At 62.6% G+C, this 45,684-nt stretch carries 26 protein-coding genes and 1 pseudogene; 10 read left to right on the forward strand and 17 right to left on the reverse strand.

Annotated elements, in window-relative coordinates:
• From BN1233_RS26335 to BN1233_RS26345, 3 genes are all read right to left on the reverse strand, one after another.
• Positions 1 to 1,306 (reverse strand): PAN domain-containing protein (locus BN1233_RS26335; protein ID WP_187144375.1); only part of this gene is annotated, 1,306 nt, incomplete at its 3' end.
• A gap of 398 nt (positions 1,307 to 1,704) precedes the next feature.
• Complete coding sequence (locus BN1233_RS26340) at positions 1,705 to 2,190, reverse strand: GNAT family N-acetyltransferase (RefSeq protein WP_046866636.1); 486 nt, start codon at positions 2,188 to 2,190, stop codon at positions 1,705 to 1,707.
• Positions 2,191 to 2,276: 86 nt separating this feature from the next.
• On the reverse strand, positions 2,277 to 8,111 hold the full coding sequence (locus BN1233_RS26345) for a DUF3320 domain-containing protein (RefSeq protein ID WP_244471056.1): 5,835 nt from the start codon (positions 8,109 to 8,111) through the stop codon (positions 2,277 to 2,279).
• A 516-nt stretch (positions 8,112 to 8,627) separates the two neighbouring features.
• Between BN1233_RS26345 and BN1233_RS26350 the strand changes: the two genes are divergently transcribed.
• Both BN1233_RS26350 and BN1233_RS26355 read left to right on the forward strand, forming a co-directional pair.
• The gene (locus BN1233_RS26350) at positions 8,628 to 9,032 is read left to right on the forward strand and encodes a VOC family protein (protein WP_074078361.1); all 405 of its coding nucleotides are present in this window, start codon (positions 8,628 to 8,630) and stop codon (positions 9,030 to 9,032) included.
• A 31-nt stretch (positions 9,033 to 9,063) separates the two neighbouring features.
• The gene (locus BN1233_RS26355; RefSeq protein WP_147707559.1) at positions 9,064 to 10,176 is read left to right on the forward strand and encodes an alpha/beta fold hydrolase; all 1,113 of its coding nucleotides are present in this window, start codon (positions 9,064 to 9,066) and stop codon (positions 10,174 to 10,176) included.
• 228 nt (positions 10,177 to 10,404) lie between these two features.
• On the opposite strand, the gene BN1233_RS26360 is transcribed toward BN1233_RS26355, so the two are convergent.
• The 13 genes and pseudogenes from BN1233_RS26360 to BN1233_RS49890 all read right to left on the reverse strand — a co-directional run bounded on the left by BN1233_RS26360 (position 10,405) and on the right by BN1233_RS49890 (position 37,927).
• Positions 10,405 to 10,728, reverse strand: coding sequence for a hypothetical protein (locus tag BN1233_RS26360; protein ID WP_052763944.1), 324 nt, complete (start codon positions 10,726 to 10,728; stop codon positions 10,405 to 10,407).
• A 273-nt stretch (positions 10,729 to 11,001) separates the two neighbouring features.
• A pseudogene (locus tag BN1233_RS46115) lies at positions 11,002 to 11,843 on the reverse strand (IS5 family transposase).
• A gap of 108 nt (positions 11,844 to 11,951) precedes the next feature.
• A complete protein-coding gene (locus tag BN1233_RS26375) occupies positions 11,952 to 26,507 on the reverse strand; it encodes a putative Ig domain-containing protein (protein WP_046866638.1) in 14,556 nt (4,851 codons plus the stop codon).
• Between the two features lie 940 nt (positions 26,508 to 27,447).
• Positions 27,448 to 27,723, reverse strand: coding sequence for a hypothetical protein (locus tag BN1233_RS43345; RefSeq protein ID WP_048710369.1), 276 nt, complete (start codon positions 27,721 to 27,723; stop codon positions 27,448 to 27,450).
• A gap of 819 nt (positions 27,724 to 28,542) precedes the next feature.
• Positions 28,543 to 29,379 (reverse strand): APH(6)-I family aminoglycoside O-phosphotransferase, encoded by an 837-nt coding sequence (locus tag BN1233_RS26385; protein WP_046866639.1) that lies wholly within the window; start codon positions 29,377 to 29,379, stop codon positions 28,543 to 28,545.
• Positions 29,380 to 29,411: 32 nt separating this feature from the next.
• Positions 29,412 to 30,113, reverse strand: coding sequence for a transglycosylase SLT domain-containing protein (locus tag BN1233_RS26390; protein ID WP_187144388.1), 702 nt, complete (start codon positions 30,111 to 30,113; stop codon positions 29,412 to 29,414).
• Complete coding sequence (fliK, locus tag BN1233_RS26395; protein WP_187144376.1) at positions 30,058 to 31,182, reverse strand: flagellar hook-length control protein FliK; 1,125 nt, start codon at positions 31,180 to 31,182, stop codon at positions 30,058 to 30,060. Before fliK ends, BN1233_RS26390 begins: the two co-directional genes overlap by 56 nt.
• A 318-nt stretch (positions 31,183 to 31,500) precedes the next feature.
• On the reverse strand, positions 31,501 to 32,766 hold the full coding sequence (locus tag BN1233_RS26400; protein WP_147707561.1) for a chemotaxis protein MotC: 1,266 nt from the start codon (positions 32,764 to 32,766) through the stop codon (positions 31,501 to 31,503).
• A 5-nt stretch (positions 32,767 to 32,771) separates the two neighbouring features.
• Positions 32,772 to 34,034 carry a MotB family protein gene (locus BN1233_RS26405; protein ID WP_048710366.1) on the reverse strand — a complete coding sequence of 421 codons (1,263 nt, stop codon included), beginning with the start codon at positions 34,032 to 34,034 and terminating at the stop codon, positions 32,772 to 32,774.
• A 2-nt stretch (positions 34,035 to 34,036) separates the two neighbouring features.
• Positions 34,037 to 34,708, reverse strand: coding sequence for a hypothetical protein (locus tag BN1233_RS26410; RefSeq protein WP_048710363.1), 672 nt, complete (start codon positions 34,706 to 34,708; stop codon positions 34,037 to 34,039).
• Complete coding sequence (gene fliF, locus BN1233_RS26415; RefSeq protein WP_046866643.1) at positions 34,708 to 36,366, reverse strand: flagellar basal-body MS-ring/collar protein FliF; 1,659 nt, start codon at positions 36,364 to 36,366, stop codon at positions 34,708 to 34,710. The genes BN1233_RS26410 and fliF overlap by 1 nt, the downstream gene beginning before the upstream one ends.
• Positions 36,367 to 36,579: 213 nt before the next feature.
• Entirely contained in the window at positions 36,580 to 37,302 is a 723-nt protein-coding gene (fliP, locus tag BN1233_RS26420) for a flagellar type III secretion system pore protein FliP (protein ID WP_244471054.1), read from the reverse strand.
• Positions 37,303 to 37,729: 427 nt separating this feature from the next.
• The gene (locus BN1233_RS49890) at positions 37,730 to 37,927 is read right to left on the reverse strand and encodes a hypothetical protein (protein ID WP_046866645.1); all 198 of its coding nucleotides are present in this window, start codon (positions 37,925 to 37,927) and stop codon (positions 37,730 to 37,732) included.
• A gap of 290 nt (positions 37,928 to 38,217) precedes the next feature.
• On the opposite strand from BN1233_RS49890, the gene BN1233_RS26430 reads away from it, so the two are divergent.
• Genes BN1233_RS26430 through soxA form a run of 8 tightly spaced genes read left to right on the forward strand, consistent with a single transcriptional unit; the run spans position 38,218 to position 44,490 of the window.
• Positions 38,218 to 38,676, forward strand: a complete 459-nt coding sequence (locus BN1233_RS26430) for a (2Fe-2S)-binding protein (RefSeq protein ID WP_046866646.1) — start codon at positions 38,218 to 38,220, stop codon at positions 38,674 to 38,676.
• A 17-nt stretch (positions 38,677 to 38,693) separates the two neighbouring features.
• Positions 38,694 to 40,865, forward strand: coding sequence for a xanthine dehydrogenase family protein molybdopterin-binding subunit (locus BN1233_RS26435; protein WP_046866647.1), 2,172 nt, complete (start codon positions 38,694 to 38,696; stop codon positions 40,863 to 40,865).
• A complete protein-coding gene (locus BN1233_RS26440) occupies positions 40,865 to 41,182 on the forward strand; it encodes a c-type cytochrome (protein WP_147707563.1) in 318 nt (105 codons plus the stop codon). The genes BN1233_RS26435 and BN1233_RS26440 overlap by 1 nt, the downstream gene beginning before the upstream one ends.
• A gap of 39 nt (positions 41,183 to 41,221) precedes the next feature.
• A complete protein-coding gene (locus tag BN1233_RS26445; protein ID WP_046866648.1) occupies positions 41,222 to 42,478 on the forward strand; it encodes an NAD(P)/FAD-dependent oxidoreductase in 1,257 nt (418 codons plus the stop codon).
• Entirely contained in the window at positions 42,479 to 42,925 is a 447-nt protein-coding gene (gene soxX, locus BN1233_RS26450) for a sulfur oxidation c-type cytochrome SoxX (protein WP_046866649.1), read from the forward strand.
• Between the two features lie 14 nt (positions 42,926 to 42,939).
• Positions 42,940 to 43,386, forward strand: a complete 447-nt coding sequence (locus BN1233_RS26455) for a SoxY-related AACIE arm protein (RefSeq protein ID WP_046866904.1) — start codon at positions 42,940 to 42,942, stop codon at positions 43,384 to 43,386.
• A 10-nt stretch (positions 43,387 to 43,396) separates the two neighbouring features.
• Positions 43,397 to 43,717, forward strand: a complete 321-nt coding sequence (gene soxZ, locus BN1233_RS26460) for a thiosulfate oxidation carrier complex protein SoxZ (RefSeq protein ID WP_046866650.1) — start codon at positions 43,397 to 43,399, stop codon at positions 43,715 to 43,717.
• Between the two features lie 17 nt (positions 43,718 to 43,734).
• Positions 43,735 to 44,490 carry a sulfur oxidation c-type cytochrome SoxA gene (soxA, locus tag BN1233_RS26465; protein WP_046866651.1) on the forward strand — a complete coding sequence of 252 codons (756 nt, stop codon included), beginning with the start codon at positions 43,735 to 43,737 and terminating at the stop codon, positions 44,488 to 44,490.
• Positions 44,491 to 44,630: 140 nt separating this feature from the next.
• On the opposite strand, the gene BN1233_RS26470 is transcribed toward soxA, so the two are convergent.
• The gene (locus tag BN1233_RS26470) at positions 44,631 to 45,128 is read right to left on the reverse strand and encodes a TY-Chap domain-containing protein (RefSeq protein WP_046866652.1); all 498 of its coding nucleotides are present in this window, start codon (positions 45,126 to 45,128) and stop codon (positions 44,631 to 44,633) included.
• Between the last annotated feature and the right edge of the window lie 556 nt (positions 45,129 to 45,684).

The raw sequence follows: 45,684 nt of genomic DNA on the forward strand, positions 1-45,684 counted from the left end.
CGAGCGCGATCACCCGATCGGCCTTGAAGATGCGGTGCTTTTTGAGGCCGCTGACCACACCCGGCATGGGACGCATCATGCCGGCATAGCCCTTGAGCCAGCACTGGCGCAGGCGAGTGACGAACGTAAAGGCTTCACATCGGGAATTTGAGACACATGCCAACCGGCACGCTTGGGCCGTACGAGCAGCGGACGGCCGCGGGCTCAGATCATATCCGGGAAGATCGATGTCTCCGATCAGATCATCCCGGGCATCAATCACACCGACCGAGTGAACGGGCGGCTTGCCGTCGGCCCGGCGGAGCAGCATGCCCGTGACGGCAACAGAATTGCCATCCGCAATCCCATTTCCGTCCTTGAGGTAGCAGTTCGCCCGGCCGGGAAGCGGGTTGGCGTTGTAGGTGAAAGCCTTGCAGACCGAGGCTTGCGACAGGCACTCGGAAGCGCATTTGGCAATCGAGGGCGCATACCCGCTCCAGACATCACCGCCGAACAGATCAAGCCCGAGATAGACGGCGAAGCGGTTCGGGCTCTGGATGTATCGATCGAGTGATGAGAGTTCTCCGCCTCGCGATGGAGGAGGGGTAGCGGGTTTCTCGACGTCCTTCTCGACCTGCCGCAAGGGCGAGGGCACGGACGGCTTTGTCTCACCGGGCTCGGCCGGATCGCCGCCAGGATCTCGTGGCGACGCAATGGCAGGTGAAGACGATGGCGGGTCTCCGACGCGGCGATTCAGTCCCAGGCGGGCGATCTCCTCCGGAGGGAAAATGTACATCTCGTCTGAGGGGGTCTTGAACATCCGCGTGAGGATCTCGACCGGAGTGTTGAAGCGGGCGAGCACGTCGATGATGTCCGAGATGGCAAGTTGGGCGCTCTTGATGTTGCCAATCGGACCAGCTCCGGCCGAGATCTGGTGGACACCGAGCTTGCCTTCGACCTGACGGTCGGAGCCCGCAAGAAAGATGTAGGCACACGCGGAATAGCATTCCGCTTCGGCAGGGACGAGGGTCGCGATCTTGCGGACGAACACGTCGTCCGCGATCAAGAGCGCCTGCTGGATGTTGCCGCCGCTGCTGTCGAGGATCAGGAGATTCGGGTTCGGCGCTGCATGCAGGGCACGCCGGAAATCGAGGGCGGCTCCGTCGGAAATGGCTCCCGAGAGGTGGATGGTATCGGGACGCTCGAGGTCGACCGAGAACGGACCGAAAGTGCGCGTCTCTGCCCGGGTGACGTTGGGAAAACACAAAATAGAAAGCGTTGCCGAAATCGCGGCGAAGAGCCCCAAACGCATGCGTTCGACTTTCACGTGGAACAAAACTCGTTGGGCGTCTTCTAACGGTTATGCAAGTCTTAAAACAAGAACGATGTACGATGCCCTGCTTGGGTGTGACAATTTCGACTTCCACGTGCGGCCAGTGCATTGTTGGCGTGACGATCGACGCTCAACCACCGAAGAGCTGAGAGTCCATCGTGGTGCATCCGTGATCAAATGACATGCCGAAAGTAGACATGGATGCATCTCATCCATGGCGCTCTAGACGCGCGTGCATCCGCCATGATCTCGGCGTTGCTCATATTTCCCGCATTTCCAACAGCAGCGTGTGACGGGACAAAGCCAAGCCGACGCGGCGGAATAATTGGTCCCGAAACTCGCTGCCCCGAATGGATAATAATGGATATAGAAACGGGGATGACCCTCGAGATCTAAATTTCTCGAAAATAGCGCGCTACAGGCCAGCGTTCGAAGCCGGAGCGTTCATAGGTCGCTCGTGATGCAGAATGTCCCGGGTCATCCCCGGTCTCGACCATGGCGATCGCCATCCCGGCCGCCCGCATTCTTTCCAGAGCAAAATCGATAAGAGCTTTCCCGATGCCTCGGCGCTGATGCTGCGGATCGACGGCGAGAATATAGATCTCGCCCATCCGGTCTTCCCGATGGAACCGGATGCCGACCCACCCCAGCACCACACCTCCCTTGATCGCGGCCCAGACGCAATCTCCCTCCGATTCGAGGAAAGCCTCGATGTCCGAAGTCTGTCTCTCCCGCCAGCCTCGAGGATAGAACGCTTCATAGACATATTTCTGCACGGCAGGCTTGAGCTGATCGAAGACCGGAGCCCACGCGCGCAACGAGAGCTCCAGCACCTGCGACTTATGTGACAGGTCAAAGGGCTCGATCTCAAAGTCCATTAGATCTTCTGGCTTCCCCGGAAATCCTATCGTGCGAGAATCCGTCCACGCAGACGCATTGATGGAGATCGGCAGATTGCTGACTCTCACCCTCTTGCCAGGGTGAGAGCTGCCTCGAACCGCGACCGTGTGCTTTGATTGAGGCGAGACAATCCGAACCTCTCGCTGATCAAGCGAATGACAGTCTCCTCATCATACCCGTCCTTTGCGAAGCGCTCCGCGAGGCTGGCCAACTCGTGAAGCGGAATGTCTGCATGGCCGCGAACATCCGGCCCTGACTGTCGGAAGGGAAACGGTCGCCCCGTATCGGAACCTTCGGGCCAGAACACTGTACGGCCATTCTCCTCAGTGCGGACGATAGCGGGTGAAACAACACCCAGCACAATCTCGCGAATCCTTCCTGCCGCGCGCTTGAACCCGTGTGCCCGGGCAATTCGCTGGACCAACACATCGTCGAAGATCGGGCCTTCGACGCGGATCACGTGGTGCACCATCGCACGAAGCTTCGGCCGGTGGGACGGATCGTAGAACAAGTCCGGATCCGGGACATGACCGGAATCCGCCGGGTTCGCAGGGGCGTAGTTGGTCAGCGGATAAACCGCATCCGCGGCGACGCTCGGATCCGCTTCTCGGCGAGCATACATCCGTGGCTCTTCCGGCACGGTGTTGTCCTGGTCCGGAGCGGGAGCCACTCCATCGGTTTCCGGGAGTTCGGGTCCGTCGGATTGCTCCTCGCCGGGCGCCACCGCCGAAACACCGATGCCAGGCGTCGAGGCAACGATAATTTCCGCCGCAACCTCCTCCACTGCGGGTGCGGAGCGATCCTCCTCCAGGTCCGCCTCAAGCCGGGTGTGCAGGGCCTCGAGCGACCGATCGGCATCCATCCACCACTCGGTGCTCCAGACCCGCCGGATGCGCCATCCGAGCTTGGTGAGGATGTGCTCTCGGAGCCTGTCGCGATCACGTGCAGTGGCCGAGCGATGATAGGTCGCTCCGTCGCACTCGACCCCCGCGAGATAACGGCCCGGTGCATCCGGGTGCACCACGGCGAGATCGACGCGGAACTTGGACACGCCGATCTGCGTGTGGACTTCCCAGCCCCGGCCCTCGAGAGCCTTCTTCACGGCATCCTCGAAAGGAGACTCGGTTCCGCGTCCCGTCGGTGCGAAGGCTTCCGCCAGGGCACGCGGGCCGCGCTCCGCGAATTCAAGGAAGTGCTTGAAGTCCCGGATGGCCCGCGCGTTCGTCCGGCTCAAGTCGACCTGGTCCGGCCTGAGCGTGGCGAACACCACCATCTCCCGCCGGGCGCGGGTGATCGCGACGTTGAGGCGCCGATAGCCTCCCTCCTTGTTGAGCGAGCTGATCGTCGCCACGCCCCGGCCGGGTTGGTCCGGCGCCACCGCGACCGAGAACAGGATGATGTCCCGCTCATCGCCCTGCACATTCTCGAGGTTCTTGACGAAGACCGGTTCGTGCCAGCGGTCGTGGTCGAAGAAGGGCTCCAGCTCGGGATAGGCCCGACGCTCCTGGTCGAGGAGGTTCTCCACGAGGCGCTGTTGCTCGGCGTTGAAGGTGACGATGCCCAGCGACAATCCCCGCTCGGCGAAGGAGGAATCCCGCAGGCGCGCCACGACGTCGGCGACCACAGCCTTCGCCTCCTGTTGGTTCACCCGAGCCTTGCCGCGTTCGTAAACGCCCCCAGGCACGTGAACGTAGCGGACGGCCTGGTCCGCCGTCAGCGGGGATGGGAAGGTCACGAGCTCCCCGCGGTAATAGTGCTTGTTCGAAAACGCGATCAGGCTTTCGTGCTCGCTGCGGTAATGCCAGTCGAGACGGATCTGGGGGATGTTCGCCGCCAGGCATTCGTCCAGGATGCTCTCCTGATCCTCGACATCCGTGCCGTCCTCGATCTCGTCGACGCCGCGTTCGCCGACGCTGGTGGGCGGCAATTGCTCCGGGTCACCGACGATGATCACCTGCTTGCCGCGCGCGATGGCTCCGATGGCATCCCAGACGGGGATCTGCGAGGCCTCATCGAAGATGACGAGGTCGAAGAGCGCGCTGTCGGGTGGAAGATACTGCGCAATCGAGAGCGGACTCATCATGACGCAGGGCGTCAGCTTCGTGAGGACGCTCGGGATCTCGGAGAACAGGCGCCGAACGGGCATGTGCCTGGCGCGCTTCGAGATCTCGCGGGCCAGGGTTCCCCACTCGGGATCTGCCCCGAAGGCGTTCGGCGGAGGAATATCGCCCGAAAGGCGGGCCTTCACGATCCGCCGCGACAGCTCGACGACCCGCTCATCGGCAGCCCGGAACCGTGCGATGATGTCCTCGTGGCGGGCGGGAACGAACGAGCGCAGGACAGAGTCCGCATCCACGATGCGGTCGGCCCACCACCTGCTGTAGGCCGCCTCGAAGGCGACCGACACTTCCTCAGGACTGACGCTGCCCCGACCGATGGCTGCAACCAAGGGCGCAAGGCCGAGAGTGCCAGCCTGGCTGCCGACCTTGTTCCAGTAGCACCAGTCCTGGGCACGACCCAGGTTCGCTTTCCAACGCGAGACGGTCACGATCGTCTCGTCGATCCAGTCCGGCCCGTCCGTCCAGGGGGTGGATCCATCGCCCAGTCCCGCGAGTTGGGCCACGGTCGACCATGCGGACGCGACCGCATCCCAAGCAGTCAGAAACTGGCTCGCGGACTCAGCCCCCGGACTGCCTTGTTCCCATAGGGCATGATCGGCGAGCAGCGCACGCACGCGCTCGAGCATGGCGGACCGATCGATGCTCAGAGCATCAGCGGCCAATGCGGACACCTTCCTGGCGTGCGCGGCCCATTCGAGCCACGACTTCGCTACCGCCGTGTCGGTGTCGATCCCTTCCCACAGAATGCCGAGTTCGGCGAAGGTGTCGCGGAACTGCTCCGCCGACTCGCGCAGGTCCCTCAGTTCCAGCAGTTTGACGAGTTCCGCACCGAGATCCGCAGGAACCTCGGTGGTGGCGAAAGGCTGCAGGGCTTGTCGCACCTTGTTCTGGCGGCTGCCGCGGAACAGGAAGTTCGACTCGGACGCGGTGCGCCAGTCCCCAAGGATGGAGCGGAGATCCTCCTTGTACACGGAGGCGCTGTAGGTGCCGGAAAGCCCGGCCTGGAGTTCGGCCGCCCTCGACCGCAGGGTCTCCAACGCCTCAATGGCGGGGTTGATGCTACCCGGGTCGATCGGGATGCAGCGGACGGCCTGTCTTGCCTCCGGACGGGTCAGCAGACCAACCAGCAAGGCGATAGCCCGCATGGCCCTGTAGGTCCCTGTCGTCGGCAAGCCGATGGCATCCCCGATCCTGCGGGTCGCTTCGTCCAGGGGAGCTACGGCCCTCGCGAGGCCGTCAATCGCACCGATCAGGTCCGTGCGCCAGCCCGGGCTCCACTCCAGTGTCCGGATACCGCGCAGGGGATGGCTGGAAGGATCGTCAGTGGCCCGAAGCGCAGTGGACAGATCGCGGCAGGTCTTGCGCAGGCTGGCGAGGAACGCCTCGTCGTGAGCCGCATCCGGCCAACTGAACACCACGTCCTCGAAGCGGCCGCGGTGGGCCACGACGGTCCCGAACGCCTGGTATGCCGTCAGACCGTTGGCGCGGCGGGTATGGAGCGCTGTCACGAGGGCGTTCAGCTCGCTTCTCAGCTCGGCGAGTTCCGCGGTTGCCTCCGTCCACTCGCGGGCGTCCGGAGTCGCGCGTTCATGCCACGAGGTTTTGAGCTGACCGAGGATCGCGGACTTCTGTGCCTTTGAGGAGTGGACCTCGAGGCAATAGTCCCCCAAGCCGACGTCGATCAGGCGGCGGCGTACGACCTCGAGCGCAGCGGTCTTTTGCGACACGAACAGGACCTTCTGCCCCATCGCGAGGCACTGGGAGATCATGTTCGTGATCGTCTGGCTTTTGCCCGTCCCCGGCGGGCCATGCAGGACGAAATCCTTGCCCCCGGCCGCTGCGAGCACGGCCGCGAGTTGGGACGAGTCCGCCGACAGCGGCGCGAACACCTCCGAGGGATGCCGCTCGTCGTCCAGCCTGTGCGGGGACGGGAAAGGCCTGTCGTCGTTGTAGGAGTGCTTCGGAGTGTCGACGAGATGGCGCACGACCGGGTTCTGCTTGAGCAGGTGCATCCGCTCGACGAGATCGCGCCACATCAGGAACTTGGTGAACGAGAACGTCGACAGGACGACCTCGGTGGTCACCTCCCATCCCCGCACGTCGCGCACATGGGCGCGCACGATGCTCCAGATGCGGGCGACATCGATGCCCGAACCGTCGGTCGGGAGGTCGCCTTCGAGTTCGGTCATGCGCAGGTTGAAATCCTGGCGCAGCATCTCGAGCAAGGTCGGGTTGAACCTGATCTCGTCCTCGTGGAGGGCGAGCCTGAACCCGGCCCTCACGCTCGATCGCTCGAGTGAGACGGGCACCAGGAGAAGGGGCGCTTTGTACTCCTGCCCCTTGCCCTTCTCATCCTGTCGCCAGCGCAGGAAACCGAGTGCCAGGAAGAGGATGTTCGAGCCGCCCTCCTCGAACGCGGTGCGGGTCACGCGATAGAGATCGGTCAGCCGCGCGTTCAGATCCTTCTCGTCGAGCGTCGAATGAAGCTCGTTGCGGGCAATCGCCTCCATGGCCACCTGACGGCGGACATCGGCGTTCGAGCGCTCCTCGTGCAGCCTGGCGTCGCGGACATCGCCCTCACCGAAGACGTCCGACTTCGGCAGGATCTTGAACGTGCGACCGGAGGAGAGGGCGTCCTCCAGCGTGTGGGGTTCGGGGCATTCGACCCTGACCGACTTCGATCCGTCCTTGAAGTTGAGGAGCTTATTGCGGAGTGTCAGGTCGAGGAGCTTACGCTTCCAACGTTCCAGCCGATCGAGGTTCGGATCCTCGCGCTCCCGGACGACAACGTCCTCGGAGAAGCTCGGAGCCTCGTCGATGCCCAGGTCGAGCTCGGGACCATCCTGCTTCGGAACGGCTGCCGCAGCCGTTCCGTCGCCAAGATCCAGCGGCCGGATCTGTGCGGTCCTCGCGCGGGCGATGTCGACGGCGATCTCGAGCGGGGCTTCGGCGCCGTCCTCGATTTGCGCCGCTCCCTTGCGCACGGCGTCGCCGAAGCGGCCCGGGGGCGTGTTCGTCAGGGAAGTCGTCTCGATGAAGATGGCTTCCTCGGCATCCCGGCGCTTGCGGAGCGCCTGGACATCGTCGACCACCGCCATCGGCAGTTCCTCCTGCCGGAGGAACACCCCGACCAAGGCGTGTCCCTCGGTGAGGACGACCATCGGGTTGAGACCCGCCTGCTCCAGGGCGGCTGCGTAGAGGAGGGTGAGGTCGAGGCAGGTGCCGACCCGCTTATCGAGGATCTCGGTAGGTGAGCGGACCTTCTGCCCCTCTCGTTCGAAGCTCTTCGGCGGAAGGACGTAGGTCAGCCGCTTCCCGGCCAGTACGGACCAGATCGACGAAGCCAATTCCCAGGCCCGATCGCGTCGTCCGGACGTGTAGCCGTCGATCGCGTTCGACTTGCCGGCTGCCGCGAGCTTCAGTCCGGCCTCCCTGAGGATGACATCGACCGCCGGGTCGTTCGGGCGGACGAAGGCCGCGAGGAGCTCGGGAGCGGTACCCGAGCCACCCCAGTGCGACGGTGGCAGCAGATCGATGGTTTTTATCTGCTGCACCAACTCCGATTCGGAAGCTTTCAGTTGGAACCGCAGCTCGCCGCGAATACCTTCCGTCAGCTTGCGCAGAAAGGCGACATTCAACGGCAGGTTCGGGGTGCGGACATGCTGGGTCGATTTCGCAGGAATACGATCAATGCGAATGTCGAGCGGGCTGGCGAACTCCGGCTCGGACGTTACGTTAAGTGCCAGGTCGACCAGATCTTTGTCTGTCCCGTTCTCCACCGCGATTTCGCGAATTGTGGGAACCGAATTCTGGTGGAACGCTGCACTGATATGACCGGAAACGACAATTGAAAGAGAAACAGCCCCGTCGACCATCTTGATTCGTTGCTTGCTGATTTTGGCTGCCGAGTATAACCACTGCGAGTCTGCCGCGAAAGAAGGTTTGTTTAGTAATTTCGACGTCATCTGCGACAGGTCCGCCTGCATGCACACCGCGAGCACCACCGGTCAGTTATCGTCGGGAACTGTGAAGAGTCGCACACGAATCCCGAGCGGAGCATGGCAGGGGCTTAGCGTAGCAGGAAGAAGGTGTTCTCAAACCGTCCCAGCAATCGGGCCTCAAAAAGGAGTTGCAGGCAACGCCCACACCAGATCCGGATGTCCGACCTCTGTGATATGCATGAGCCGACCAACCGACTGGAATTCAATGGCTGGCAAGCACCCTCAATAGGAAACGAACGTCAAAATTACTGAGAGTATTCCGGTAGTTGCATCCATCACACAGGGAGGCAGGTCTTGAACGACATCCTCACATTTCTGATGTTCTCGGGCGAACAGCACGGTCAGGCCAAAGCGGCAATCGATTTCTACGTCTCGCTGTTTCCTGAATCCCACGTCGAACGCATCGATTTCTACGGTCCCAACGAGAGCCAGCCGGAAGGTACGGTCAAAGTCGCGGCGTTCACCCTCAAGGGACGTCGGTTCATGGCGATCGACAGCGCGTTTCCGCATTCATTCAATTTTACACCTTCGATATCGCTGTTCGTGGAATGTGACACCGAGGAGGAAATCACGCTCCTTTATGATGCCCTGTTGGAAGGCGGCAGTGCATTGATGCCGCTCGGCGACTACGGATTCAGCCGCCGGTTTGGCTGGCTCAATGACCGATTCGGCGTCTCCTGGCAGATCAATCTGGCATAGGAACAGCAAGAGATCGAAGTAGGAGTACCACTTGCCGCCACGTGACGCATCGGAGCGCGACAAACGTGCTGGTAAGCGGGGGCAACAGAACCGGCTTTTGCTGCTTCCACCCCGACTCGCTCGCATTACCGCAATCGCAGTGGCGCTGCTGATAGGCTATGGCGATGGCCGAGCCGCAGAACAGACCCCGCAGGCGTGCTCCCACGATACCATCGACGACGAACAGATGATCCCGGCCGGGGACGCCAGCCTCTACCTGCTGGTTCGCGGTCAACGATGCAGTGCTCCCTTGATGCTCTGGCTTCATGGCGGCCCGGGCGGCGCGGAGACACCGTTGTTTCGCCTCTATAACGAGGCCCTCGAGGACGCGTTTCTCGTGGCTTACTGGGATCAACGCGGCGCAGGCCGGTCGTATGACTCCAAGGCCGACACGGCGAAGCTAACCGTCGAACGCCATATCGCTGATCTCAAGAGCGTTATCGACCATCTGCACTCCCGATACGGCAAGCGCAAGGTCGCACTCGTCGGTCACTCCTGGGGTTCGGCCTTGGGGCTGCTCTATGCGCAGAGGCATCCCGACGATGTCTCGATTGTCATCGGAGTGAACCAGTTCGTCTCAGGTCTTGGTGCGCAGCAGGGCCAGTATGACTTCGTCCGCTCCAGAGCCGAGGCGATGCACGACGAAAAAGCTCTCGAAAGCCTGAATCGGATCGGGAAGCCGCCCCTGACGGCCCAAGAGGAGTTGCGCCTTCAATCCCTCGTCGATCGCTATGGCGGGCTTTTTCATCGGCGGCCAAGTTTCGCATGGGCGATGATCGCCGGTGTCCTGCACGGCTATGCGGCACCTTGGGACATTCCGACCTATATTCGCGCCAACGAAGTGTCGCTCGCGGCCATGCAAGACGAAATCAATACGCTCGATCTCGCCGAGAGCGTGCGGTCGGTCGAGACGCCGGTTGTCTTCATGCTCGGCCGACATGACAGGCAACTCGACGCAAGGCAGGCGGCCAGGTATTTCGATGCTCTGTCAGCGCCGGCAAAACAACTGATCTGGTTCGAGGATTCAGCCCATAACATTCCCTTCGAAGAGCCGGAGCGCTTCGTCGAAACACTCAAAGCGATCCAGCAGAAGCTGGCCAGGTAATTTCGCACCGATCGCTCTGCGTGATTGCAGCGGAAACGCCATAGGCGGGCCCAAGGCGGCAACATCAGCCGACATCGACATACAACTTGAGACCTTCCACCCCGCTGCCACTACTAAATCCACTTTGATGGTTCCGGTGCTACCCCCCATATATACCGGATTAGATCAGCTGGGCATGGGTCATAAGGCGCGACGAGTCACTGCTCGTTCTTCAAGAGCCGTCAGCTCCTAGTGCACCACGGTCCGCTCGAGATCGTCCTTGCCGTTCGGCTGGGCAAAAGCCGGATCCGGCGATGCGTCGTCTCGCGGGCTGGGTTGCGCTGCCGGCGGGCTGCGATACAGCCACGGCATGTATCCCGGCCGGTTCCGCATATCCATCAGAGGCCGCAGTTCCACGGCCGTCAGGTCGAGCACCTTGGCATCACGCCACCGCCGCTTAAGGACCGGCTCCTTCGCGAAATGGCTCCAGAAGGATCTGAACTCCTCTTCGACCTGCAAAACCATCCGTCCAAAAAGCGTCTTTCGAAAACCGTAACGCTCCGTCAGAGCCATCGAGTTCTTCCCCACCCCAACACCAGTCGCAAACATCCGAAGCCACCCAAGGGACGCCTTGGGCCGGCCTACAGTAAATCCGGAAAAAGCCTTCGGGCGAGCGCCAGAGATCGCGTCTCGTACGGCCGCCCCGGTACGCCTCTAACAGCTAGGCTTCGGTTTTGTTCCGCGCAAGCCAATCGCCATAAAAGAATAGGCCGCGAACCCAAAGGCCGCGGCCAACGATCGACAGCATTGGCAGGCAATGCTGGACTAAGAGTCGGTTCGAGTTGTTCATGAGCTTTGACAAAGCCTTGCGATCCTGCGGGTCATGAGGCGGATCATGGCGAGTTGCCCGAAAGCCAGTTGCGTGCGGGTGAGGTTCTCCACGTCCTTGGCGAGCCGACGGCAGCGGCCCAACCAGCCAAAGGTTCGCTCAACAATCCACCGCTTCGCGACAACGACGAAGCCTTTGGCGCATCTGAGCGGTTGACGATGTCCAGAACCATCTGGCCGATCCGTTTGGCGGCAGCGGCCGTCTCGGTGCCGCGGTAGGCGCCATCGGCAAACAGGCACTCGAGGAACCCGAACATGGGTCGCACACTCTTGAGAAGCGGCAGGAAGCCGTCCCGATCCTGCACATCGGCCGGCGTCACATCCAGCCCGAGCATCAGACCCAACGTGTCGACGATGACGTGGCGCTTCTTGCCTTTGACCTTCGCGGCCACGTCAGAGCCGATCGGGTCGATGTGCCTCCCCCTTTTTCGGTGCTCTTGCCGCTCTGGCTGTCCACGATCGCAGCGCTGGGACGGCGCGGCGTCCCTCCAGCTCGCGAACCTGCTGATAGAGCGCCAGATGCACCCGCTCGAGCACACGATCGCAGTGCCAGCGTACGACCCAGTCATGCACGGTCGAGCGCGGCGGAAAGTCCTTCGGCAACTGCCGCCACGTGCAGCCCGTGGTCAGCACATAGAGGATCGCGTCGAGCACGGTGCGCAGCCGCGCCGCCCAGATGGGACGCGCATAATTACCGGTGGTTATGATCGGCTTGACCAAGGCCCATTCGGCGTCGGTCTGGTCGCTCTCATAGCGAAGTCCTTGCGCTTGTAAGCCTTTCGGTTCGCGGCCGTCCACATCGAAGCCACCCTGTGATCGATCCAAATCAGGAATCACAACTCGCTCACAAGACTCAACTTTCAGCCGGACGGGCTCTAACATCGCTGAGCGCAGTTTTACGCGTCACATCAAGGTCCGGTCCTTCCTGTAGGAATATTCGCCCATGGAGGAAGTATAGCTGAGCAATTTGGGCATGCTATGAAGGGTCCGCCTTGCGTGGGCCCTGGCATGAGTCTGTACGTGATAATGGTGAGTTCATTATTCAAAGGAGTGGGTAAATTATTATATATCCAGTTCGCCGCACGTACCTCGGCGTGAGTGCCTGGCAATCCTTGGGAAATCACCTCTTTTGGATCCGAAACTCGTAGCCTTACCATTTCCTCAGTCATCGGATGGAGCGATGAACCGTTAGCTTCATACACGTCGCGAAGCCATTCAACATAGGCGTTCGCATCAAAAACGCGAACACTCGTTCTATCCATATATCTTACCCCAGGAACTCCTTCCTGTTGGCCGCTAAGGAAATTGCGATAAGACGGGCTCACAAGATTCTCTGAATGGATACCGGCGCGCGCGACAGCGCGCAGAGATACTTGGCCTGTCTCAATATAAGCTTGCGCTTCGTTTGAAACGAGACCCTCAAGATATGCATCCGGTACGCCCGTCGGCCGACCCAGCAGGAATTGCGCTCTCCCTGGTGCAAGACCTCCGGACCCAAGCTGGAGTCGTGGTCTTGGAAGCCCAATTTCGACGCCAGGAGCAACGGACGTCCACACATGGCCCTCTGGTAGCGTCCTCGCGAGTGTGAGATCGAGCCGAGCACGGCGCTGTGCCTCTAACAGCCCGCCTACGGTGTTCCCTTTTGGCGCCGTGATCGCCGCGGCCCCCATCGCCGCCAAACCACCAGCGAGCATTCCAAGAAAATCGCTGTCGGTGAGGTAGTTGACTGCTTGGCCAGTATACTTGCTAGCATAGTATGAGAGCCCGAATCCGACTGGGTTTTCCAGCGCGGGGAAGCTCATTGCATACAATGTTCCCTTCGCTATAAAACTCCCAATATTGAAGGAGTTCGTGTAAACATTCCAAGCTCCAATGGTCTCGCGATCAGCGCCTCCCCGGTACCGGAAGTACCCCTTGAGATCCGATGATGGGAAGCGCTTCATGTAGCGTTCAAAATTTAAGTAATCCGATTGGCCCGTGCGGTTTGCGATCTCGCTTGCACTTTGGATGTCGATCATCTCAACAACCATGCTGTTCGCGCTCCAATCGGCATCGATTTCCGGTTGCGAGCCAATTTCATGAAATCCGCTTACGGTAAAGGGCACGCCCTGTCTGTAGATGGTCTTACTGGCGGGTATTTTTCTACCGAGATCCGGATTGGCGAGCGCAGTCTGTACAGCAGGATTATTCATTCCCATCGACAAATTCGCGATCGTGTCTAACGACGGAGGCTCTCCGATCATTTCTCGCAACTCTTCCTGGTCCGCGTCCCGTTGCGCCGCCTGTGCCGCCGCTTTCTGCCGCCCCGCCGCCAACTCTTGCTGCAATCGCCGTTCGTTCCTGGCTAACTTGGCCTGCCTTTCTCGTGGGTAAATTTGTGCATTGGCTCGACGAGCATCGTTAGGGCTGACGTAAGTGTCATAGAAGACATCACCCTCCTTCACATAGAGCGGGTCGTAGCCGTTCGCGAGCGCCAAATATGAGCCGTCGCGCCGATCGTGCCCCATATGCTCGGCAATGTCTTCGGTCGTGCGGTCACCTTTTTGTACCACATAGATCTGTTTGGTCCGCAGTGCTTGCACGATGTCACGGTCACTGGGAACAGTCAGCGTCAGCCTGTCCTGAAGCGCTCCGGTGGTGTCCAGCTGCTCCGCAGCCCAGTCTGCGCTTGAGATCGCATCAGGCTGCTCGGCCTTGGCCACAGTTTGCGCCGCCAGGTCCGCCTTGTAGATTTGCCTGTCCATCTCGTCCCACGCTGCCAGCAACTCCGCCGGCATGGTTGGCTGAGATCTCTGCTCAGACCTGGGCGAGTCGCTCTGCGGTGAACCAAACGAATCCTGGATCACCACTTGTCCCAGGCCGATAGCCAGTTGTCGATAGAACGCGTCCCAGGCGCGAGCGTTGGGATGCCAGACCCACCCCGTCGCGGGATTAAGTGCCTCCTGGGCCAGCTGCGAGAAAAAGCCGCCCAACACCGGGGTGGCAGAGGCGCCCGCGCTCGCCGTCAACAAGCTCCATCCGCTGAACGACACTGACGCCTCGCCGTGGAAGGCTGCGTGGATACCGCTGTTGACGGCGTAGGTGGCCGCAGCGGCCCCGGCCTGGGCCAACGCTTGCGCCGCCAAGCCGCCGCCATTGGCGGCGGCCGCCGCCGAACCGAGCGCGCTCAAACCGCCGGCAACGAGCCCTGTCAGGCCCGCTTCGCCCGCCTCGTAAGGATCAAACTGACTCAGGTCCTTGTCACCGAACCCGATTTGAATCGACTGGTTGACAACATCACCGGCGACCGCTGCGATCCCCACCCCTAGCGGGCCCAGTCCCGACAGCACCACACCCAGCACCATGGACGTGGCCATCCCCACGAACGGCGCCAGCTGCTCGATGCTTTGTTCCCAGGAGGTCGGCCCGGGAGGCGGCAAGGGGGCGCCCACCCACGGCGTGTTGGGAATGATCGTGTTCGGGTTATAGGGCGAAAACGTGTCGGCGTTGTTGTGCGCATTGGCCACGACGTTGGGAATGCGCAGGCTGCGCCCGACCTGGGAATCCAGCAAATCGGTGGGGCCGGCAGTCAAGCCATTGGCGTCAGCGATCAAGAACCACAGCTGCGCGTCGCCCAGGAACGAGTTCGCAATACCCGCCAGGGTATCACCGGCGACGACCGTATAGCTGCTGGGCTGCGAACTCGGATAACCGGGGCTGACAGGCGTGAAGCCGATGCCGAAGTTGGCGTGCAGGCCTGCCCTGGTCGCCGCAAAGCTGCTGGCGGGGACGTTGCCGACCGCCTCTCCGCTCGAGTTATAGAAGAAGCTGTTGTACTTATCACCCGAAATTGCTTGCCGGTTCGGCGGCAGGTCAAGCTTGGCCCTGTCGAGCACACGGCCCGCGCCTTCGTAATCGAAGAAGACCATCTCGGTATTGCCCGGACCGTCTACTGAACGCTGCCAAACCAGGTTGCCGCGCCCATCGTACGTGTTTCTTTGGCGCGTCGTCGTCGAATTCTTCAGGTTGGATTCAACGTCAATCCCCCCTTCCCTCAGCGCCCCCGCTTTGAACGAATAGCTATAGGTATAGGTGTTCGTGAAACCGTGCTCGAAGTCGGTTCCGGCCCCGTCCCCTTTGGTATAGGTGTAGGACTGCAGCATGCCGTGGTTGTCATAGTGGTTTTTGGTGTTTGAATTAACGAGTGGGTTCGTGGGGTGGGTTGAGGTTTGCGTGTCGAGCAGACCTGCGGCGGTATATTGATTGTTTACCGTCACCGGCAGCGGCTGGGGCTGCATCGTCATTTCAGTCGCGTTGACGAAAATGAAGTGGCTGTATCGACTACTCTCAGTAAGATTGCCCAATAGGTCGTAGCTGCGCGTTTCCGACGGCATAAAGGGGCTCGGACCGGGGTCGTCCGGGATTGGGGTGTTGTTCACCAGGTTCCACTTGTTGGCGCGCACCCCGGCCTGTTCGATGCTGGTGAGGTAGCCTAAGTCGTTGTAGGTATAGCGCTCCAAGCGACTTTGATCCCACGACGTGAACCCTCTTCTTTCCGTTCCTTCGTGGGTCAGCGCCGTGGCACGGCGGCCCGCGGCATCGTAGGTAATTACTACCCCAGGGTCAGTGACAGTGCTGTCCTGTTCAATGGCCTTGCCGGCCAGCGTCATGCGCCCTTCCAGATCGTAGTTGAACCACAATTGCCGACCGTTGATGATCTCTCCGATGACGGTACTGCCGCCCGGCATGGTGCTTCGGGCGACGGAGCTGAACGTGACTCTCGTGCGGTTGCCGAGCTCGTCGTAGTCGTAGGTGACGTTCGCGCTCGAATGCTTACTGATACCCTGGGTATCGAAGCAGGAATTGATGACGCTGACGGGGCGGTCACGTTCGTCATAGGAAGTCCCAATAGTTCGCCTCTCCGCCTGCGCCGGCTTCTGTTGAATCCCGCCACCAAACGGGGCAAAGTCCTCGTAAACACCCGAGGTATCGATATCGATAGTCGACACCAGCCCCCTGTCGGTGTAGGAGCGCTTGTTGATGCTGGTGGATGACCAATAATCCAAACCGCCGACCGAACCGGGCGTGCCAACCGTCTGACGATCTGTCGTCCGGGCAAGCAGCCCGTTCTCCTTGTATTCATAGACTCGATTGTTCTGCGCCGTCGGATCGGTAACGTCCGTGCCGGTATAGGTCTCCTGCCTGACTTGGCCAAAATCGGTGTAGGTATAGGCGGTGGTGTGGCTGGCCCCCCCGCCCGCAGCGGTACTCGTTGTGCTAATCAGGCGGCTGATCGTGAAGTTCGGTTGATTGTCGCCGTCCGCCGCCGCATCGTACCTTAAGTCCTTGCTGTGGCCCGAATCGTCAGTTTCCTGGACCTTGTTACCCAGGATGTCGTAAACGCAGGACGTTTCTCGACCGCGGTCCTCGCTGTAAGGCAGGCTCCCATCCCTCTCCTGGAGCTGAAAGGTTCCCTGCACGAAGCCGCGCTCGTCGTATTCGACATAGTTGGCATTAAACAGCGAGGTCGACACGTAGTCGCGGGTTTCGATACGGCGGTTGGCCTGGTCGTAGGCGTGGCTGGTCAACAGCACGGCCACCGGAACCGTGCCCGAACCGCTCACATAAGTATCGTTCTCGCCACCGGGGGACAGGCGCAGAACTTTGTGCGAGAGTTGATTGCGGTTGGCGTCGAAGGCGTCGACGAAGACGTTGCCGAGTGCATTGACCGTGGCCACCTTGTTGCCGTTGGCGTCGTAGGCGTAGCGCAGGCCTTGCCGCCCCTTCGCGAGTTGCTCCGCGTCCCTTTGTTCCACCACCTGCCCGAAGCCATCGTAGGTAGTGCTGCGTGTCCGCAGCGCGCTTACGGAGAAGGTCAAAGTGTTTTCGGCAATATCGGTTTGCTCCACCGCGCGGCCGGCCAGATCATAGCGTGTCTGATGCGTGACGATCGCGGGGTATGACGTGCCATCCGCCCGAAGTGCCCATGCGAAACCTTGCTCCGCAGAGGTGACCTTGTTATCGGCGTTGTACTCGTAACTGCGGCTTCGAATACTAGCCGCCGTGCCATTGCCCAGGTCGCCCGCTTCAGTCCGGCTGATGACGTTGCCCCAGCGGTCGAGGGTTATGTTGGTCGTCGGTGTGACCATGCCGCTGATGCTCGAGAAAATTGGCTTGCTCTGCCAGATTGTACGACCCATCAGGTCGTAGCCGGTTTCAGCGACGCGGGCGTGAGTGCCGTCGGCGGTGCCGTTGTCGCCCCGCTGCTCGGCGCGGGTCATCTGCCCCGACAGGTTGTAGAAGAACAGGGTCCGGCCATCGGCGCCGTCCTGAGTGACCAAATTACCGGCATTGTCGTAGCCGTTGCTCCGCCGTGTGGCATGCTGCAAGTCGCTCAGGGCCTCGCTCGCGGTGCCCCACACGAGCTGTTCCTCGGTGACTTCGCCGAACGCGTTGTAGACTTTGCGCTGGCCGCTCTGGGCCAGTGTCGGCCCATTCATGAATACGTCCAGCGCATCGGTCATATGGCCCACCGCGTCGTAGGCGTAGCGTCGCTCCAACGTATGGCCGACGACCTTCCAGACCTGGAAACTCTGCGTCGTGCCGTCGAACCGGGCCGCCAGCGTCGAACTGATCGGCTGGCTTTCTCGGATGAGACGGCCGGAAAAGTCGTATTGCCAATTCTTTACGTTGCCCTTGGGGTCCGTCGTGCTGACGGCGTTGCCGCCAAAGTCGTAGCCGGTGCTGGTGATCTGTGTGGCACCCGCAACATCACTGCGGCCGAGGCTCCGGGTCGACCTCACGGTCTGGCCGAAAGCGTTGAGCGCCAAGTCGGTCACAGGTGAAGTCACGATCTGGCTGTCCGCCAGGAACGGGTCGGGGTTGCTCAGACCGCTCTTGACCGCCAAGCGTGCGGGCTCTGTCACTTGTATGACCTGCCCCAGCGCGTTGTACGCGGAGCCCGTGATATTGTTCATCGCGTCGGTGTTGGCGATCACACGGCCCAAACCGTCGTAGTCGGTGTGCCGTACTTTTACGCTGCTGTCGCGCCCAACCGCGACTTGCACATACTGGCCGTTTTCGAGTGCGGCATAGCTCAGGTTCGAGCGCAGCGTGTCGGTCTGCCGGTTGCGCGCATCGTACACGTACGAGCTGATGCGGTCGGCGCCGCTCTCACCCGGCCTGGCCGGGACCGTGAGATAGTTGCCGCTGCTGTCAGCTTCTCCCTGGGCGGCGTACTCGATGACTTGCATCAGGTTGCCGAGTGCGTCGTAGCTGCGCGCAGTGTGAAATCCACCGGGCCTAGGCGGGCTGCTCTCGTCGGCGATGTTGTCGCTGCACTTGACTACAGTTCTAGTCTCGCGCCCCATTGTGTCGTAGTAGCGCCAGGTCTCCTGCGCACGCGTGCTGTCCAGCTGAACGATCTGGTGATACGACTCGCCAAAGGTGGTGTACTCGAAAGCGGCACTGCCGGAGGCGCTCACCGGAGTGATGCTGCTGTCCAGCGGGACAAACCGGCTAGAGCTGCCACTGAAGAAGTAGCTGGCTGCGGTGGGCTGAATCGTTTGCGTTTTGCGTCCCAAGTTGTCATAGCGCATCGTCATCGTGCGCGAGAGCGGATCGCTGCCGAGGGCGCCGGCCAAGGCACTGGCGGTCCAAGGCGTGTCAACTCCCTGAGGCGGCATCCCCACGCTTTTGCTATAACGCGTCACCGAGGTTTGCTCGCCAAAGGCGTTGTAGGCAAACGCAGTGACATTGCTGAGGGCGTCCACGTCGTACACGACGCGGCCGAGGTTGTCGTAGGCCTTGTACTCGTATTGATAGCTGTTGATGCCCGTCCGCAACTTCGTGCGAACCTGGCTACCCAGCGCGTCGTACGTCGTTGCCAGAGTGCGCTGAAACCGCCCCATCGCCGAGATCGCCTCGACCCTGCCCGTAGCCGGGTCGTACCAACCCGGCTGGGTCATGACGACCTGACGCCCCAGCAGGTCATAAGCGTACTCCGTGATCCGTTGGTCGATCGTCTGCGCAGCTTCGAGCCGCTTCACCAAACTGCCGAACGCGTCATAGTAGAGCCGTGTCCGCAGCGACCGGTTGGTCGGTGTTGTTTCATTGCTCAACTGCACCGCCACCGGCGGCGAGAGCTGATCCAGCAGGCGCCCTTGCCGGTCGTAGGCGTAACGCCAATTGGCGCCGCTCTTGTCGACGAAGCCCGTCTTGTCACCCAGCCCGTTATACTCGTTGGTCTCGGTGAAAGCAGCCGCATCGGTTGTCGTCAGGAGCCGGCCGGCGCGATCATAGCCGTACTTCTCACCGCGGGTCTTGCCGTCGCCCACCGCGCGGCCGGCGCGCCGCGCCGACAACGCGTCTTCGGTTCGCGGGGTTGTGTTGCTGAGCAGCAGATCGAACTGCCGGCTCTCTTTGACGCGACCCAGCGCGTCATATACCTTCTCGCTCAGCGACCCGTCGGCACCCACCACAAAGCGTTGGCGTCCCACGGCGTCGTAGACGAAGCGGGTCGTTCGATCCTGGGCATGGGCGTTGGCTGTCGTGGCACTATCGAGCGTCGCTTTGGCGAAATCGGGCAGCGCCATCCCTTTCGCATAGGACGTGCTCCCGACCAGGCAGCCCAACGCGTCGAACTCGCTCTTTCTGACGACGTTTTGGCTGCCTGCTATCTGCACCTGCACGCTATAGACTTTCCGCCCGGCCGCGTCGTACACGAACGCGCTGCGGCGGTCTTGCGCGCTGGCGGTGATCGCGCTGCTCAGCGTCGCCGCCTCGTAGTCGGCCAAAGGGCCAAGCAACGTCGCGTAGACGATATTCTGCAGCACCCGGCCGAGCGGGTCATACGCCTGCTCGCTGACCGTGTGCTGGGTTGCCTTTCCAGTTGTGTCGCTGGCCAGCACCAGCACGCTGTAGCGCAGCCTTCCGGCGGCATCGTAAGCATAGTGGCTGACCCGGTTTCTGGCGTCGACCCGGTTGAGCGCGGCGTTCACCGCGCTTTCGGTAATTTCCGTGAGGGCCGGTCGGGTTGCATACTGCAAGCTGCTCACCAGTTGGCCGGCCGGGTCGTAGATCGACTCACTGACCGATCCAAGTGCATCGACGGCGAAGCGCAGCCGATTGTTCGCGTCGTAGGCAAAGCGCGTACACTGGGTTTTTGGAAGCGTACTGTCATTATCACTGTATCCCAGCGTGATCAACTCGGACTGGACCTCGGCGACGCTGATTCCCGGCGAAGTGCTGGTGTCGATTGCGTTGATCCGCTCTTCAGGCAGGATCTTGTCGTAGCGCCTCGTTTCGACGGTGTTGCCATGGGCGTCAAGCCGGTTTTCGGCAATCGTCCAGGCGGTCCCATTGCTTGCCTGCAACGTAAAACGTCGGCGACCGTCGCTGTCGTAGACGAAGTAGCTGCGTTGGTCACGCGCATTGACCTGTGGCGTCACCGGGGCGCCGATTGCATCGCCTAACTTGGCCAAGTCTGCGGTGCTCAGTCGCTTGAAGTAGCGCCGACTTGCCGCCACTCGGCCGTTACCGTCGTAAACACTTTCGCTAACCTCACCCATCGCGTTGATGGTTTGAGATTGCTGGCCGGCAGCATCGTAGACATACCACGCACGCGTTCCGTCGGGATGAATCGTGCAACTCAGCCGTCCAGCCGCGTCGTAGCGCTGTTCGGTGGTGAGGTCGCGCGCGTCGGGTGACCCGGGCCCGAAGACCGCGCTGGGCGCCTCGACTTTCTTGACGCGGCGGCTCAACTGGTCAAAATCGAAGAGCGTGACTTGTTGTTTCGGTTTACTGGTTGTGCCTTGTTCAACCTTTATGGTGTTGCCGACGCCATCAAACGTGTAGCGCGTGGACAGCTTTAGGCCGTTCGGGTCAACGATGACCTGAGTCAGCTGATTCTTGCGGTCGTAGGCATATGTTGTGACCCGCGCCGCGAGGCTGTTTGCCCCCTCAGTTACCTTGACTTGCTGGCCAAGCGCATTGAATTCGAACAGTGTCCGGAGGTTCAAACCGGCAGGATCGACTCGTCGGTCGACGACCCGATTACGTTGGTCATAACCGAACCGCGTCACCGTTCCGCGCGCGTCCTTGACTTCGAGCTGGCGGCCGCTTTGGTCGTAAGTGGTCCTGGTGATCACTTGGTTCAGTGCATCGGTACTAGTCGTTTGCTGACCGTCCTTGTTGTACGTATATCGCGTTACGTTGCCGCGGCCGTCAACGACGTTGAGCGTCTCGCCGTGACGGGTCTTGTTGGTGGTGATGGTCACCCCTTCGGGGGTCGTTACTTTTACGCTGCGATTGACGTCATCGTACGTGTAGATCGTGGCTTGCCCGACAGCATCGGTGGTTTTGAGCACGCGGGCAAGGGCGTCGTACTGGCTGCGGACTTTGCGGTTCAACGGGTCGGTCACTTCGACCGTTCGGCCAGCGTCCTGGTAGCTGGTTGTCGTGGTTTTGCCAGCTGGGTCTACCGATCGGGTGACGCGGCCGACGGCGTCGTATACAGTTTGAGCGTTGAAGTTCAGGCCACCGACATCTCCAGTCTGCGAGATCAGTTCCCCGCGCAAATTGTAGTTGTACTGGGTAGTTGTGGCCTTGCCGGTCGCGATCGCGCGGGTTTGAGTAGCTAACTGGCCGAAAGTATTATAGGTGTTGGTGGTGGCAAAACCTAAGCTGTCGGTCTGCTTCACCAGCAGGCCGCGTTGGTCGTAGTCGAAAGAGGTGTTTTGGTCTTTGCTGGCGTTGGTCAATGCCTGAACTTGGGCTAAGAAGGTCGGGGTCGTTTGCCCGCCGGTCAGGGTTGCCAATACCGCGGGAGCCAGGCCTGTGGCATAGCGGCGTGTGCTGATCGCTTCACCGAAGCTGTTGAACTTTGTTTCGGCGACTTCGCCTAATGCATTGACGGTGTGGGTCAGGCGCCCTTCGCCGTCGTAGTAGAACCATGTCGGGTTCTTGTTGGCGTCAATCGCTTTAATCCGTTGACCCAGGCTGTTGTATTCATAACGCGTGCCGTAGCTGGCGATCGCCGCGTCTATGGCGGCCCGAGTGGGGTTGACGCCAAGCGTAGCCTCGCCGACACCACCCAGAGTCCCGGTGATTTCACCAAAGGCGTTGTAGCGGGTGCGGCTCGCGCGTTGTTCGGCGGTTGTATCGGCGCTAACCTGGCGAACCAGACGGCCGGCGCTGTCGTATTCGTTGCGCATCACTGTGCCGTCGACGCCGATGCTGCGACTGACCCGGCCGAAGCTATCATACTCGGTCGTCGTGATCAGTTTGGCATTCCCGGCTTTGGACTTTAGGGTCGCCAGTGTGTCGATCGGCACCACCGCCACTGCGTTCAGGTAACGCACGCTTTGCTGTTTGTTGGCCTGCTCGTCGTAAACGGTTTCGGTCAGGAAGCCTTGTTCGCTGACTGAGCCAACCACTCTGCCTTGCCCGTCGTAGTACTGGTAGCTGTGTAGGCCATCGGCGCTTGCCGGCCGTACAGAAGACAGGACGTCGGCTTCAGAAGCGATCGCAGCCGGGACCGGCGTCGGATCGAGGCTACCCGTTGGGCCGCTGAGAAAGCCGCCGGCTTTCACCGTTAGGCTCAGACCAAAGCTGCCGCTCGCTGCTCCGCCATGCGGGTCGCTTGCCGTCACCGTAACTAAGAAGTTCTGGTTCGAGACGATTGACGAGGAACCGCTGAAGCGCCGGGTCGCGCTGTCAAAGTTCAACCATCCCGGCGCGCCGCTGACGGTGTAGGTCAACGGATCGGCATTGCCATCGGTGAAAGTGCTGGCCGGAAAACTGAAGTCGAGCGAAATCGGGCTGAAGCGAGGGCCTTCAAGGTGAATGTCGGTGAGGCCACCGTGGTAAGCCGGCACTGCGTTGTTCAATCGCAGCGCAATGCTGCGTTCGACCCAGGCCCCGTGCGGGTCGGTGGCGCGCAAGGTTACGGCAAACATCCCGACTGCGTTCGATGTCCCCGAGATGCGCCCATTGGTGGTATCGAACAAGAGTCCCGCCGGCAAGCCGCTGCTGCTGTAGATCAGCAATTCACCATCGGGGTCGATGGCTGCTGATGGTGTGTAGTCGATCGGCGTGCCTGCTTGCGCGACGATGTCGGGCAGCGACCCCCAGGTCGGCGCGCGGTTCCCGACATCGATGCTGAACGACAGTCGAACGGTCTCGCCAAGCGTATCTTGGGCTTCTAGGACTACCGGTTGCAGGCCCAAGGCCGGTGGTGTGCCGCTCACCGTGCGAGTGCCGGGATCGAACGACAACCATGAAGGTTTTGAGATCGCGCTGTAGGTCAGCGCCTGACCTTCAGGGTCTGCCGCCGGCGGCACGGTGAAGGTGAATGCTTGATTGATCCAGGTTTGCTGCACCGGAACGGGTGCCCAACTGGGACCGATGTTGGTCACCTGCAGCAGAAAGCTCCTGTCGGTAAACAAGCCGTGCGGATCGGTGACCCGCGCCGTGATGGTGTACATGCCCGGCGTGGTCGGCACACCACTGATGGTGCGGGTAGCAGCCTTGAACGTAAGCCCTGGGGGCAGTGCCGAGTGGATTGAGTACGTCAATAAAGCCGCTGCCGATTCGTTATCGACCGCGGGCGGCAAGGTCAGGCTGAATCCTGTAGCGTTAGTGGGTACCGTGGTGTCCGGCAACCGATCCCAACTGGGGGCAGAGTCAGCCACCGTGATGCGCAGCGTCACATCGCTGGTCTTACCGCGGCTATCGTCGGCTCTGAGGGTCACGTCGTAGCTGGTCAAGCTCTTCGGCGGGGTGCCCTTCAGCGTCACCCCACCGGCGTCGGCATCCAAGCTTAACCATGCAGGCGGCGTACCGACAAAGCCAAAGCTCAGGCTGTCGCCATCGGCGTCGGTGGCCAGCATCCGGTATTCGAACGGCTGACCGGCGATGGCCTTCTGATTGCTGACGCCGATCCAAACGGGTGCCGCCAGGTTCGCTGCCGCGGGGCTGCGCTGGCTATAGCGCACGGTCTCGATCAGCCGCCCCCCGGCATCATACTTGTACTCGGTGAGGTAGCCGAGCGGGTCCAGGCTGCCGACCTTGCGGTTGTCCTTGTCATAGAGGTACCGGGTTGCCCGGTCGGCCGTCTGCGTCATGACCACCCGCGACGCCCCGTCGTAGCTGGTGGTCGTCCCCGTATTGGCTGCATCGGTGGACGTTGTAAGCCGGCCGGCCGCGTCGTAACCGAAAGTCGTTACCCGGTCATGCGCCGCATCGATCGGTATGTCGCTACTCGCGTCGCCGACGGTGAGACTCAGCTTCGTGACCGTTTGCGTGGCGCTGTCGTACCAGCCACTGGTGTCGGCGCGATTCAGGTATCGCGTCTGCCGGACGATCTGCCCGGTCGGGTTGTACTCCGAGCGGGTCACCGCTCCGGTGGCGTCGACCGTGTAGGCCTGCCGCCCCGCGGCGTCGTAGAAGCGGTAGCGCCGGCCGCCCTGCGCGTCTTCCACCATCCGCAGCTGGTCGGCATTGTTGTAAGCGTATCGTGTCTGGCGCGTCGCGCCGTCGCCAGTCTGGCCTACGCTCACAAGCCGGCCGCGGCTATCGTATTGACGCGTCTCGGTCAGACCGCTCGCTGCCGTCATGGATATGGTGTGGCTGGCATCGTCATAGACGGCGGTCCGGGTGCCACTGGAATCCGTGCTCGTCAGCACCCGGTCCATCCCGTCATGCGTGAGGTTGGTCATCACGGTGCGCTGATCGCGGGCGCTGCCGCGCACGGCGATCCGCTGGCGCAGCCGGCTATGCGCATCGTAGAGGTATTCCGTCAGACCCGCCTGTGCATCCAAGACGCCGGCGCCGGTCGCGTTCACGGCGCCGTAGCTCGTCTGCTGGCTCATGTTGCCGCGCAAGTCATAGCTGTACTCGGTGAGCTGCACTAGCGTCTTGTCCTGCAGCCCCGCCACCCACGCGTTGAGCTGCGCTTCCGTCAGTGGCGCGTCCGCGCTCAGCCCCGTGAGGTCGTAGACCTGTCCGATGTACTGCAGCGTATGCGTCAACAAGCCGTAGCCGGCACTCGCGGTCCCATAGCGGCTCTCGGTTACGCGCCCTTCGGCGCTCACGACAAAGCGCAAGCGTGCATTCGCGTCATACACATAGCGCGTGGTGAGCGAATCGCCCGGGCTCTGCGCCCCGGCGCCGTCCGGGTCGGCGGTGAGGTAGCGCGTCTCCGTCAGCATCGTCTGGTTGAGCGTGCTGAAAGTGCGCGTTATTGTGTTGCCGGATGCATCGCGTTCGAGCACGCGGTTTCCGTTACTGTCGTACTCGTAGGTCACTGTATTGCCTCGAGCATCGGTGATGCTGAGCAGATTACCGCTTGCGTCATACCGGAACCCAGTCGACAGCACTGCGCCGTCCACAGCGGGCATTGAGATCTCGGTCAGCTGCTGAGTTGTTGAACCATATCGGTACGTCCACGCCAGTCCGTTGCCGTCGGTGATCGCTGTGCTGTTCGTCGCGGCGTCGTAGGTGAAGCTCACTTGCGGGCTCGTCGCAGCGCTTTGGTCCTTAACCGTGCTGACCCTGCCGGCTGCGTCATATGTGAAAAACACGCTCGTGCCGTCGCTCTGCGTCACGCTTGCGAGGCGAGCGGTGAACTGGTCGTAGGTATAGGTCGTGAGGAAGACGGCACCGTCGGCAATGCTGCCGTCGTCCGGGGTCAGATCCGTCGTGACGATCGCCAGCCGCCCCAGGCCGTCGTAGTTGTACTCCACTTGCCGCCGCGCGCTGCCGAGCGTTGGGGTCGCACGCCCGCTCGCATCCTCGAGGAGCGCGCGCGTGTCGAGGCGTTGCAACCGAGTCAGCCCGTTGAAAAGGCCATACGTCAGTTTCAACTCTTGCTTGCTGCCAGCGTCCTGGATCAGCGTGAGGCGATCGCCGGCGTCATACGTCAACTCGATACTGTTGTCGCTCGTGTCGGTGCGACGGATCAGCCGGCCTGTGATTGTCGAGGCGGTCGAGTTCGAGTACCGCTCTGTCACGCGGGTGGACCCATCAGTCCACACCCACTCGCTCGGCACGCTGTCGTATCTCAGCTCGTCATGCGCACCTGACCCCTCGGTGCCGATGTATGCGGTCCGTGCCGGATTCCAGGTGTACGTCGTCTCATGGCCATCGCCGGTTGTGCGGATCACCGTGGCACCGACTTGCGGCTGCGCAGGCGTCCCCGGTCCCTGGAACCGCACCATCTGCTCGTAACCCCAGCGCCAGCCGCCGCCATCACCGTCGTCCGGGGTGCCCAGCGAGTTGTAGGTACGCAGCGCGTAGAGGTCCAGTCCGCGACCGGCGAGCTGCTCGTCCTGCATCTGCAGCACCAGATTGCCACTCGCCGCATTGACAAAGGCACGGTTGCTTCCTTGTCCAAGCACACTTTGGCCAAGCACTCCCGCTTCGCCAAGAGTGTTCAGTGACGTATTAAGCAGACCCAGTCCATTACCCGCGACTATCGCTACCATGATACATCCCCTTTATCGGGCGTTCGCCGACAAGCAGATCGGGCTGTTTCAGAACTTTGCGGCGCAAAATGTCATCGTCCGCCGTGGTGCTGCCTGTTCAATCCGGCAGTCGGCATTGGTTTCCGCATGATCCGACCCAATCTAAACGGCCGGGCTGCGTTGCGCACAGTTCGACACTGACAATACCAGCAGCCACACCTGCCGAGTGTGGAATGGATCACACTTACATAACTGTAAGAAGGTTTGATCGGATCGGCGGTGCTGGCGCGTCAGCGCCTAGGTTAGCCGGCGTCTGTCTGAGAGATCTCTCAACCAGCCCGAAGAGGCAGGCGTTCTGTTGCGAGCAATTCCCTGCTCTGCATTCGGCAGCGACACGCACCGCGCTGTGATCGGCAGAGCATCTGACGCGAGATCGGGTCGAGGGCTGCCGCGCAACTCAAGCGCCACGGCCGCGTTCCATTGTGAGCCGAAATTGGATCGAGCTGATCTTACCGGGCATGCTCGCAGCGGGTTCGATCGGGGCCGTATATCGCCGAGTGACCGTATCCGGTGATCGTGCTATCCGGCGATATCCGGTATGCGACAATCTGCGCTTTAGGATCGTTGCTCACCCAACGCCTCCGCATTGTTTAGCGTGCGGTGAGCGCTGCAGCGATCTCGGCCCCAGCCATGACGAGGATATCAGGGAGGCTTACCCGACCGCCGGGATGGCTGTGCGCGATCTCCGACCCTGCCGCGTCATCGGAATATCAGTCTGAGGGAGGCCGGAGACTTATCCCCTGCGAGCACGCTTAACAGGAAGCAGCCGTCGGAATCCGTATTGAGGGTTAGAATGCTACCCCTCGATACGAACTTGGATGAATCAACCAAGTACAGGTCAGGAGGCGCGCCGCTCACGCGCGCAATGCAGCCGCCGTCCTTCAAGAGCTACCAGGGCCACCTAATGCACGACGGTTCGCTCGAGATCGTCCTTGCCGTTCGGCTGGGCAAAAGCCGGATCCAATACTGTGTCCTCCCGCGGGCTGGGTTGCGCTGCCGGCGGGCTGCGATACAGCCACGGCATGTATCCCGGCCGGTTCCGCATATCCATCAGGGGCCGCAGTTCCACGGCCGTCAGGTCGAGCACCTTGGCATCGCGCCACCGCCGCTTGAGGATCGGCTCCTTCGCGAAATGGCTCCAGAAGGATCTGAACTCCTCCTCGACCTGCAAAACCATCCGTCCAAAAGCGTCTTTCGAAAACCGTAACGCTCCGTCAGAGCCATCGAGTTCTTCCCCACCCCAACACCAGTCGCAAACATCCGAAGCCACCCAAGGGACGCCTTGGGCCGGCCTACAGTAAATCCGGATAAAGCCTTCGGGCAAGCGCCGAGATCGCGTCCCGACTCCTCACCCCAGCTCAGCGTTAACAGCGAGGCTGTGGGAAGGTTCCGAGTGCCACCTCGTGGGCCTGTCAGAATGCGAAACTCGCCTACCAGTCGTGGAATTTCCGTGATCACCGAAGGGAAGAGTCGTAGAATACGGGTGATCATCGAAGGGAGGAGCAAATGCGCAACACCTCTCAAAAGCTTAGCACCACCCTGCTGATCGGAGTTGCAGCGGTTTGCTGCACGGGTCTGAGCGCATCTGCGCAACCGCTCACCCTAAGGGTCAGTCCAAGTGCCCCGCGGGTCTTTACGGATCGCGAAGGAACTTGGGAACGCGTCCCGGCAAGTGCGCTTTGGACGAGCGGCGAGCGATACGATGAGCCGAGTGGCAGACGACTAGGACGCGGGACTGTAATGCGTGGGTGGGTCGAAACTTCCCCCATGAGAAATGTCTCGATCCACCATCTTCGGCATTACCGGCATTACGGATACTTCGTATCGCCCAATGATCGGGTCGTGATTGTAAGCCCAACCTCGCGGAGGGTTGTTCGGGTCCTGCGGCATACCGCCTGATCATCACCCTCTGCCGATTCGACAGCCGAGACCCTACGGCTTGAGCCAGTCCCGGGCTGCGTTGGGACTGGAACTAGCTTCGCATGGATGGGCCCGACTAGCCGAGCATGCGACGAGCCATTGCATTGATCGTAAGGTCAATCGCAGCGCCCCGGTCGTCCCCGTCGTCGATGAACCAAGCCGCCGACAACCCTGTCCACGCGACGATCCAGCGAAGGAGCCGCGCGGGCTCGACACCCGTCGCGCTGACCACGATATCGAGCCGGGCCTCCAAGCGGCCCGGCAAGGTGGCGAGCGGCCGGCTCGGATCGCTGAGATCAGGGTTCGTGAAGATGTTGGCATAGTCGAAGGTTCGTTCACCCAGCAGCCCATGGGGGTCGATCGCCAGCCACCCTCGCTCACCGAAATCGAGCACGTTCTCGTGGTGCAGGTCGCCATGGAGAGGACCGACGGCGTATGGGGAGGCCAGGAGATAACGCGCGATATCGGCGGCAGGTGCCAACGCCGCGTGTTCCGGGGCGAGCTGAAAAAGCGGCTGGAACCAGACGTCCAGTGGATGTAACTCCGGAAGCGGGTCACGCCGCAGTGTGTGCAGCCGAACCGCTGTGTCGCACAGAATCCGGCAGGCTTCGTCATCCTGGCCCGACCAGGCCATCTGAGCAAGGTTGCGGGCGCTTTCCGCCCGTTCCATGAGCAGGGCGTCCGCTGACGAGGCCAAGACCTTGGCGGCGCCTTGGCCATCCCACCACGTCATGAGACGGTAGCCCGACTGCTCGTCGGGAATGCGGGCGACCTTCAGCATCGCGGGTAAGCCCTCGTGCTGGACGGCAACGAGCCAACTGGAACGCGTGGTCAGGAGAGGGCCGTCAGGGACCAGACGCCATGCCTCCAAGAACTCTCCGACCTTCGATGGGAGGGCGGCAGGTACGCCCACTGGAACTCTCCTCAGGTGATCCGCACGATGCCCTAGCCGTCCGCCGCCGTCGAACCTTTGGGCATTCCGGGATCTCCGGCGCAGAACGTCTTGGCATTTTTCGTCCACTGGCCGAAGCCGGTCGCGACCATGTTGGAAATGACCTTGCAGACATAGCGCTTCTGGGCCGGATTATTGTTGGGGCCAGCATGGTAGCGGGCCACCGCCATCGTCCAGGTCTCGTGGCGCTTCTTCAGATTTTTGAGGAATTTTGCGGCATATTCGACATTGTGCTGCGGGCTCATCATGGCCTCGAGCGAGGCGAATTCCTTGCGATGAAAATGGTGGTTGATCTGCATGCACCCCATGTCGATCAGCTTTTTGCCCGAGCGACGGTATTTCTCGAATTTCTGGAGCGCCTCGGCCGCGGTCTCGGAAAAGACCGCCTTGCCCTCGACGTTCATCGCATAGGGTTGCAGGCTGCCGCGCCGGCCCGTCTCGGTCAGACCCACCGAATACAGCATGCCGACCGGCACGTCGTATTTCCCGGCGGCCCGCATCATCTCCACCTCGCAGACGCGCGATGGCGTGTCCAACGAGGCAGACGCCGAGCTCGAAGCCTTGGGCGTCACCGACGATGTCGTGTCAGTCGCGATCTCTTCGGGGAACTCAGGAGTCGCCTGTGCTTGCTGCGAGCCGTTACAGATAAACGCCGCCAGTGCTGCGACTGCTAGTGATCCCTTCAACCGACGCATCGTCGCGCCCTCCTTTCCTTTCGTGCTGGTAACCCGGCTCGCGTTGCGACCCGCCGTTCTGCTGTTGTGCTCCACGCTGGAACCCGTCCTGCTGGGACGGCGACATCGATTGCTGCCGTGGGGATCCCGCGCTGTCCTGGCGCGCTGATGCAGCGTCAGGGCTCTGGACCGTGATGACCTCCGGGCGGTAGCCGGAGCCCTTGAAAAGGTTGGAGAGCTTTTCGGTATCGCTCTTCAAGAGGCGCGCGGTCTCTTCATTCTCGACCTGCAGCTCCATTTCGAGGCTGTCGCCCGAGAGCTTCATTTTGACCGTGATCCGACCGAGATCGGCCGGATGCAGCTGAATGTTCAGCAGTCTGACGGCCCCTTCCGACGCTTTCGCGTGGGTCAGGAACACAGCCTGCTCCGCATGAGAAACTCGTGCCTTGGCATCGGCCGCCAGTTGCTGCGCCTCGTTCAACAGGTCGCTGGCCAGCCGCTGGAGTGTTCCCTGGGGAAGAGACGAGGCCTCCTGTTTCTGCGCCCCTTCGGCACCCGCGGCACCGACTTCGGTCTTGGCTCTCGTCTTGTCGGCCGCTGGCGTTTTGATAGCGATCGAATCCTGCAGATCCTCGGGACCGCCCTCGGCGGTGATTCCGCCTGGCTGAATCGTACTTGCAGGCACGACCGGTATCTCGGACGCGCCTTTCTGGCCTGAGCTTTTCAAACCGGTCGGCGCCAGTGGATCTCCCGAGGTGCGCGCTTCAGCGCCCTCGGCGACTTGCTCCTGAGGGACGACCTTCGTCGTGAATCCTTCGACGATCGGCTTGAAATGGGTTTCCTGCTGCTGAACCGACACGCGAACCGCCGGCGACGAAGGGGAATTCAAAACGCCTTCGACTGTCTGGTCCGGTCCCGCCGGCAGGCCGCTTGAGTGGGCCCGTCCAGAGCCCGCCTCTGACGCCTCACGACCAGGACTCTGTCCGTTCTGGCCCAGGATCCGCGGCAGCAGGCTTTCCAGAACGGAGAATGCGGCACTGCCAGCCTGAGACACACCTTGGGAGGTCCCGCCTGACGCATCGATGGCCACGACCTGGAGAAGGTCTTCAACAGACCGCTTGTCGCCGGCCTTCCGGTCCTTCGGTGCCACGTCCTCGAGCCTTGCGGTCAGTTCTTCCGAACCTCCCGGCGCAGCAGGCAAAGGTGATCGCCCTTTACCGGTAGCTCCACCAGTGACAGGAGCCTCCTTCACCAGGCCCTTGAGGAGTGAGCCGAACTCGGACGACGTACCAGCGCCGCCGGACTCCGTGCCGTCGTTCGCCATTGCTGCCGCTTTTGCGGCTTGAGCATCCGTCCGAGATGCAAGCATCCGGGGCGCAAAATTCAAATTGCTCATTCGACCACCGGCTCAATTTTTGATGAGCTTATCGACGCGATTCAGGGCTTCCTGGGCCCTTGATAGCGCCGGAAGCTGTTCTGACGCTTGCGTCTCGTTGCGGGACTCGTTGGCAGCGATTTTCGGCCTATCCGCACCGGAGGGCTTTTCGGGCGACAGCCGGATCTGCCGCGACAGCGAGATGGCAGAGTCCAACAGTTGGACGTCGGTCGCGGGCAGGATCGTTCGATCGATGCTGTTCAGCGTGCGAACGCTTTTCTCGAACGCGGCAAGGTCCACGACAGATGCCGCTGCGGTATAGAGGCTCGCCCTCGCGGCGCTCACCCGATCGTTTTGAGACAGCTCCATAGCTTTTTCGGCGGTCATGATCGCCGAGCCGACAAAACCCTGCTCGACCGATGATCGCGCCATGAGCAGATAAAGATCGCGCCTGACGTCCGGCTCGAGCTCGTTCAGCATCGTGACGACCCGTCCGAACCGCTCCGGATCCTTGCCGAAGTCGATACGCGCCAAGGCCGATGCCAGGCGCTGCCGGAAATTGCCGGCGTAAATCGAGTTCCGAAATTGGCGGAGATACCGCACGACCAGGGACTCGAATTTTCTCGCATCGTCGATCACGCTCGCCACGAAGACCTCACGGCGCAGCGCTCCCTCTTCGAGAAGCGTGCCCGGCGCCATGAGCCGGACCCAATCCAGAAGCTCCATCGACCTCTTGGGATCGGTTTTGACGATGAGCGCAGATTGAACCAAGGCAATCTGAGCCCCGAACGTCGGTGTCAGGGTGGTGACGTCGATGGGCATCAAGGCTCGTCTCGCCTCTTCCTCCCGACCCTCGACATAGGCGAGCGCGCCCCCGATGAGCGGGCGCTCCTCGACAGGGACGATTTCCTTCCCGAGCCCGAGCAGCTTCCGGAGGATCTGCGGATTGCCACCGCTGAGCACGAAGGCGATCGCGGTCCGGATGTTCTTTCCGTCCTTCCAGGTCTCGTCGTCGAGTTCCATGAACCGCCTGTCGAGAACCGTCAGCAGTCCCCGTTGGGCGGTATGGGCCTCGGTCGAACCGAGACCGATCTGGTCCTGCATGAGCTGCAGGGTCCGCAACATCTGAACCGCCGGCGATGTGGGCAGGACCGGGTCGGATGCGGCCTCTTGAGTCGGGGCCGGCTCGGAGTCGGCTGCAACGGCTTGATCAGAGGCCTTCTCGGGCTCGGCCCAAGCGGAACCGCTCGCGATCATCAGGAAAGCCGCCGTCAAAGCGACCTGGGGGAGACGGATCACCCTCATCACTCCTTGAGAAGGATTTCGATACGGCGGTTCTGATCGGCGTTCGGATCGGACGGGATTTTCGGATCCCGGTCCGCATGCCCTTCGATCGCGACGATCCGATCTTCGGGAAGACCGCCCCTCACGAGCATGTAGAGAGCCATTTGGGCACGGGCCTGCGAGAGCCGCCAGTTGTCGTAGTTCTCGGACCTGAACGGACGGGCATCGGTATGACCCCGCACCACGATCTTGCCGTCACGCGCCTGTAGGATCTTGGCGATCTTCGCCATGGCCTGGACCACTTTCGGCTGGGGCTCGGCCGAGCCGACGGCAAACATCGAGAAGTTGATATCGTCGGTGAGGCTGATCAGCGTTCCGGCTCCGGTGCGTCGAACCTCGATCTGTGGCGAGGGCGAGCGGTCCCGGGTCAGCTCCAGAGCCTTCGAGATCTCGTTCTTGAGTTCCGCAGCCTGATAGTCGGCCGGCTTCAGCTCGTCCTTCTTCGGGCCGGTGTTTCGGGCCTGTGCAGCCTTCTGCGGATCGCCCTGTTCGCCGGCGGCCTGCTGGTCGGCATCAGAGGCGACGATCGGTGCGGTGGGCTGAGCCGCTTTCAGCTCAGCCGTCATGGTCCGCTTCCCGGCCCCCGAGACCTGAACGGTCTTGCCGCCTGAGGCGACCAGCGCATCGATAGCCTCCTTCAGCGGCGCTGGCATCGCCGTTCCGGGCTTCGGTGTCGTCTCGGTCTTGATCTCGTTGACCGGCGTGACCTGCCAATAGAGCGGATCGAACGGGTCGCGCGGTGCTTCACCAGCCATGAGCCCCGGGACGTCGCTTTCGCCGGGCGTCACATCGGCTCCAAGCGTATCGTGGGGCGTCGGCTCGACCTCTGCCGCGATCTTGGCCAGCACTGCATAGGGATCCTGGAAGAGCATGCCTTCCTTGAACCGCGGCTTTTGGAGCTGATGCGATTTCCCGCCCGTGCCTTCGCCGCTCCCCTTCTGCCGGCCGTCCTTGGTCTCCTCGGTCTCGTTGTCCGGCGGAACGGTCTGCGGCTCCTGCAGACCCTTCTTGTTCGGCGACGACTCGGCCAGCTGGATGGGATTGAAATAATTCGCGACGCTGTTGCGCGTGTTCTCGTCCGTTGCGTTCAACAGCCACATCACGAGAAACAACGCCATCATCGCGGTCATGAAATCCGCGAGCGCGATCTTCCAGGCGCCGCCGTGGTGCCCTTCCTCTTCCTCGTACCGGCGAACGATAATGATTTCCTGCGTATCGGACATGCTCAAAGCGCTTTCAAAAGATCGTTCAGCCGCTCGGACCACGGCTTCAAAAGGGTATCGATTGCCGTGTCGGCGGCTGTGACGCTGACATCGATCGACTTCGCAACCTTGAATTCGACAGAGCCGAGCTGATCGCCAAGGCTCGCCTCGAGGGCCGCGAGCAAATCCTTTGGTCCCGCAACCACGATCGTTTCAGCCGTCGCATCCGCGAGAAGGCTCTTCAGAGCCGCCCCGAGCTCGTCGATCATCTGACGGCGGAAGGCCTCGGCCACGAACGGACCAAGGATGTTGGCGACCCGCTCGCTCAGCATGGCTTCGAGAGCCGTGAAGGCCTGTCCGAATCGGGCTCCGAGTTCGGCCCCTTCGGCTTCCGCCCACACTTGCCGCTGTTCCTGCAACTCGATCTGGAACCGCTCCCGTTCCGCCGCGAGCGCTTGCGCGAGTTCCGCGCGGGCCAGCGCCCGCTCCTCGTCCCGGGCAGCCTCCACGGCCTTGCGGATCGCTTCGGCGCGTTCCTCGGCGGGGTTGACCTTCGGCCTCGCCTCAGGGGGCGCCTCGGGCTCGACGCTCGTCTTCACCGCCGGCCTAACGGGCTTCAGAAGTGCGGCGAGTGCCGCCTCCTGGCCCTTGGGAGCCGAGAAATCGGTCAGGATCTGGGCAAGCGCCGCACTCATCACGCGGCCTCCTGCTCAGAGAGCCACTGCTTGAGCACTGCCGCTGCCTTCTCCTCGTCGAGATCGACGATCTGCTCGAGTTTACGCTGGGGCGTGTTGGCCGCTTCGAGCAGGTTCTCGGCAAGGCTGTGATCCAGCTGGGGCACCGGGGCCGCCATGGCGATCGCAGCCTGCGCATCCTCTCCCGCGAGCGCCGCAGACTCTTCCGCGGCTGCAAGCGCCGCCAGCTCCCGCTGCTGCTCGATCTCGGCCTGCTGGCGCGCCACCAGCATCCGCACGGCCGGACGAAGACCGAACCAGATCATCAGCGCACACACGGCCAGAATCGTCAGAGCGTTGATGATCGTGCCCGTCTGGCGCATCAGCACCTCCATGATCGACGGGCTCGGATACGGCTGGAGAACACTCGAATCGTCGACGAAGCTGACGGCCGCCACCTTGATCTGGTCGCCGCGGTCCTTCTTGAAGCCTGCCGCCGAGGCGACGAGTTCCTCGATCTCGCTCACCTTGGCGTCGATCTCGGCCTGCGAGGCATTCTCGCCGAGAAGGCTCGTCAGCCTGGCGCGGTTCACGAGCACGGCCACCGAGAGGTTCTTCACGGAATAGCCGTCGCTCGACGTCTGGATCGTCTTCGACGAAATCTCGTAGTTCGTCAGCTCCTCGCGGCGCTGATTGTCCTCGCTGGAGCTCTCACCACCGTCCGCCCTGACGTCCTCATCGGGAAGGTTCTGTTGCACCGTGGTCGGCTTCTGGCCCGACTTGTTCTGCGAGACCTCGGCCTCCTTCACGATCCGCACCGAGCGTTCGACCTTCTGGTCCGGATTGAAGATCGTCTCGCTGGTGTTCACCTTGTCGGTGTTCAGCCGCGCCGCGACACTGATCTCGAAATTCCCCACGCCGAGATACGGGGCCAGGGTGCGGCGGACGCTGTCCTGAATTTCTAGGCCAACCGTCTTTTCGAGCGTTGCGAGCTTCCCGCTCGACTGGTTCGAGGCATCGTCGCCCGCCATCAGGAGGGTGCCGTCGGTGTTCATCACACTGACCTTCTCGACCTTCATGCCGGGAATAGCCGCCGCCACGAGATGGCGGATCGCCTGGGCCGAGCTCATGTCGTCGACCGGCGCCGTGCGGATCACGACCGAAGCCGAGGGCTGCTGCTGCTCGCGCCGGAAGGAGCCCCTGTCGGGCAGCACGATATGAACCCGGGCCGCCTTGACGCCCTTCATGCCCTGAATGGTCCGGGCCAGCTCGCCCTCGAGAGCACGGACCTTCGTGACCTCCTGCATGAACGAGGTCAGCCCGAGCGAGCCGAGATCGTTGAACAGCTCGTATCCCGCCTTCGTGTTGTGCGGCAGGCCCTTCTCGGCGAGCAGCATCCGGGCCTGGGCCGTGTTGCCGTAGCTCACCAGAAGCGAGGTTCCGTCCGAGCTGACGTCGAAGGGAATGCCGGCGTCACGCAGCACCACGCCCATCTGGCTGATGTCTTCACGGCCAAGTCCTGTGTAGAGCGTCTCCTGGGCCGGGCGGCTCAGGTAATAGGCGCCGACGCCGACGGTGACGAAAACGGCCAGGCCAATTGCACCGAGCACCGCGAGGCGCCGCGCGCCCAGCTGCAAGATGCTGTTCCACAAATTCACGGCTTGCTGGCGAGCAGTCATAAACAATCTCAGGTTCGAATGAATGAATCCGCTCTGCCTTTTGCCCTACCAACCTTGTGCGAGGGTTGCATCGCGATGCGCCAAGGGGAAAAGCGCCCGATTTCCGGCATGCAGAGCCGAATAAGAAAAAGCCGGCCCAGGCAGGACCGGCTTTTTGTCGGGGGTCAGCCAGCTGCGAATCGGCTGGCTGGGCTCGATCTCACGGCAGCATATTCAGAAAAATGATTTCACGAGGCCGCTGACCAGGATGTTCCAGCCGTCGATCAGGACGAAAAAGAGGATCTTGAACGGCAGGGCGATCACGGTCGGGGGCATCATCATCATGCCCATCGACATCACCAGGGTCGCCACGATCATGTCGATGACCAGGAAGGGCAGCGCGATCAGGAAGCCGATCTCGAATCCACGGCGCAACTCGGAGATCATGAAGGCCGGGATGATGATCCGCAGGTCGATCTTTTCCCCTTCCGCGGCTTTCGGATAAGTCGCGGAGGCCAGATCGGCAAAGGTCTGCAGGTCCTTCGGCCGGACATGCTCGAGCATGAATTCGCGGAACGGCTCGGTCGTCTTCGTGAAGGCCTCGCCTTCTGAGATCCGGTTCTCCGTCAGGGGCTTCACGCCCTCCTGCCAGGCCTTGTCGAAAGTCGGCCCCATGACGAAGAAGGTCATGAACAGCGACAGGCTGATCAGGAACAGGTTCGCGGGGGTGCTCTGCAGGCCCAGACCCGAGCGCAGGAACGAGAACGCCACCACGAATCGGGTGAAGCTCGTCACCATGATCAGGAGGCCGGGAGCCACCGACAACACGGTCAGCAGGGCAACGAGCTGGATGATGCGGCCGCTGATGGCGCCGTCGCCCTCGGGGATCAGCTCGTTGAGGTTTGGAACCTGTGCCTGAGCGGAGGTCGCAGCCAGCGCAAGGGTGCCGATAATCATCACGCCACGAAGCATTCCTCTTGGAACGCTAAAGCCTGTACCCCGGCAATGAGGCAGCGGCTTCTGAGGCAGGCAATTAAAAATATCCATAAGGGCCAGCAAAGCTCAGTTCGCAATTAGCTTCCGACGCGGATGCCCGCATCGTCTGGCCCTGATACAACAGCAAGCTTTCGTGGGGCTTGCCGCTACGCCCGCCACCCCTCAGGCCAGCAAATTGACAACCTCGGTCCCAAAGCACCTGAGCCAGAAGCTCTGCTCACCTCGTGATTGCGGACGTTCGGTCAAGATCAGCTCTGTGCCAGGACCGGCCATTGGCGGCACTCAATGCAAGCGGTCATACCGAGCTTATGCGAAAGTCCTTCAGCCACGCACTGGATAGCGGGATGAAGCCGACGGAGTTGAGCGAGATCATCACCCATCTCGCGTTCTATTCAGGGTGGCCGAGCGCCTTCTCGGCTGCCGGAGTTGCGAAGGAGGTCTTCTCCCGAAGGAGGTCTTCTCTCAGTGAGGCATCGCGTCCGGGAAGCTGCCTTCCGGTTCCCACGAGCTGCTTCTCCTCGACGGGAACGCCGAAAAGCAGTCCGTCGGCAACGCCGCCCCTGGTCGTGTGAATTACAAGAACCATGTCTTGTCCGGCGATCTGTGGCGACGTCCTGGGCTCGCGCTGCACGACCGAAGCTTTGTGACGATCAGTGCCTTGATCGCGAGAGGACAGACCAGGCAATTGGTGGCCCTCTGAATGGAGGGATAGCCAACGGGCTGGCAAAAGCGGAGCCTCAGAGGTGATCACGCATCTCGCCTTCCACGTCGCTTAACCGAAGGCCAAACCGGTTGTCCCCGTCGCCAAGACAGTGTTTGAGAAACGCCCCGGCGAGCATCCGCGAGATCGGACCGGGCTGAATCGGAGAGGCTGCCATGACCAGCTTGACAGTGAACGGGACCGTGCGCGAGGTCGATGTCGATCCGGATACGCCGCTCCTCTGGGTCATACGCGAGCAGCTCGGTTTGACGGGCACAAAATATGGGTGTGGCATCGCGCAGTGCGGCGCTTGCACGGTCCATATCGACGGCGTGGCGACGCGCTCATGCAGCCTGCCAGTCGGCTCGCTCCAGCCCGATCAGAAGATCGTCACGATCGAGGGGCTTTCGCCCAACGCTTCGCATCCGGTGCAAAAGGCCTGGCTCGACCTCGACGTGCCCCAGTGCGGCTACTGCCAGACCGGCCAGATTATGGCCGCGGCCGCACTCCTCCAGGCGAACCCGAACCCGAGCGACGACGAGATCGCGGGCGAGATCACCAACATCTGCCGGTGCGGCACCTACAATCGCATCAAGGCCGCCATCCAACGCGCGGCTGAGACCAACCGCGGCTGAGAGTGAGGAGAGATGTCATGACGATCGAACACAGCCTCTCGCGCCGTCAATTTCTCGTAAGCTCCGCTGCGGTCGGTGGGCTCGCTTTGGGGTTCACCCTGCCCCTCGGCGCGCAACCCGCGGCCCAAACGGAATCCGAGGTGAATGCCTGGGTGGTGATCAAGCCTGATGAAACGGTGGTGGTCCGGATCGGCCGCGTCGAGATGGGCCAGGGCACGCTCACCGGCCTGGCGCAGCTCGTGGCCGAGGAGCTGGATTGCGACTGGGACAAAGTCACCACCGAATATCCGACGCCCGGTCAGAATCTGGCGCGCAGTCGGGTCTGGGGCAACTTTCAAACGGCCGGCAGCCGTGGCATCCGCGACTCCCATGACTACATGCGAAAGGGTGGCGCGACGGCGCGGCACATGCTGATCCAGGCGGCTGCGAATGGGTGGCAGGTTCCGGCCACCGAGTGCACCGTCTCCAAGGGCGTGATCACGCATGCGCCCTCCGGGCGGACCACGACCTATGGCAAGGTGGCCGATGCCGCCGCGAAGCTCGAAGCTCCGAAAGACGTTCAGCTCAAGGATACCAAGGACTGGATGATCGCCGGCAAGCCGGTGAAGCGGCTCGACACCGCCCCGAAGATCAACGGATCGCAGATCTACAGCATAGACTTCACCCGGCCGGGCATGCTCAACGCGGCCATCAGGGCCTGCCCAGTCTTCGGTGGCAAGCTAAAGGGCTTCCAAGCCACCGCGGTCGAGCGGATGCCTGGGGTCAAGAAGGTGGTGCAGGTCGGCGACAACGCCGTCGCGGTGGTCGCTGACACTTGGTGGCGCGCCAAGACGGCGCTCGATGCGCTTCCGGTCGAGTGGGACCCAGGCCCCAACGCGGCGCTCTCAAGCGAGACCATTACGGCGATGCTGAACGAGGGTCTCGACGCCCAGCAGACGTTCATCGGCAACCAGGCAGGCGACGTGAAGGCGGCGATCGCCGGCGCCGCCAAGAAGGTCGAAGCGGTTTACGGCTATCCCTACCAGCACCACGCGACGATGGAGCCCATGAACGCAACGGCGCTCTGGACGAGCGATCGCTGCGAGGTTTGGACCGCAACCCAGAACGGGGAGGCGGCGCTCGCCACGGCCGCGAGCGCCGCCGATCTGCCGGTCGGCAAATGCGATGTTTACCGCCTCCATCTCGGCGGCGGCTTCGGCCGGCGGGCCACCAGCCACGACTTCGTCCGGCAAGCGGTCCTGATCGCCAAGCAGATGCCGGGCACGCCCGTGAAGCTGATCTGGTCACGCGAGGAGGACATGCTCCACGGGTGGTATCATCCGGTGACGCAATGCAAGCTGACCGGCGCACTCGACGATCAGGGCAATCTGACCGGGCTGCACATGCGCATCTCCGGACAATCAATCCTGTCGACCGTGAACCCGCAGGGGCTTCAGAACGGCCGTGATCCGGCTACGTTCCAAGGGCTCAATCCGAGCGGCACCGAGGGCGTGTTCGGCTACTCGATCCCGAACCTTCTCATCGACCACGCCATGCGCAACCCGCCGATCCCACCGGGATTCTGGCGTGGCGTGAACAACAACCAGAACGCGCTCTATCTCGAGTGCTTCATGGACGAGCTCGCCCATGCGGCCGGCCAGGATCCCCTGGCATTCCGGCGCAAGCTGCTCGTGCAACATCCGAAGCACCTGGCCGTGCTCAATGCGGTTGCCGAAAGGGCCGGATGGGGGAGCCCCGCCCCACAAGGCGTCTACCGGGGACTCGCGCAGCACATGGGCTACGGCAGCTATGTCGCCGCATGCGCCGAAGTCTCGGTCGCCAACGACGGCAAGCTGAAGATTCATCGCATTGTCGCCGCGACTGACTGCGGCCACGCCGTTAACCCGCAGCAGATCGCGGCGCAGGTCGAAGGGTCGTTCGTCTATGGCTTGACCGCCATGCTGTACGGCGAAATCACCATCAAGGACGGCAAGGTCGAGCAGGAGAACTTCGACACCTATCCGATGATGCGCATGGACGAGATGCCCGAGGTCGAAACGATCGTGATGCCGTCCGGCGACTTCTGGGGCGGCGTCGGCGAGCCGACCATCTTCGTGGCGGCGCCCGCTGTGCTCAACGCGATCTTCGCCGCGACCGGCAAACGCATCCGCTCTGTCCCGCTGAGCAAGGCGGATCTCCGGAAAGCGTGATGGCCGCGGAAGGTCTCGTGCGCCAGATCGCGGTTCTCGTGCTGCTCTGGGCGGCCCCGGCAGCCGCCCAGAGGGCCGACGGGGCCGGCCCGTTTCAGGCGGCGCCTCCGGGCGCGACGGCCTGTTCGGGCTGCCACGGCGAAAACACTACGACCGACATTCCCGCCCTACTGGGACGATCGCCGGACGAAATCGCGGCGGCGATGCAGGCGTTCCGCAACGGCGAGCGCCCGGCCACGGTGATGGACCGCATCGCCAAGGGCTTTACCGACGAGGAGAGCCGCGCCATCGCGGCCTGGGTCAGCCAGCCGCATTGAGGCCGGTCCGAGTTCGCTGGGCGGACGAAGAGGCGGACCATGAGAGCATCACCGAGCCGAAGGGGATTTCTGAGCGGCGCGCTCGCGACGGTCGTAGCGCGGCCGGCCCTGGCACAGACATCTCCCAGGGTGGTCGTGATCGGCGGGGGCTTTGCCGGCGCGACCTGCGCCCGTGCCGTCAGAGATCACGGCGCCGCGGTCACGCTGGTCGAGCCGAGCGCGACCTACACGGCCTGCCCATTCAGCAACGAGGTCATCGCCGGCCTGCGCCCACTAGAGGCGCAGCAGTTCGGTTACGACGCGGTGCGCCGCGATGGCGTCGCGGTGGCGGCGCAAGCTGCGACCAGCGTCGACCCCCAGGCGCGTCAGGTCACGCTCGCGGGCGGCTCGACCCTCGATTACGACCGGCTGGTGCTCGCCCCGGGCATCGACCTGCGTTTCGATGCCCTGCCCGGCTACGACGAGGAGGCGTCAAAGGCCCTGCCGCACGCCTGGAAGGCCGGCGAGCAGACTCTGCTGCTGCGTCGCCAGCTTGAGGCGATGGACGACGGCGGCACGGTGATCATCGTCGCCCCCGCCAACCCGTTCCGCTGCCCGCCCGGCCCCTATGAGCGGGCGAGCCTGATCGCCCACTACCTCAAGACCCGCAAGCCGCGCTCCAAGCTCCTGATCCTCGATGCCAAGGACAATTTCTCCAAGCAGGGCCTGTTTCAGGCTGCCTGGAAGGCGCTCTATCCGGGGATGATCGAGTGGGTGGCCCTGTCCGCGGGCGGCAAGGTCGTGCGCATCGATGCGGCCAGCAAGACTCTTGTGACCGAGTTCGGCGACCACAAGGCCCAGGTCGCCAATGTCATCCCGCCCCAGCGCGCCGGCGGCATCGCACAGGTGGCCGGGGCCGCCGACCGGAGCGGCTGGTGTCCGATCGACCCGGTGACCTTCGAGTCGAAGCTACAGCCGAACGTGCACGTCATCGGCGATGCGTGCATCGCTGGCGGGATGCCGAAGTCGGCCTTTTCGGCCAACGCCCAAGCCAAGGTCTGCGCAACCGCGGTCGCCGCCCTCCTGCGCGGCGCGGTGCCGCCCGCCCCGAAGCTGATCAACACCTGCTACAGTCTGGTTGCGCCGGACTACGGGATCTCCGTCGCGGGCGTCTATCGGCCCGCAAACGGCGTCCTGACCGATGTGGAAGGCGCCGGCGGCGTCAGCCCGGCGAATGCGCCGCCCGATTTCCGCGCGCTTGAGGCCCGGTATGCCGAGGCTTGGTTCCGGACCATCACGGCCGAGGTATTCGGCTAGATGCGGGCCGTCGTAATCTTTGCCCTGGCCTGGACGGTTGCAGGCCCGGCTACCGCGCAAGCGTTGCGCCCCTTCGTCGTGGCGGGCGACGCGATCCCGGAGCCGCTCACCGGCGTCCCCGGCGATTCGGCCCGCGGCCGGGCTATCGTCGTCGACCGCCAGAAGGGCCTGTGCCTGCTTTGCCACTCGGGCCCGTTCCCCGAGGCGCGCTTCCAAGGCGATCTCGCCCCCGACCTCCGGGGGGTAGGCAAGCGCTGGTCCGAGGGCCAATTGAGGTTGAGGATTGTCGACAGCACCCGGCTCAACCCGGACACGATTATGCCGCCCTACTACCGGACCGAGGGGCTGACGCAGGTCGGGCGCCCCTGGCAGGGCAAGCCCGTGCTGACGGCGGAGCAGGTCGAGGACGTGGTGGCGTTCCTGACGACGCTGAAGGAGGAGCCGTGAGAGAGACGGAGACGATGCGCCCAACCCGACGCGGCGTGCTCGCCGCCGGGGCCGGAGCCCTGGCGCTTCTCGTCGTGCGGCCCGCGCGGGCAACGCCCGAGACCATGGCGGCTGCAATCCGAGAGTTCACCGGCTGGTCGGAGGCCCGCAAGGGCCGGGTCGCTCTCGACATCCCGGCGCTGGTCGAGAACGGCAACTCCGTACCACTCAAAGTCTCGGTCGAGAGTCCGATGACGCCGGACGACTTCGTCACGACGATCGCGGTGTTCAATGAGCGTAATCCGCAGCCGAACGTGGCCAATTTCCACCTCACGGCGCGTGCGGGCCGGGCGGAGGTCTCGACCCGCATCCGGCTCGGCGATTCCCAGAAGATCGTCGCCGTCGCCCGGCTCAGTGACGGAAGCTTCTGGTCGGACGAGGCGGAGCTCGTGGTCACGCTGCCCGCCTGCGTCGAGAGTTAGGAGAGCCGGCATGGCGCGCGCCCTCATCAACGTCCCCGCGACGGCCAAGCGCGGCGAGGTCATCGAGATCAAAGTCTTGGTCTCCCATCCGATGGAGACGGGCTATCGCACCGGCCCAGATGGGCAACTGGTGCCCCGCGACATCATTCGGCGCTTCGTCTGCACCTACAACGGCGAGGAGGTTTTCAGCGTCGACCTATTTCCAGCCATCGCTGCCAACCCGTTTTTCGCCTTCACCACGGTGGCAACCGAGAGCGGAACCCTCGCCTTCCGCTGGCTCGACGACCACGGCCAGGGCCAGCTCGAAACGGCGAAGATCACGGTGACATGAGGCGCCGTTCGACCCCGATGTGGTTCGGCGCCGGGCTTCTGGCCTTCGGCGTCGCGGGCGCGGTCGAGATGCCGCCTTCCCCGCGCTCCGGCTTCGAGGACATGAGCCGGGAGACCCAGGCCATGCAGCGGGACGATACGACCAACCCAGGCATGCTGTGGGTCTCCGACGGCGAGGCGCTGTGGACCAAGAAGGCCGGTCTGGGCCGCTCCTGCGCCGATTGCCACGGCGACGCGCGCACGAGCATGAGGGGCGTCGCCGCCCGCTATCCCGCCTACGCGCCCGAGCAGGACCGTCCCGTCGACCTGGAGGGCCGCATCAATCTCTGCCGCGAGACCCGGCAGAACGCCACGCCGTTTCCCCGGGAGAGCCGGGAACTGCTGGCGCTAACGGCCTACGTCGGGTTCCAGTCCCGGGGTCTCCCGATCGCCCCGGACCCCGACCCTCGGCTGGAGCCGTTTCGTGCCCGCGGCGAGGCCCTGTTCCGGCAGCGACAAGGGCAACTGAACTTCTCCTGCGCCCAGTGTCATGACGACAACGCGGGCCGGAGGCTCGGCAGCGCGATTATCCCGCAGGGGCATCCGACCGGCTACCCGCTCTACCGCCTCGAATGGCAGAGCCTTGGCTCGCTACAGCGCCGGTTCCGCAACTGCCTGATCGGCGTGCGGGCCGAGCCCTACGCAAGCGGCTCGCCCGAATCCGTCGATCTGGAGCTTTATCTGATGTCCCGGGCGCAGGGCCTGCCGGTCGAGACGCCCGCAGTGCGTCCGTGACCTTGCTGTGGTCCAAGCACACGACTTCTCGAGGAGCCCTCCGCTTGAGAGGCGTCAGCTCCGTGAGGAGGCGTCCTCCAGGTCGGCGGGAGCAACCCAGGTAAAGCCGAACTGACCGAAGCCACCGGCCGCGGCACCGGTCACTTCGAGAGGTCTCGCCCGACCGTGAGCGAGATGGCTTCACCCTTCTTCAGGCCATAGGCCTCGAGCGCCTCGGCCAGAACCCGCGCGGTCGCTCCGGCCTGTGCGCGATCGGCCTCGATCGGCCTTTTCCAGTTGTCGTTCTCGTTTTCGGGTGGCGCCCATCCAAGCCGTTTGAGGGTGTCGGCGGTCTCGTCCTTTATCATCGGGAAGTTGGACTTGCTGACCGCCTCGGCTCGGAAGCCTTTGGCGTCCTTCACGAGCAGGATGTAATATTTTTCGCTCTCGCTGGAGATCCTCGCGCCGGTCTGGGGCTGAGACGCGACGTATTCCAGCAATTCGGAGAGACATTTCTCGCTGTAGCGCCTGAGCTGCTCCGTGAGCTGTCCGGTGCACGATTGGCTCGCATCTTGCTGGGCACTCGCGCCGCTCAAGCCGGGAGTCGAGATCCCGACCACCAGCATGCTGGTGAAAGCGATCGTTCGGAAATAGACCATTCGCCGTCCCCTGGCCGGAGCCCTAAGGACAAACCAGGGCGGGCATGCCCGGTTCCAAGCCGACGCGAGCAGCTCGGTGGCATGTGAGCCGGCGCGTGCGACGGGGTCGATCGGCGCTTGGTTCTGAATCAGCCAATTCGTCTCTTGCGCTGAGGGCTGTTTCCCGACCTTCCTCCTCGCGTGTGTGGTGCGCGTCCACGGCCACATCCGGATGAGCGATATCAAGCGCAGTGTCCCCGCCGGCCCACGCCAGCACGGCAATGCTCGCGCTCACCCTCGTGTCCGCGCGTTGATGTCGACGCTGCGCACGCCATTTCCGAGCAGGCAGCTATGGCGCTGGGGCGGTTCGCTCGGCGCCGCCCTCCCCGGCGTTAGACCGCCTATACGTTTGCTCATGGCAACCCGCTAGCGCGGCGCATCGACCAGCAGTGCAAGGCCTGCGGGATCTTTGACTGTGACTGCGTCGCGATGCGAGGGAGCCCCAACATCGTGATCTCGGCTTGTCCTTGCAGCCACTCCGACAAGGTGATCGGATCAGGTTCCAGCCGGAGTGCCC

This window comes from Microvirga massiliensis (genome assembly GCF_001006805.1).
Classification (GTDB): Bacteria; Pseudomonadota; Alphaproteobacteria; order Rhizobiales; family Beijerinckiaceae; genus Microvirga; species Microvirga massiliensis.

Bases quoted from the DNA above. Each gene is read 5' to 3' on its own strand.
- BN1233_RS26340 (WP_046866636.1), bottom strand. From the start codon at position 2,190: ATGGACTTTGAGATCGAGCCCTTTGACCTGTCACATAAGTCGCAGGTG.
- BN1233_RS26360 (WP_052763944.1), bottom strand. From the start codon at position 10,728: ATGGCTCTGACGGAGCGTTACGGTTTTCGAAAGACGCTTTTTGGACGG.
- BN1233_RS26375 (WP_046866638.1), bottom strand. From the start codon at position 26,507: ATGGTAGCGATAGTCGCGGGTAATGGACTGGGTCTGCTTAATACGTCA.
- BN1233_RS43345 (WP_048710369.1), bottom strand. From the start codon at position 27,723: ATGGTTTTGCAGGTCGAGGAGGAGTTCAGATCCTTCTGGAGCCATTTC.
- BN1233_RS26390 (WP_187144388.1), bottom strand. From the start codon at position 30,113: ATGCGTCGGTTGAAGGGATCACTAGCAGTCGCAGCACTGGCGGCGTTT.
- BN1233_RS26405 (WP_048710366.1), bottom strand. From the start codon at position 34,034: ATGTCCGATACGCAGGAAATCATTATCGTTCGCCGGTACGAGGAAGAG.
- BN1233_RS26410 (WP_048710363.1), bottom strand. From the start codon at position 34,708: ATGAGTGCGGCGCTTGCCCAGATCCTGACCGATTTCTCGGCTCCCAAG.
- fliF (WP_046866643.1), bottom strand. From the start codon at position 36,366: ATGACTGCTCGCCAGCAAGCCGTGAATTTGTGGAACAGCATCTTGCAG.
- fliP (WP_244471054.1), bottom strand. From the start codon at position 37,302: ATGATTATCGGCACCCTTGCGCTGGCTGCGACCTCCGCTCAGGCACAG.
- BN1233_RS49890 (WP_046866645.1), bottom strand. From the start codon at position 37,927: ATGGTTCTTGTAATTCACACGACCAGGGGCGGCGTTGCCGACGGACTG.
- BN1233_RS26430 (WP_046866646.1), top strand. From the start codon at position 38,218: ATGACCAGCTTGACAGTGAACGGGACCGTGCGCGAGGTCGATGTCGAT.
- BN1233_RS26435 (WP_046866647.1), top strand. From the start codon at position 38,694: ATGACGATCGAACACAGCCTCTCGCGCCGTCAATTTCTCGTAAGCTCC.
- BN1233_RS26440 (WP_147707563.1), top strand. From the start codon at position 40,865: ATGGCCGCGGAAGGTCTCGTGCGCCAGATCGCGGTTCTCGTGCTGCTC.
- BN1233_RS26445 (WP_046866648.1), top strand. From the start codon at position 41,222: ATGAGAGCATCACCGAGCCGAAGGGGATTTCTGAGCGGCGCGCTCGCG.
- soxX (WP_046866649.1), top strand. From the start codon at position 42,479: ATGCGGGCCGTCGTAATCTTTGCCCTGGCCTGGACGGTTGCAGGCCCG.
- BN1233_RS26455 (WP_046866904.1), top strand. From the start codon at position 42,940: ATGCGCCCAACCCGACGCGGCGTGCTCGCCGCCGGGGCCGGAGCCCTG.
- soxZ (WP_046866650.1), top strand. From the start codon at position 43,397: ATGGCGCGCGCCCTCATCAACGTCCCCGCGACGGCCAAGCGCGGCGAG.
- soxA (WP_046866651.1), top strand. From the start codon at position 43,735: ATGTGGTTCGGCGCCGGGCTTCTGGCCTTCGGCGTCGCGGGCGCGGTC.
- BN1233_RS26470 (WP_046866652.1), bottom strand. From the start codon at position 45,128: ATGGTCTATTTCCGAACGATCGCTTTCACCAGCATGCTGGTGGTCGGG.